Raw genomic sequence first — 57,671 nt, forward strand, 5'->3', positions numbered from 1 at the left:
TCTCCGGCCGCTACTTCCACCGCGACACCACCCTGTGGGCGTCATGGACGATCACCGGGCCGCGGCATCGGGTCTTCTTCGGCGGCGACACCGGATACACGCCCGCGTTCGCCGGGATCGGGGCACGGTTCGGTCCGTTCGACCTGACGCTGCTGCCGATCGGGGCCTACAACGACGCGTGGCACGCCATCCACATGGATCCCGAGGAGGCGATGCGCGCGCACGGCGATCTCGGTGGGCGGGTGCTGGTGCCGATCCACTGGGCGACGTTCAACCTGGCGTTCCACCGGTGGGCCGAGCCCGTGCAGCGGCTGCTGGCCGCCGCCGGGCGGACCGGCGCGCAGGTCGTCGTCCCCCGGCCGGGCGAGCGGATCGACGTGCTGGACCTGCCCGCGCTGGTCGACTGGTGGACGGCGGTCGGCTCCGCGGCACCCGACTCCCACGCAGACGCCGGGGTGGGCAGCTCCGTGCTGGCCCGGACGATGACGCGGCTGCTGTCCCTGCTCCCGGGCTGATCCTCAGCGCAAGAGCTTGGACATCCGCCGGTCGGCCAGCGGCTTGCCACCGGTCTGACAGGTCGGGCAGTACTGCAGCGAGGTGTCGGCGAAGCTGACCTCGCGCACGGTGTCGCCGCAGACCGGGCAGGGCAGGCCGGTGCGGGCGTGCACCATCAGCCCGGAGCGCTTCTCGCCCTTCATCGTCGCGGCCTTCTGCCCGCGCTGCCGGTCCAGGGCGTCGGTCAGCGTGGCCCGCACCGCGTCGAAGAGACGGACCAGTTCGTCGTCCTTGAGCTTGTCGGCGCCCTTGAACGGCGAGAGCCGCGCGGCGTGCAGGATCTCGTCGGAGTAGGCGTTGCCGATCCCGGAGATCAGCGTCTGATCGGTGAGCGCCCCCTTGAGCTGCCCAGAACGGCTCTTCAGGATCGCCGCGAACTGCTCGCGGTCGACCTCGAGGGCGTCCGGTCCCAGACGGGCGATCCCGGGCACCTCGGACGGCGACCGGACGACGTAGATGGCCAGCCCCTTGCGGGTGCCCTGCTCGGTGAGGTCGAAGCCGTTGCCGTCGTCGAGGTGGACACGCAGGGCGAGCGGCCCCTTGCCCGGCTTCGGCGGAGCGGGAGGCAGACCGGTGCGCCAGTGCAGCCAGCCGGCGCGCGCCAGGTGGACGACGAGGTGCAGGCCGGAGACGTCGAGGTCGAGGAACTTGCCGTGCCGGCTCGCGCCGGTGATCTCGAGGCCGCCGAGCGCGCTCAGCGGCGGGTCGAAGGTCTTGATCGCCTGGACGGCGGCGAGGTCGGCGCGCGCCAGCACGTGGCCGACGGCGTTCTCGCGCAGGAACGCGGCCAGCGCCTCCACCTCGGGCAACTCGGGCACCCGACGATCATCCCCGTTTCCCGCGCGCTGCGCCGTCCCCGATCAGGGGACTCTCGGCGCCGAGAGCCCCCCTGGGCCCGCTCCTGGGGTGTTGTCCGTGCTTTCGGGCTTCTGCAGGACCCCCCAGCCCGAGGAACGCCCCAGGAGTGCCCGGTGTCAGGCCTTGGTGGTCTCGATGCCGCTGACCTCGACGGTCGCCCCGGGCTCGTGGCGGGCCTGGTCGGCGACCGCGGCGGCCACCGCGGTGGTGACGGCGGAGTCGAAGACGCTGGGGATGATGAAGTTCGCGTTCAGCTGGTCGTCCTTGACGACGGCGGCCAGCGCGTCCGCCGCCGCGAGCAGCATCCCGTCGCTGATCTCGGTGGCCCGGGCGTCGAGCAGCCCCCGGAAGACGCCGGGGAACGCCAGCACGTTGTTGATCTGGTTGGGCAGGTCCGAGCGGCCCGAAGCCACGATCGCCGCGTGCTGCCGGGCCCGCACCGGGTCGACCTCGGGCGTCGGGTTGGCCATCGGGAACACGACGGCGTCCGACGCCATGCGGGCCAGGTCCTCCACGGCGAGCACGTTGCCCGCGCTCACCCCGATGAAGACGTCCGCGCCGTCGAGCGCGTCGGGGAGCTCGCCCCGCAGGCCGGCGGGGTTGGTCCGCTCCGCGAGGTCACGCTTCGCCGGGCCCAGCCGGTCGTCGTCGGGGGACAGGATGCCCTCGCGGTCCCACACGAGCACCTGGCCCGCCCCCGCCTTGAGCAGCAGGTGGACGATCGCCGTCCCGGCCGCGCCGCCCCCGGCCACCACGATCTTCACGTCGGCGAGCTGCTTGTCGACCACGCGCAGTGCGTTCTTCAGCGCGGCCAGGGCGACGATCGCCGTCCCGTGCTGGTCATCGTGGAAGACCGGGATGTCGAGCTTGTCGCGCAGCCGCTTCTCGATCTCGAAGCAGCGCGGAGCGGCGATGTCCTCGAGGTTGATGCCGCCGAAGCCGGGGGCGATGAGTTCCACGGTGCGCACGATCTCGTCGACGTCCTGCGTGTCCAGGCAGATCGGCCAGGCGTCGATGTCGGCGAAGCGCTTGAACAGCGCCGCCTTGCCCTCCATGACCGGCATCGCCGCACCCGGGCCGATGTCACCGAGGCCGAGGACGGCGGAGCCGTCGGTGACGACGGCGACCGTGTTGCCCTTGATCGTGAGCCGGCGGACGTCCTCGGGGTGGTCTGCCAGCGCGAGGCAGACCCGCGCGACGCCGGGCGTATAGGCCATCGACAGGTCGTCGCGGGTCTTCAGCGGCACCTTGGAGGCGACCTCGAGCTTGCCGCCGAGGTGCAGGAGGAACGTGCGGTCGCTGACCTTGCGCACTTTCACCCCCGGGACGGCGCGCAGCGCGGCGACCATCTCCTCGGAGTGCGCGGCGTCGGCCGCGGAGCAGGTGACGTCGATGGTGAGCCCGTCGGGGCGGCTGTCCACCACATCGATCGCGGTGACGGCGCCACCGGCGGTGCCCACGGCGGTGGCGATGCGGCCGATGCTGGCCGGGTCGCCGTCGGAGGTGAGCCGAACGGTGATCGAGTACGACGCGGAGGTCACCGGCCCCCGGGGGACGGCGGTGGGGACGGGCTCGGCGGCGCCGGCGGCGGGCGCGGTTTCGGTGCTCATGGCGGCGTCCATCGTCTCACCGGTGGGTGGCACCCGACCGAACCCGGTCAGGTGGAGGGGCGTGAGATACGCCCCTCGGCCTTCGCCTTGAGGCCGGCACAGAACTGGCGGAAGGACGGGTTGAGGTCCGGCGTGCTCCGGCCGAGCAGCCCGGCGAGCGGGCCGGAGTGGACCTCGCGGACGGTGAGCACCGTGCCGCCGTCCTCCTGCGCGTCGAGGGAGTAGGTGCGCTCGATGACGGCGAGACCGCCCGGCAGCCCGCCGCGCCAGCGCATCGCCTCGCGGGGACGGATCTCGGTGACGGTCGCCGAGAAGGGCCGGTTGCGGATCATGGTCGCGTAGACGGTGATCGGCTCCCCGAGGGTGATCCGGCCCTCCACCCGGTCGACACCGGAGTTCCAGTCCCGCCAGCTGCCGACGTCGGTGAGCAGGGCCCACACGTCGTCAGGGCTCGCCTCGATCCTGGCCACGGCCTCGAAGGTCCTCACGACTCCGGAGTCTGCTCCGCTCCGGGGACGACGGCCAGACGTCAGCGGTACGACTCAGCCGCGCAGCCGGGGCGGGCGGACGTCGAGGTCCGCCGTCCCGGCCGCGGCCTCCGCGGCCAGCGCCCGCGCCCACGTCCCGAGCCCGGGCACGTCGATGCCGTGCGGAGGCGCCTCGGCGTAGGGCGCGATGGTGCCGGCGCCGCGTTCGAGCAGGGTCGCCGCTCCGCGGCTGTTGCCCCGTGCGGCGTGCGTGAGCCCCACGGCGAGCTGCGCCAGCCCGCGCCACAGCTGCCGCTCCTGGTCGGGCGCTGACTTCCACGCGTCCTCGAGCACCTCGTGGGCGTGGAAGGGCCGGCGGGCGTCCAGCAGCTCCTGCGCCTCGCTGAGTGCCCGACCCGGCTCGCGGACGATCCCCTCGGGCGCCCGCTCCTCGCCGACCGTGCCGTAGGGCAGCGGCCGGCCCAGCGCGTCCCGGGGGCGGGCGCTGCGGGCCCGGCCCTCGGCGTCGCGGTCGCGGTCGGAAGCCATCCGGGCATCTTCTCCTGAACCTCGATCGAGCGCGGTCCCGGTTTGCCCGGACGCTGCGGTCGTGCACGATGGAGTCGAGGACGGCCGAACGTGGGCCGCCCCCGCACCGACCCGCGGTCGATCCTCGACCGGTCCGGACCTGGAGGGGGTGGCCCCATGGCCGCGAGCACCGGAACGCTGACCTGCGGATCCGAGCACGTCCTCGACCTCGACCAAGCCGTCGAGCACGTCACCCGCGATGCGCTGCGGCCGGGCACCGTCGGCCGGATCGGCCTCGAACTGGAAGCCCACCTGGTCGACCTCGACAGCCCTCGGAGCCGGGTGCCGTGGCCGCGGGTGCAGGCCGCCGTCGACGGTGTGGGGGCGTGGCCCGGCGGCAGCCGCCTCACCGTCGAACCGGGGGGGCAGCTGGAGCTGTCCGGCCCACCGGCCCCGGACGTCGGTGCCGCGGTGACCGCGCTCCGCTCCGACCGCGCCGCGCTGACCACCGCGCTCGCTCACGAACGGCTCGGCACAGCTCTCCTCGGCGCCGACCCGTTACGCCCACCGTGTCGCGTCAGCCCGGTACCGCGCTACGCCGCCATGGAGAGCCACTTCTCGGCCGTGGGCTGCGCTGCCGCCGGCCTGGCCATGATGACCTCGACGGCCGCACTGCAGGTCAACCTTGACGCCGGGCCGCCCGCCGGCTGGCGCGATCGCGTCACCCTCGCGCACCGGCTCGGTCCCGTGCTCGTCGCGGTCTCGGCCTGCTCCCCCCTGCTGGCCGGCCGCGACACCGGCTGGCGTTCGACCCGTCAGCAGGTATGGGGAGACCTCGACCAGAGCCGCTGCGGCCCGCTGCTCGGCCGACACGACCCGGCCGCCGAGTGGGCCACCTACGCGCTCGCCGCACCGGTCATGCTGTTCCGCGGGTCCACCGACGGCACGGAGGCGGTCCGTAACCGGGTCTCCTTCGCCGAGTGGGTGACCGGTGCGGTGCCCCTGGGCGGGCGGCGACCGACCGCGGCCGATCTGGATGCCCACCTGACGACGCTGTTCCCGCCGGTCCGGCTGCGCGGCTACCTCGAGATCCGGTATCTGGACGCCGCGCCCGAGCCGTGGTGGCCGGCGCTGGCCGCGGTGACCGCGGCGCTGCTCGACGACCCCGCCGCCGCCGATCGAGCCTGGACGGCCACGGCTCCGGTGACCGGCGCCTGGAACCGTGCGGCCCGGCTGGGCCTGACGGACGACGCGCTGCGGGTCGCCGCCCTCGACTGCCTGTCCGCCGCCGGACCCGCCGTCCCGCCGGAGCTGCAGGCGGAGGTCGAGGCCCTGACCGCCCTCGTCCGGAACGGCTGCAGCCCCGGGGACGCCTTGCGGACCGAGGTCGGCAACGATCCGGCCGCCTTCCTCGAAGCCACCATCGCCGGGACGGAGACCGACAGATGACCGATCACCGCGAACGCCTCGCCGCCGATCTGACGGCCGCCCGCGACCGCACCCTGCTGCTCACCGACCACGACGACCCCGAGCTGCTGCACCAGCACACCCCGCTGCTCAGTCCGCTGGTCTGGGATCTCGCCCACATCGGCCAGCAGGAGGACCTGTGGCTCCTGCGCGGCGGCGATGCCGGCCGACCCGGCCTTCTGCCGCCGGACGTCGAGTCCCTGTACGACGCGTTCACCCAGCCGCGTGCGGTGCGCGCCCGCCTGCCGCTGCTGCCCCCGGTGGAGGCTCGCGCCTTCGGCCGCGAGGTGCGCGGCCGGGTGCTGGACCGGCTGGAGACGCTGGGCGTGGCCGACGACGGCGATCCGTTCGACTTCGCCATGGTGGTCAGCCACGAGCAGCAGCACGACGAGACCATGCTGCAGGCGCTCAACCTCAGGGTCGGCCCGCCGCTGCTGGGCCCGGGCACGGTCCTGCCGCCCGGGAGATCCGGCCTGGCCGGCACGTCGGTCCTGGTGCCGGGCGGCGAGTTCGTGGTCGGCGTCGACGCCGCCGACGAGCCGTTCTCCCTGGACAACGAGCGGCCCGCCCACGCCGTGGACGTCCCGGCGTTCCGCATCGGCCGGGTGCCGGTCACCAACGACGAGTACGCCCAGTTCGTCGCCGACGGCGGGTACGGCTCGCCGCGCTGGTGGTCCCCGCGCGGCTGGCAGCACCGGCTGGACGCCGACCTGGAGCGGCCCCAATTCTGGGCGGCCGACGGCACCCGCACCCGTTTCGGGATCGCGGAGGCGCTGCCGCCGGACGAACCGGTCCAGCACGTCACATTCTTCGAGGCCGAGGCCTACGCCGCCTGGGCCGGCGCCCGACTTCCCAACGAGGTCGAGTGGGAGAAGGCGGCGACGTGGGACCCGGTGACCGGACGCCGGCGCCGCTTTCCCTGGGGATCGGCGGAACCGACCGACGCGCTGGCCAACCTGGGCGGCGGCGCACTGCGGCCCGCGCCGGTGGGCGCCTATCCGGCCGGGGCGTCGGCGTACGGCGTCGAACAGCTGATGGGTGAGGTGTGGGAATGGACGTCCTCGCCGTTCCAGCCGTGGCCGGGGTTCCTGCCGATGCTCTACGCCGACTACTCCGCCCCCTTCTTCGGCGGGGACTACCGGGTCCTCCGCGGCGGGTCGTGGGCGGTGGCAGCGACGATCGTCCGCCCCAGTTTCCGCAACTGGGACCACCCATACCGCCGCCAGATCTTCAGCGGCGTCCGCCTGGCGTGGGACGTCTGATCCGTGTGCCGTCACCTCGCGTGGCTGGGGCGACCGCGGTCGGTCGCCGACCTCGTGCTGCAACCGCCGTCCTCGCTCCTGGTGCAGTCCTATGCCCCCCGCCGACAGCGGTACGGCACCGTCAACGCCGACGGCTGGGGCGTGGGTTTCTACGCCGAGGGGCGCGACGAGCCCGTCCGGTGGCGCTCCGCGCGGCCGCTGTGGGCGGACCCATCGTTCGCCTCGGTGGCACCGGTGCTGCGGTCGGGTTGCGTGCTGGCCGCCGTCCGCTCGGCCACCGTCGGCATGCCTCTGGAGGAGAGCGCCGTCGCTCCCTTCACCGACGGCCGGGTGCTGCTCTCCCACAACGGCCGGGTGGACCGTGCCGCCTTGCCCCCGGTCCGGGACGCGGAATCGACGGTCGACAGCGCCCTCCTGGCCGCGCTGGTCTTCGACCGCGGGCTGTCGGCCATCGCTGACGTCGTCCGGGAGGTCGCCGCCGGCGATCCCGGTGCCCGGCTGAACCTGCTGGTGGCCGATGGCCACCGGCTGCTGGCCACGACCTGGGGCGACACGCTGTCGGTCCTGGTCACCGCCGAGGGAACGGCGCTGGCCAGCGAGCCCTGGGACGACGACCCGGCCTGGTCGGACATCCCCGACCACCATCTGATCGAGGTGACGCCGGACGGCGTCCTCCTGACCCCGCTGGAGCCTGCGTGACCATCTCGCTGACCAACCATCTCGCCCCGGGTGAGGCCACGGCCGCGCTGCGAGCCGATGCCCTGACCGGCCTCACCGCGATGCCGAAGTCACTTCCTCCGCGGTGGTTCTACGACGAGCGGGGCAGCGTCCTGTTCGACGAGATCACCCGGTTGCCGGAGTACTACCCGACGCGCGCCGAGCGGGCGATCCTCGCGGCCCGAGCCGGGGAGATCGCGGCGGCATCCCGGGCAGAGGTGCTGGTGGAGCTCGGCAGCGGGACGTCGGAGAAGACCCGCCTGCTGCTGACCGCGCTGCGGGACGCGGGGACGCTGACCCGGTTCGTGCCGTGCGACGTCGACCCGTCGGTCCTCCGTGCGGCCGGCGAGTCGATCACCGCGGAGTACCCGGGCGTCGAGGTCGAGGCGGTGGTCGGCGACTTCACGATGCACCTCGGCGAACTGCCGCGTGCCGGCCGGCGCATGGTGGCCTTCCTCGGATCGACGATCGGCAACCTGGAGCCACAGCTGCGAGCGGCCTTCCTCGCCGAGGTGGCCGCCACGCTGGAGCCCGGCGACTCGTTCCTGCTCGGCACCGACCTGGTCAAGGACGCCGGCCGGCTCGTGCGTGCGTACGACGACTCGGCTGGCGTCACCGCCGAGTTCAACCGCAATGTGCTGTCCGTGCTCAACCGGGAGCTCGGCGCCCGGTTCGACCCGTCGTCCTTCGAGCACGTGGCGGTGTGGGACCCCAGCGAGGAGTGGATCGAGATGCGCCTCCGGTCCCGGGTCGAGCAGACCGTCCATGTCGCCGGGCTCGGCCTCGACGTTCCGTTCGCCGCTGGGGAGGAGATGCGCACCGAGGTATCGGCGAAGTTCCGCCAGGAGCGGGTGGAGGAAGAGCTCGCCGCCGCAGGGCTGACATCGACGCACTGGTGGACCGACCCCGCTGGCGACTTCGGGGTTTCCCTCTCGGTCCCTCAGTAGGCGCGGGCCCGGGGGAAGTTCGGGCTGATCGCATCCATTCTCGTCCGGCCGACCGAAGGAGGACTGCAGGCACCTCCGCCAGGAAGGACGCTCGTGTGAGCAGGGTCGGCTCGTTTCTCCGCACCGTCGTCCATCCTGCAGCCGAGTTCGGGGCCTCCCTCCAGGGCGACCGGGTCATCGGTGCCCTACCCGTGTCGTGAGCGAGTTGCTCGCCATCCGTCCCGCCCGCATGGGTAGCGTTCGGGCCGTGGTGACGGATCCGGGGAAGGCGCAGCACGGCGCCCCGGAACCGGACGACCGGGAGGTCGGCCGGCGCTTCGCCGCGGGCGACGAGCAGGCGCTCGCCCTGGCCTACGAGCGGTGGGCCGGCCAGATCCACGGCATGGCGATCCGGGCGTTCGGCCCGGGGCCGGATGCCGAGGACGTCACCCAGCAGACCTTCGTCTCCGCCTGGACCGGCCGTGCGGGCTACCGGCCCGACAAGGGGCCGCTGCCGGGCTGGTTGGTGGGCGTGGCGCGGCACAAGATCGCCGACACGTGGGCGAAGCGCGACCGGCAGCGCCGCGAGACGGAGGCGGCGATGTCGGAGGCGCAGGCCGCGCCGGCGGACCGCGTCACCTCCGGCATCGACACGCAGGTCGCCGACCGCGTCCTGGTGCTCGAGGAACTGGACCTCCTGGGCCAGCCGCAGCGCGGCATCATCGAGCTGGCGTTCTTCGAGGACCTCACGCACGCCCAGATCGCCGCCCGCACCGGGATCCCGTTGGGGACCGTCAAATCCCATATCCGCCGCACGCTCGAACGCCTGAGGACGAGATTGGAGGTGGACGGTGCAGCACTGCACGCCTGAGCAGTTGGCGCTCGCCGCGCTCCGCGAGCCCCTGCCGGCCGACGACGCCGCCCACCTCGCCGGGTGCGAGCAGTGCCGGGCGGAGGTCGCGTCCCTCCAGCGGGCCGTCGACGCCGTCGCCGTCCCGAAGCTGGCCGCCCCCGGCCCGCCGGTGGCCCCGCCGCCGGGCGTCTGGGACGCCATCGCCGCCGTGACCGGTGTCTCGGCGACGCCGCGGGTGGACGCCGTCCCGGCACCGGTCTCCGTGGTCGAGGAGCCGCAGGACGCCGAGGTGCTGCCGTTCACGTCGCGCCGGCGTCGTGTGCTCCTCGTGGCCGCCGCAGTCGTGACCGGGGCCGTGGTCGGTGCCGGGGCGATCGCGGTGGTGCAGAACCAGGAGGACGGCGAACCCGTGACCGCCGTCGCCCTCGCCCCCCTGGCAGAGAACGACGCGTCCGGCCGCGCCGAGGTGATCGAGCAGGCCGACGGTTCCCGGGTGGTCGAGGTCGACCTCGACGCGCCCGAACTGGACGACGGCTACTACGAGATCTGGCTGATCGACCGCGACGTCGTCGGCATGGTGCCGCTCGGCGTCGTCCGGCCCGGAACCCAGACCGTCGAGCTGCCCGCCGGCCTGGACCTGGAGCAGTTCCCGCTGGTCGACGTCTCCGTGGAGCCGCTCGACGGCGACCCGACCCACTCGGGCGTCTCGGTCGCCCGCGGTGAGCTGGACGCCTGAGTGACGCGCACACCTGGCCTGCTCCCGTGAGCTTGCTGCACGAGGATCTCGCCGCCTCCTGGCGGAAGGCGCGGCCGCGGCCGGCCGGCCGGCACCTGGACAGCGCGGCCTGCAGCCGGCAGAGCCACCGGACGCTCGAGGCCACGGCGCACCACGCCCGGCACGAGGCGGAACTCGGTGGGTACGTGGCCGAGGCAACGGCGGACGACCTGCTCCAGCAGGGCCGGTCGGTGATCGGTGGGCTGGCCGGGATGGCAGCCGCCGACGTCGCGTTCGTCGAGTCGGCGCAGGCCGCGCTGGTCGCCCTGCTCACCGGCTGGCGGCTGCCCGCCGGCTCGCGCGTCGCCTGCCTGCCCGGGGAGTACGCGCCGAACATCGCCCAGCTGCGCGCGTACGGGCTGCGGCCGGAGCCGCTGCCGGTCGACGGGCTGGGCCGGGCCGACGTCGACGGCGTGGCGCGTCTGCTCGCGGCCGATCCGCCGTCCTTCGTGCACCTCACGCACGTGCCCAGCCACCGGGGGGTGCTGCAGCCGGGCGCCGAGGTCGCGGCGCTCTGCCGGGCCGCGGGCGTACCCCTGGTGCTGGACGCCGCGCAGTCGCTGGGGCATGCCGACGTCGATCTCGGCGCGGACGTCGTCTACGGCACCTCGCGCAAGTGGCTGGCCGGTCCCCGCGGCGTCGGGGTGCTGTGCGTGCGGCCGCCGCTGGCCGCCCAGCTGACGCCCGTGCTGCCCGAGCCGGAGGGCGTCCCACCGATGCGCGCCTTCGAGTCCGGCGAGGCGCACGTCGCCGGCCGGGTGGGCCTCGTCGTGGCGGTCGGCGAGCACCTCGCCGGAGGCCCCGACCGCGTCCGGCAACGGCTGGCGTCCATCGGGCGCACCACGCGCGAGCTGCTGCACGGCGTCGGCGGCTGGCAGGTCGTCGAGCCGGTCGACGAGCCGACGGCGACGACGACGCTGCGACCACCGGACGGGGTCGACGTCGTCAGCGTCCGCAGCCAGCTGCTGACCGAGCACGGCGTCGTGGTCAGCGCGATCGGTCCGGAGCGGGCCCCCGGTGAGATGACCGGCCCGGTGCTGCGGGTGTCCCCGCACCTCGACGTCACCCTCGACGACCTCGACGCCCTCGCCGCCGCCCTGTAGGGGCCCGTAGGCAAAGGAACCTATACCTGTGTTCTGGAGCCGAACCCGCAGGTAAAGGTACCTATGCCTGGATGCGGGCGGAGATCCGGCGGTGGACGGCGAGCTGCTCGTCCAGTCCCGCGTGCACCGGGGCGCCGTCCTCGACGACCAGCCGCCCGCCGACGACGGTGTGCCGGGCCGACACCGGTCCGCAGCGCAGCCAGGCCTCGACCGGGTCCGACAGCGCGCCGGCGAACCGGACGCCGTCCAGGCCCCACACCACCAGGTCACCGCACGCGCCGACCGACAGCTCGCCGATCTCACCGGCCCGGCCGAGGCAGGCGGCGCCGCCGCGGGTGGCCATCTCCAGCGCCGTCCGAGCATCCATCGCCGCCGCCCCGTTGCGCAGCTTCCCCTGCAGCATGGCGGTGCGTGCCTCCAGCCACAGCGATGCCGAGTCCGCCGAGGCCGACCCGTCCACACCCAGCCCGACGGGCGCGCCCGCGGCCTGCAGCTCGAGCACCGGAGCGAGGCCGCTGCCGAGGATCATGTTGGACGACGGGCAGTGCGCCACCCCCACCCGCGCGGCGCCCAGCCGGTTCACCTCGTCCGACGAGGGCCAGACGACGTGCGCCAGCCAGGTCCGGTCGGTCATCCAGCCCACGTCGGCGAGGTAGTCGACCGGACGGCGGCCGAACGTGGCCAGGCAGAACGCCTCCTCGTCCCGGGTCTCGCACAGGTGCGTGTGCAGCCGGACGTCGAGCTGCTCGGCCAGCTCCGCGGTCCGGGCCATGAGGCCGGTCGAGACGCTGAACGGCGAGCAGGGCGCCAGGGCGATACGGGTCATCGCCAGCGGCGAGCGATCGTGGTGGGCGTCCACCAGTCGCCGGGAGTCGGCGAGGATCTCGTCGTCGTCCTGGACGACGGAGTCCGGCGGCAGCCCGCCGTCCTTGACCGACAGCGACATCGAGCCGCGGGTGGGGGAGAACCGGACGCCCAGGTCGCGGGCGGCGGCGATCTCGGCGGAGATCAGGTCGCCGGCACCGGCCGGGTGCACGTAGAGGTGGTCGGTCGAGGTGGTGCAACCCGACAGCGCCAGCTCCACCAGCCCGACGTAGGCGCTGACGTAGGCGGCCCCCTCGTCCAGCCGTGCCCACAGCGGGTAGAGCGTCACCAGCCAGTCGAAGAGGCCGCCGGTCAGCGCGGGCGCGAAGGCGCGGGTCAGGTTCTGGTACAGGTGGTGGTGGGTGTTGACCAGGCCAGGCGTCACCAGGCAGCCCCGCGCGTCGACGGTCCGAACGGCGTCCGGCGTCGCATCGGCCGGCCCGCCGAGCCCGCTGATCGCCCCGTCGGTGATCGCCACCCAGCCGCCGGCGATCTCGCGGCGGGTCACGTCGACGGTCGCCACGAGCTCGGCATCGGCGATCAGCAGATCGGCGCGGGCGGGAGTCTCCACGGGCGCATCCTGCCGAGGCCGTGCGACGGGCGCGATCTGCGAGTCACCCCACCGGCTCGTCGTCCACCTGGACGTCGAAGTTGGCGGTGTCGCCCTCGACCGAGGTCACGGTGACCGTCACCCCGTACTCCTCGGTGTCGCCGTCCACGGTGAGCGTGCAGCGGGCTTCCGCGCCCACCTCGGCCTCGAGGTCATCGGGGCAGGAGATGTCCGGACGGGCACCGACCTCCGCCTCGAGCGCGTCCTCGGCCCCCTCTGCGACATCGTCGGCGGCGAGGGATCCGGCGCCGCACGCGGCGAGGCCGACGGTGAGGAACGGAGCGGCGACCAGCAGGCGCAGACGACGGCGGGACACGGGGACTCCTCGGGGTCGGGCTGGGAGCCGCTGACCCTAGCGGCGCGCGACCGGCCGCCGTACCGGTTCGCGCGCGCCGCTCAGGCGGGCCCGTCCAGCAGGCGGGCCACCTCCGGCGGCAGGTCGCCGCCCAGCGGCCGGGCGCCGACGAGGCGGCCGGCGACCTGCGGGGGCACACCGGTCGACCCGAGGACCTCCAGCGCCTGGACGTCGGGGAGGGCATCGAACCACCGCCGGCCCAGAGCCGCCCGCCCGGCCGCGGTCGGCCGGCCCCAGAGCCTCAGCCGAGCCATGCCGCCGTCGGGGAAGACGTCGAGCCGGACCCGGTCGACCCCTGCCGCCCCGTCGACGACGAAGCGGTGGCGGGCGTCGGGCTGGAGGCGGGTGCGCGGGAGCAGGGCGACCTCACCGCCGGGGCCGGCGCCGGTGAGCGACGCCGTGCCCGGGGCGTTGTGCAGGAAGTAGCTGGTGTCGAGCTCGGCGAGGGTGACGACGCCCTCGCAGGCGAGGCTCACCTCGACCCAGTCGTAGCCGGAGTCGCGCCGCCGGGAGGTCTCCCAGCCCTCCCCCATCGTGCGGGCGAGGCCGGGAGCCAGCAGCTGCTGCGGACGGCCGTAGAACTCGTTGCTCACGCCGGTGACGACCGCGCCGTTCTCCAGCGCGGCCAGATCGAGCGGGCCGGCGTCGACGAGCCGGGGGTCGGGCACCGCACGCCCGTGCACCCGGAGCCGGGCGACCCCGCCGTCGGGGTGGATGTTGAGCCGTACGTGGGTGACCCGCCGGCCGGAGAACACCGGGAAGATGCTCGAGCTGTTGCCGGCCAGGTCCGACAGCGGCAGCAGCGGTTGCCAGTCGGCCTTGAGCACCTCGTCGACCGAGCAGTGCCCCTCGATCGCCGCACCGTCGACGGAGGCGCGCGGCGGGTAGTTGCCGGTGAAGAACGTGGTGTCGACGACGACGCCCGCGACGATCCCCGGCGTACCGAGCCGGACGACGGCCCAGTCGTGGCCCGGCGTCCGACGGCGGCGGGTCTCCCAGCCGTCGTAGACCTTGCCCTTGTGGCCGAAGCCCGTCCGCGCGACCGGGGCCTCGGGCAGGATCAGGTTCTCCCGCTCGGCGAACGACTCGTCGTTCGCCGCCACCACCGCCCCGCCCAGCGCGCGGCTCGCGAGGTCGAGCAGACGGGTGAAGTCGCTCATGGGGCTCCTCGGGAGAACGACGGTGACCTCACTGTGGCACGTCGGCGCGGCTCAGCAGCCGCCCGATCGGAGCGCCTTCGGCGAGCTGACCCCGCAGCCACGTCCGCCGGACGACGCCGTGCAGCTCGCGGTCCGCGTACGGCGTGACCGCGTGACGGTGCTCCAGCCGGCCGACCCGCCACCGTTCCTCCGGGGCGAACGCCACCAGGTCGGCGTCCCTGCCCACCGCGATCGCCCCCTTGGCCGGCAGTCCGGCCAGGCGGGCCGGCGCCTCGGCCATCCACCGCACCACCCGGTCCAGGCCGATGCCGCGCGCCCGGGCCCCGCTCCAGACCACGGGAAGAGCCAGCTGGAGCGAGGCGATGCCACCCCAGGCCTCGCCGAAGTCCCCGGCGTCGAGACGCTTGAGCTCCGGGGTGCACGGCGAGTGGTCGCTGACGACCATGTCGATCAGGGGCCGGTCGTCGTCGGCCAGCGCCGCCCACAGCGCCTCGCGGTGCCACACCTCCCGGATCGGCGGGCAGCACTTGAACGGCGTCGCCCCGTCGGGCACGTCCTCGGCGGCGAAGGTCAGGTAGTGCGGGCAGGTCTCGACCGTGATCCGCACGCCCTCGGCCCGGGCCGCGCGCAGGATCGGCAGCGCGTCGGCGTCGGCCAGGTGGACGACGTGGGTGCGCGTCCCGGTGTGGCGTGCCGCGGCGATCAGCGCCTCGATCGCGGACTCCTCCGCGGCCTCCGGCCGGGATGCCAGGAACCCGGCATAGCTGCGCCCCCTCGGCGGTGGGGCCGCGGCGATCACCTCGGCGTCCTCGGCGTGCGCGATCAGCAGACCGTCGAAGGCGGTCAGCTCGGTCATCGCGGCCCGGAGGCCGGCGTCGTCCAGAGGCGGGAACTCGGGGACGCCGGAGTCGAGGAGGAAGCACTTGAACCCGACGACGCCGGCCTCGTGCAGGGGACGCAGCTGGTCGAGGTTGCCGGGTACGGCGCCTCCCCAGAAGGCGACGTCGGCGCTGACCTGGCCCTCTGCGGCTCGGCGTTTCACGTGCAACGACTCCACCGTGGTCGTCGCCGGGACGGAGTTGAGGGGCATGTCGACGATCGTGGTGACCCCGCCGGCGATGGCCGCCCGCGTCGCGGAGGCGAAGCCCTCCCAGTCGGTGCGCCCCGGTTCGTTGACGTGCACGTGACTGTCCACCAGGCCGGGGAGCAGCACCTCGTCGTCGGCCAGGGTCACCGCACCGGAGGGCACGTCGCCGAAATCGGTGACGGCGGCTATCCGGCCGTCGGCGACGTGCACGGCGGCGGCGCGCTCACCGTCCGGCAGCACCACCCGGCGGGCCCGCACGACGAGGCTCACCGGGGCACCGGCGCTGCGGTGTCCGGAACCGGGTTTCCGGCCGCCTGCGCGACCCCGGCGGTGTCGTCCCCGATGTGCACAGAGGATGCATAGGCCGCGAGGCCGTCGAAGGCAACTCGCTGACCGCCCCGCGCGATGCACAGGAGGTGCCGTGGGCATGCCGAAGGGGCCCCAGCACGGATGCTGGGGCCCCTTCGGGAATGGTTGTCCGGCGGCGTCCTACTCTCCCACCCCGTCTCCAGGGCAGTACCATCGGCGCTGAGAGGCTTAGCTTCCGGGTTCGGAATGTTGCCGGGCGTTTCCCTCTCGCCATGGCCGCCGTAACTCTGTGAACATGTACGAACCGTCTGGTTCGTGCGTTCAGAACCGCACAGTGGACGCGAAGCATTCTTCGAATAGTTGACTCTGACCAGGGTTCTGCACCCACCGCCGGTGGGTGTGTGTGGTCAAGCCCTCGGCCTGTTAGTACCGGTCAGCTGCACACCTCGCGGTGCTTCCACTTCCGGCCTATCAACCCGCTGGTCTGGGCGGGGGCCTTACCCGGTTGACCCGGTGAGAGACCTCATCTTGAAGCGAGCTTCCCGCTTAGATGCTTTCAGCGGTTATCCCTGCCGAACGTAGCCAACCAGCAGTGCACCTGGCGGTACAACTGGCACACCAGAGGTTCGTCCGTCCCGGTCCTCTCGTACTAGGGACAGCTCTTCTCAAGTCTCTTACGCGCACGGCGGATAGGGACCGAACTGTCTCACGACGTTCTAAACCCAGCTCGCGTACCGCTTTAATGGGCGAACAGCCCAACCCTTGGGACCTACTCCAGCCCCAGGATGCGACGAGCCGACATCGAGGTGCCAAACCATCCCGTCGATATGGACTCTTGGGGAAGATCAGCCTGTTATCCCCGGGGTACCTTTTATCCGTTGAGCGACACCGCTTCCACATGCCGGTGCCGGGTCACTAGTCCCAGCTTTCGCTCCTGCTCGACCCGTCGGTCTCACAGTCAAGCTCCCTTGTGCACTTGCACTCGACACCTGATTGCCAACCAGGCTGAGGGAACCTTTGGGCGCCTCCGTTACATTTTGGGAGGCAACCGCCCCAGTTAAACTACCCACCTGACACTGTCCCTGATCCGGATCACGGACCGAGGTTAGACATCCAATTCGACCAGAGTGGTATTTCAACGGCGACTCCACGAACACTGGCGTGCCCGCTTCACAGTCTCCCACCTATCCTACACAAGCCGAACCGAACACCAATATCAAGCTATAGTAAAGGTCCCGGGGTCTTTCCGTCCTGCCGCGCGTAACGAGCATCTTTACTCGTAGTGCAATTTCGCCGAGCCTGTGGTTGAGACAGCTGAGAAGTCGTTACGCCATTCGTGCAGGTCGGAACTTACCCGACAAGGAATTTCGCTACCTTAGGATGGTTATAGTTACCACCGCCGTTTACTGGCGCTTGAGTTCTGAGCTTCGCGCCCGAAGGCACTAACCCGTCCCCTTAACGTTCCAGCACCGGGCAGGCGTCAGTCCGTATACATCGTCTTACGACTTCGCACGGACCTGTGTTTTTAGTAAACAGTCGCTTCTCACTGGTCTCTGCGGCCCCCCACCGCTGCCCCGCGCAAGGCGGTTCACAGTTTGGGGCCCCCCTTCTCCCGAAGTTACGGGGGCATTTTGCCGAGTTCCTTAACCACAGTTCGCTCGATCGCCTCGGTATTCTCTACCTGACCACCTGAGTTGGTTTGGGGTACGGGCCGCTCGGAACTCGCTAGAGGCTTTTCTCGGCAGCATAGGACCATCCAATTCGCCTCATTCGGCTATGCGTCAGGCCTCACCCTGTGTGCGGAACGGATTTACCTATTCCGCGGGCCACACCCTTGCCCCGGTACTACCACTCACCGGTAGGACTACCTTCCTGCGTCACCCCATCGCTTGCCTACTACCAGTCCGGGTCCCGCGCTAGTCCCCGCCACCGATCCTCGAAAGAACCAGTCACGGGTGTTCGGGCGGTTAGCATCGCTGGGTTCAGCATGGGCGTTCCTTCGCGGGTACGGGAATATCAACCCGTTGTCCATCGACTACGCCTGTCGGCCTCGCCTTAGGTCCCGACTCACCCTGGGCGGATTAGCCTGGCCCAGGAACCCTTGGTCTTCCGGCGGGGGAGGTTCTCACTCCCCTCTCGCTACTCATGCCTGCATTCTCACTCGCGTGGCGTCCACGGCTGGATCACTCCGCCGCTTCGACCGCCACACGACGCTCCCCTACCCATCCACACACCTGGCCGGCTCCTGAAAGGGAACCGACGGGCTGCCATCCGAGGACGGCGCGTGAATGCCACGGCTTCGGCGGTGTGCTTGAGCCCCGCTACATTGTCGGCGCGGAATCACTTGACCAGTGAGCTATTACGCACTCTTTCAAGGGTGGCTGCTTCTAAGCCAACCTCCTGGTTGTCTCTGCGACTCCACATCCTTTTCCACTTAGCACACGCTTAGGGGCCTTAGCCGATGATCTGGGCTGTTTCCCTCTCGACTACGAACCTTATCGCCCGCAGTCTCACTGCCACGCTCTCACTTACCGGCATTCGGAGTTTGGTTGACGTCAGTAACCTTGTGGGGCCCCTCAGCCATCCAGTGCTCTACCTCCGGCAAGAAACACGTGACGCTGCACCTAAATGCATTTCGGGGAGAACCAGCTATCACCGAGTTTGATTGGCCTTTCACCCCTACCCACAGCTCATCCCCCAGGTTTTCAACCCTGGTGGGTTCGGTCCTCCACGCGGTCTTACCCGCGCTTCAACCTGGCCATGGGTAGATCACTCGGCTTCGGGTCTAGGGCACGCGACTGACTCGCCCTGTTCGGACTCGCTTTCGCTACGGCTACCCCACACGGGTTAACCTCGCCACGTACCACTAACTCGCAGGCTCATTCTTCAAAAGGCACGCAATCACCCCGCACCCGAAGGTGCTAAGGCTCTCACGGCTTGTAGGCACACGGTTTCAGGTACTATTTCACTCCCCTCCCGGGGTACTTTTCACCTTTCCCTCACGGTACTTGTCCGCTATCGGTCACCAGGGAGTATTCAGGCTTAGCGGGTGGTCCCGCCAGATTCACACCGAATTTCACGGGCTCGGTGCTACTTGGGAAACACGTCCGGGAGACAACGCGTTTTCGTGTACGGGGCTCTCACCCTCTACGGCGACCCCTTCCAGAGGCCTTCCACTAACGACGCTGTTTTCTTACTCCCCGCCGGATCGGCAGATCCGACTGGACGGTCCCACGACCCCGACCACACAACGCCTGCCGGCTATCACATGCAATCGGTTTAGCCTCATCCGCTTTCGCTCGCCACTACTCACGGAATCACGGTTGTTTTCTCTTCCTGTGGGTACTGAGATGTTTCACTTCCCCACGTTCCCTCCACACGCCCTATGTGTTCAAGCGCGGGTCACACCACATGACTGGTGCGGGGTTCCCCCATTCGGAAATCCTCGGATCAACGCTCGGTTGACAGCTCCCCGAGGCTTATCGCAGCCTCCTACGTCCTTCATCGGCTCCTGGTGCCAAGGCATCCACCGTGCGCCCTTAACAACTTGGCCACACAAAATCCCACCCATCCACGCCGGAAAGACATCGATGAGCGGGCCTACAAGAACTCTGCTAATCAGAGTCAAAAAGATGCTCGCGTCCACTGTGCAGTTCTCAACGTACGACCAGACACCCCCCACATGTCCCCGCCAGACCCACCACCCCACAGGGCGACAGCGGTACGAGAAGCAGGAAGGCCCCGACACGAGATCGCAGCACCCGGTTCCCCGGATGGCCCGCTCCCTCAGGACCCAACAGCGTGCCTACGAACCGACCACCCACACCCACCCCGTTCCCCACCCCGCGAACGGGGCCGTACTAGGAGCAGCCGCAGCTGCCGGCCGAACTGGTCAGCGTTCCACCCTCGAGCACCACCCCACACGCTCGCCGACCACTCCAGACGAGCGGCCGATCACGGTGCGGGCGCGGCTCTGCACCACACCCAGCAAGGGGTGCGGTGAAGTGCTCCTTAGAAAGGAGGTGATCCAGCCGCACCTTCCGGTACGGCTACCTTGTTACGACTTCGTCCCAATCGCCGATCCCGCCTTCGACGGCTCCCTCCACAAGGGTTGGGCCACCGGCTTCGGGCGTTACCGACTTTCGTGACGTGACGGGCGGTGTGTACAAGGCCCGGGAACGTATTCACCGCAGCGTTGCTGATCTGCGATTACTAGCGACTCCAACTTCATGGGGTCGAGTTGCAGACCCCAATCCGAACTGAGACCGGCTTTTTGGGATTCGCTCCACCTCACGGTATCGCAGCCCTTTGTACCGGCCATTGTAGCATGTTTGCAGCCCTAGACATAAGGGGCATGATGATTTGACGTCATCCCCACCTTCCTCCGAGTTGACCCCGGCAGTCTCCTATGAGTCCCCACCATCACGTGCTGGCAACATAGGACGAGGGTTGCGCTCGTTGCGGGACTTAACCCAACATCTCACGACACGAGCTGACGACAACCATGCACCACCTGTGCACGGCCCTTACGGACCCCCCATCTCTGGGAGATTTCCGTGCATGTCAAGCCTAGGTAAGGTTCTTCGCGTTGCATCGAATTAAGCAACATGCTCCGCCGCTTGTGCGGGCCCCCGTCAATTCCTTTGAGTTTTAGCCTTGCGGCCGTACTCCCCAGGCGGGGCGCTTAATGCGTTAGCTGCGGCACGGAACTCGTGGAATGAGCCCCACACCTAGCGCCCAACGTTTACGGCGTGGACTACCAGGGTATCTAATCCTGTTCGCTCCCCACGCTTTCGCTCCTCAGCGTCAGTTGTTGCCCAGAGACCCGCCTTCGCCACCGGTGTTCCTCCTGATATCTGCGCATTTCACCGCTACACCAGGAATTCCAGTCTCCCCTGCAACACTCTAGTTTGCTCGTATCGACTGCAGACCCGAGGTTGAGCCTCGGGATTTCACAGCCGACGCAACAAACCGCCTACGAGCTCTTTACGCCCAATAATTCCGGACAACGCTTGCACCCTACGTATTACCGCGGCTGCTGGCACGTAGTTGGCCGGTGCTTCTTCTGCAGGTACCGTCACTTGCGCTTCGTCCCTGCTGAAAGAGGTTTACAACCCGAAGGCCGTCATCCCCCACGCGGCGTCGCTGCGTCAGGCTTCCGCCCATTGCGCAATATTCCCCACTGCTGCCTCCCGTAGGAGTCTGGGCCGTGTCTCAGTCCCAGTGTGGCCGGTCACCCTCTCAGGCCGGCTACCCGTCGTCGCCTTGGTAGGCCACTACCCCACCAACAAGCTGATAGGCCGCGGGCCCATCCCCAGCCGATAAATCTTTCCACCACCAGACCATGCGGTCAGCAGTCATATCCGGTATTAGCCCCAATTTCTTGGAGTTATCCCAGAGCCGGGGGCAGGTTGCCCACGTGTTACTCACCCGTTCGCCGCTAGCACACCACCCCGAAAGGTGGGGCTCGCTCGACTTGCATGTGTTAAGCACGCCGCCAGCGTTCGTCCTGAGCCAGGATCAAACTCTCCGTAGATGAATTCGATACCGGCTGAGAACCGAGAGCTAGCACTCTCGATATCAATCAACCAAAGGAATCCCAAACCAGAACCCGAAGGGCCCCGGCACGGGGTATTACTTGGCACTGACTTTCGGCACGCTGTTGAGTTCTCAAAGAGCGGACGCGCAACAACTCCACCCTCACGGGCTTCATCACTGGCTGGATGTCCAACACTACGCCGGTTTCCAGCGGCCCCGCACCGGGGGGCTGGCCCGGCGGACCTTCCGGTCCGCGCGGCGCATGGAGAACGGTACACGACCTCCGAGGGGGTCTGCACGGGGGTCCGGGAAGGCCCCGGTCACGCTCCTTCAGGCCACGCCCGACGGCCGGAACTGGACGCTCACCCGCGGGCCCACCGGCTTCGTGGTCTTCGGGATGCAGTGCTCCCACGTGCGCTGGCAGGAGCCGCCCATGACGACCAGGTCGCCGTGCCCGAGCGGAAACCGCAGGCTTCGCCCGCCGCTCGCCGGACGGAGCATCAGGGGCCGCGGGGACCCGAACGACACGATGGCGACCATCGTGTCGGCGGAGCGACCCCGGCCGAGGCGGTCGCCGTGCCAGGCGACGCTGTCCCGGCCGTCCCGGTACAGACACATGCCGGCGCTCACGAATCTGTCCGCCGATTCGACCTCGTAGTAGCGGTTCAGCGCCTCGCGCGCATCGGTGAGCAGGGGATGCGGCAGCGTCTCCCTGCCGCCGTACCACCGCAGGAGGCGAGGCACGGCGACCTCGCGCTCGTACATCTGCCGGCGGTCCTCACGCCAGCCGATGTCCCCGAGCAGGACCTCGAGCACTTCGTCGGAGCCGGCCACCCAGCCCGGGAGGTGGTCCACCCACGCGCCGTCGCTCAGCTCGTGCCGGGTCACGTGGCCGTCCAGGGGACCGAGCGAAGCCTCCTCGTCCTGGTCCCACATGGACGGCTGATGCGCGAGCGTCATGGGAGCACGCTACTCCGCCTTTTCGCACAGGTGTGCGAAAAGCTGTGGACGGCGCCCGTCGGTCCGGCAGCCCGCCCGGGGCGTGCGAGGGACGAGCAGGACGGAGTTCTCCCTCAGGCGGTGAGAGCGAGGGCGAACGGCAGGACAGCGGCTGCGCCGGCCCGGCGCAGTTCGCGACCGGCCACGGTCATCGTCCAGCGGGAGTCGGCCAGGTCGTCCACGAGCAGGATCGGCGCCGAGCCTGCCTTCGCCAGGCGGTCCCGAAGGTCGGGCCCGACCACGACGCGGTCCCACACCGCAGCCAAGCGGAAGGCGCTGTTGCCACCGGGCTGACCGGTCGGCCCACCGTGCTGCAGCGTCATCTCCCCTAGATAGGGCAGTCGCCCGAGACGCGCCAGGCCCTGCGCCAGGCCGGTCACGAGCTGCGGCCGCCGCCGGGACGGGATGGCCACCACGGCGCCAGGGCGTTCCTTCCAATCCCAGGAGGCCAGCACGCGCGCGCACGCGCGGATGAGCTCGTCGTCCGGGGGCAGGTCGGACACCGACCGCCGCACCGGGACGTCGAAGGCGGCGTCCGGGTCCTCTTCGATGCTGGGCGCCTCGAGGTCGACGACGCCGCCGAGGCCGTCGTCCCCGAGCAGGGTGCGCAGCCGCTGTCCCCAGCCGAGGTCGGTGAGCCGGGCGACCGCCCGGCCGGGCTCGATCTGGTCGGACGGCGCGATCTTGCCCTTCACGTCGACCCCGAGCCGATCCGCGCCGGTCGGCCACTGCGCGCGGGGCGCCAGCTCCACACCCGGCCGGTCGAGCGCCGCCGACGCCGCCTCCGCGGCAGCCTCGGGCACGTCGGCGGAGTACCAGGGGCCGGCGCAGACGTCACAGCGTCCGCAGGGCGCGGCGGTCGGGTCGTCGAGGGCCTCCTGGAGGAAGGCCATCCGGCACATCGCCTCGTCCACCGGTCGGGCGTAGGCGATCATCGAGCGCTGCTCGGCCTCACGCGTGCGCGTGACCCGGGCATACCGGTCGGCGTCGTAGACCCACGGCTGACCGGTCGAGCGCCAGCCACCCTGGACCCGCTCCACCGCGCCGTCCACGGCCAGCACCTTGAGCAGCAGCTCCAGCCTCGATCGACGGACGTCGGCCACCGTCTCCAGCCGCGCCACCGACCACGCCTTGCCGTCGGCCATCGCGGTGAGCACCGCGGCGGCGTGGTCCTCCCGGGGCATGGACGACGTCGCGAACCACTGCCAGATCGCCAGGTCCTCGGGCCCAGGAAGAAGCAGCACGTCGGCGTGCTCGACGGCGCGGCCGGCCCGGCCGACCTGCTGGTAGTAGCTGACCGGCGACGACGGCGCCCCCAGGTGGACGACGAAGCCGAGGTCGGGCTTGTCGAAGCCCATCCCCAGCGCCGAGGTGGCCACGAGCGCCTTGACCTCGTTGTTCCGCAGCGCCTCCTCGGCGTCCTTGCGGTCGGCGTCGTCGAGGCGACCGGTGTAGGCACGCACCTCATGGCCGGCGTCGCGCAGCAGGTTCGCCGTCTCCTCGGCCGCCGCCACGGTGAGCGTGTAGACGATGCCGCTGCCCGGGAGGTCGCCGATGTGGGCCGCGAGCCAGGCGAGCCGGGCGCGGTCGGACGGCAGCCGGAGGACGCCGAGCCGAAGCGAGTCGCGGGACAGCGGCCCGCGGACCGTCGTCACCTCGACCCCGCCGGCGCCCAACTGCTCGGCGACGTCGTCGACCACCCGCTCGTTGGCCGTCGCGGTGGTGGCGAGCACCGGCGTCCCGCCGGGGAGGGTGGCGAGCAGGTCGCGGATGCGGCGGTAGTCGGGGCGGAAGTCGTGCCCCCAGTCGGAGACGCAGTGCGCCTCGTCGACGACCACCAGGCCGCACCGCGCGACCAGGCCGGGCAGCTGCTCCTCGCGGAAGCGCGGGTTGGTCAGCCGCTCCGGGGAGACGAGGAGGACGTCGACGTCGTCGGCGGCGAGGCGGGCGGCGATGTCGTCCCACTCGGTCATGTTGGCGCTGGAGATCTCGACGGCGCGGATCCCGGCGCGGGCGGCGGCCGTCACCTGGTCGCGCATCAGCGCGAGCAGCGGGCTCACCAGCAGCGTCGGCCCCTTCCCCCGGCGCCGGAGCAGGGCGGTGGAGACGAAGTAGACCGCCGACTTCCCCCATCCGGTGCGCTGGACGACCAGCGCGCGCTGCGAGCGCTCCACCAGGGCGGAGACCGCGGCGTCCTGGCCGTCGCGGAAGACGGCGTCGGGCCGGCCGGTGAGCTCCCGGAGGACACCGAGGGCCTCGGTCGCGAGATCGGAGGTCGGCGCAGCGGTGCTCATGCCGACGACAGTAAGCAGTCGGGACGACGGAACCGGCCGCCCGGCGGAAGAGTGGCGCGGAGCGCTCCTGCTCCCCAGCGGAGCTGTGATGTGGACGACGGAGGAGAATCCACAGCGATGCGATCCCCGGACGACCTGCCGCCTGACAACCACGTGCACACCCACTGGTCCTGGGACACCGCCGACTCCTCGACCATGCGCCGGGCCTGCGAGCGGGCCGTCCAGCTGGGGCTGCCGGCGATCGCGTTCACCGAGCACCTGGACTTCACCGTCTGGGATCCCGACGACCGCGCCACCGACGAGGGCCTCGTCGAACGGCACGCGTCCCGGCACGCCGAGATCGACGTGGCCGGCTACTTCGCCGAGCTGGCCGAGGTCCGTGACCGGTTCCCCGAGCTGCGCATCTGGTCGGGCGTCGAGACCGGCGAGCCGCACCTGTTCGCGACCAGCGTGGCCGCCTACCTGCGCGACGCGCCGGTCGACCGGGTGCTGGGCTCGCTGCACTCCCTGGCCCAGGACGGTCGCCTCTACGGCGTCGGCCACCTCCTGTGGGACGACGCCGAGGGGACCATGCGCCGCTACCTCGGCGAACTGGTGGACATGATCGAGAGCAGCGACGTCTTCCAGGTGCTGGCGCACGTCGACTTCCCGCGCCGCTACTGGCCGGGAGGCACGCACCGGTACGTGGAGAAGACGTACGAGGAGGAGTACCGCGCGGTGTTCCGGGCGCTCGCCGCCACCGGCCGGGCGCTGGAGGTCAACACGAGCAGCCCGCTGGCCTCGGTCGACCAGGTGCGCTGGTTCCACGAGGAGGGCGGCGAGGCGGTCAGCTTCGGCAGCGACGCCCACCAGCCGACCGCCGTCGGCCGGCACTTCGAGCTCGCCGTCGACGTGGTGGAGGCCGCGGGCTTCCGGCCCGGTCGCGACCGCTTCGACTTCTGGCGGCGCTGAGGGACCGATGCCCCGAATAGGTACTTCACCGCTAAGGGATCTGCCGCTAGGGTCCATGGGGTGACGTCGCGCCGCGTGGTGATCGCCCTGGGCGGCAACGCCATGACCGGTCCCGACGGCTCGGCGACCCCGCAGGCCCAGCGGGACGCGATCCGGAAGGCCGCCGGGCACATCGCCGACGTCGTCGCGACCGGCGTCGAGGTCGTCCTCACCCATGGCAACGGTCCGCAGGTCGGCAACCTGCTCGTCAAGAACGAGATGGCCGCCCACGTCGTCCCACCCGTGCCACTGGACTGGAACGTCGCGCAGACCCAGGCGACCATCGCGTTCACGCTCGCCGACGAGCTGGACGCCGCGCTCGCGGCCCGGAACCTGCCGCAGCGCACGGCCGGCCTGGTCACCCGCACCCTCGTCGACGTCGACGACCCGGGCTTCGGCGAGCCGTCGAAGCCGGTCGGGCGGTTCCTCCCGCGCGAGGAGGCGGAACGGTTCGTCGCGCACGGCCAGATCTGGGAGGACCGCGGCGAGAAGGGGTGGCGCCGGATGGTGGCCTCCCCCGAACCGAGGTCGGTCGTCGACTCCCCCGCGATCCACGCCCTGACCGCGGGCGGATTCGTCGTCGTCTGCGCCGGGGGCGGCGGCATCCCCGTGACCGACGACGGCCGGGACGGCGCGGGGCTGCGCGGGGTCGAGGCCGTGATCGACAAGGACCTCACCGCCGCGATCCTGGGCCGCGAGCTGGACGCCGACACCCTCGTCATCGCGACCGACGTCCCGAACGTGATGGTCGATTTCGGGACGCCGTCCCAGCGGCCGCTCGGCCGGGTGACCGTCGACGAGCTGCGCGAGCACGCCGCCGCCGGGCAGTTCGCCCGCGGCAGCATGGGCCCCAAGGTGGAGGCTGCCCTGCGCTTCGTCGAGGGTGGCGGCGCCCATGACGGACGACGCAGAGCCGTCATCACGTCCCTGGAACACATCGCCGACGCCGTCAGTGGCGACGACGCCGGCACCGTCCTGACCGTCTGATCCACCTCCGCCCGCCCCACCCCTAGAAGGAGAGCCCGTGCCCGCACCGATCGAGGTCCGCAAGGTCCCGCTGCACAACGTCAGTGACGCCTCCGAGCTGGCCACGCTCATCGACGACGGCGTCATGGAGGCCGACCGCGTGGTCGCCGTCATCGGCAAGACCGAGGGCAACGGCGGGATCAACGACTACACCCGGATCATCGCCGACCGCGCCTTCCGCGAGGTGCTCATGGAGAAGGGCACCCGGTCGGCCGACGAGGTCAAGCAGATCCCGATCGTGTGGTCCGGCGGCACCGACGGCGTCATCAGCCCGCACGCCACGATCTTCGCCACCCTCCCCGAGGACGCCGTCGAGCAGACCGACGAGCCCCGGCTGACCGTCGGCTACGCGATGAGCGACGTCCTGCTGCCCGAGGACATCGGCCGGCTCGCCATGGTCGAGAAGGTGGCCGAGGGCGTGAAGCGGGCCATGGAGGCGGCCGGCATCACCGACCCCGCCGACGTGCACTACGTGCAGACCAAGACGCCGCTGCTGACGATCGACACGATCCGGGACGCCCGCGAGCGCGGGAAGACGACGTACATGCAGGAGCCGCACGGCTCGATGGACCTCTCCAACGGCACGACCGCACTGGGCATCGCCGTGGCGCTCGGCGAGATCGAGATGCCGACGCAGGAGCAGGTCATGCACGACCTGTCGCTGTACTCCTCGGTCGCCTCCTGCTCCTCGGGCGTGGAGCTGGACCGGGCGCAGATCGTCGTCGTCGGCAACGCCCGCGGGCACGGCGGCAACTACCGCGTCGGCCACTCGGTCATGGAGGACGCCCTCGACCAGGACGGCATCTGGGCGGCGATCCGCGACGCCGGCCTCGAGCTGCCCCAGCGGCCGCACCACACCGACCTCGGCGACCGCCTGGTCAACGTCTTCCTCAAGTGCGAGGCCTCGCCGGACGGCAAGGTCCGCGGACGGCGCAACGCCATGCTCGACGACTCCGACGTCTCCTGGCACCGCCAGATCAAGGCGTGCGTCGGTGGCGTGACGGCGTCGGTGACCGGCGACCCGGCCGTGTTCGTCTCCGTGGCCGCGGTGCACCAGGGCCCCTCGGGCGGCGGCCCGGTGGCCGCCATCGTCAAGGCGTAACCGGCGCGGAGCACGACGTCGGGGAAGTAGCGGTCCGGACGGCGTCCTGGGCCCACTGCTTCCCCGACGTCGTCTCGGGAGTCGGGAGAAGCGATCACCGGCGCGCCTCATGCTGCGTAGCCGGACGAGACCTACCGTGCTTCGAGAGGTCGGTGCGCATCCCGCGCCGCGGCACGGTGAGGGGGAGTTCGGTCGTGCGCTGGTCAGCATCGCGGGACGCCGCCCCGAGCACACCGGCCGCAGTCACGCCCGCTGCCGGGCCCGCCCTCCCGCAGCCCCGGACCGGTTCGCGTCCGCGCCGCCAGGAGCGCGACGTCAGCCTCGAGGTCGCCGCTCAGCAGGCCGGTGTCCTGGCGCAGGCCAGCCGCGAGGTGTCCGACACCTCGCGCGAGGCCGCCGCCTCCCTGTCCGAGCTGCGGGCGGCGATCGGCGAGATCTCCGCGAGCACGGCCCGCGCGTCGGCCGTGGCCGAGGAGGCCGTCCGCGACGCCCAGGCCGTCGACGCCCGGATCGCCGCCCTGCAGCAGGCGAGCGAAGCGATCACCGATCTCGTCCAGCTCATCACCGCGATCAGCCAGCAGAGCCGGATCCTCGCCCTCAACGCCTTCGTCGAGGCGGCCCGCGCCGGCGAGGTCGGCCGGGGCTTCGCCGTCGTCGCGCAGGAGGTCAAGCAGCTGGCCGGCCGCAGCGCGCAGGCCGCCGAGGACATCGGCGCGCAGGTGGCCGCGGTCCAGCAGGAGACCGGCCACGCCGTCGACGTCATCGCACGCATCGGCGGCACCCTCGGGTCCATCGCCGAGGCACAGGACTCCATCGCCGCCGCCGTCGAGCAGCAGCGGGTCGCGGCCGATCGCGTCGTCGACAACGTGGACCGCGCCGCCAGCGGGTCCGCCCGCATCACCGACGCGGTGGCTCAGCTCGCCGAGAGCCAGCGGGTCGCCTACGTCCGCCGGGCTCTCGGCGTCGCTCAGCAACTGCTCGACCAGGCGGGCGGCATGGAACTCGGCACCGAGCGCCGCACGGTGACGGTGCGCGACCAGATCACCTCCCGCGCCCACCCGGCCGAGCTGGCCGACGTGCTGCTCGGCGGCGTGCCCCTGGAGCGGGTCGAGGACCCGCGCCGGCCCGCTGCCCTGGTCGACGCGGTCGTGGCCCAGATCGGCGGCAGCTGCACGCTCTTCCAGCGGCTCGACGACGCGGGCAGCATGGTGCGCGCGGCCACGACCGTCGTCACGCCGGCGGGCAAGCGCAACGTGGGCAGCTACATCGCCCGGACGAGCGCCGACGGCACCCCCAGCCCGGTGCTGGCCGCCGTCCACGCCGGCGAGACGTACACCGGCGCCGCGACGGTCGCGGACCGGCCGTACTTCACCGCGTACGCCCCGGTGCACTCGGCCACCGGTGAGCTCATCGGCGTGCTCTACGTGGGCATCCCGCTGGACTCGATGCCGGCCTGAGCCGGACTCAGGAGCCGCAGCGGTAGAGCAGGAAGGCGACGTCGTCGTCCGGCGCGTCTCCCACCAGCTCCCGCCGCAGTGCCTCCGCCAGGTCGACCGGAGGGAGGGCGCGGCCGGCGACGAGCGCAGCGGCGGCCCGGGCCATCCCGTCGTCCAGCGCTGCCCCGCGCTGCTCGACCAGACCGTCGGTGTAGAGGAGCAGGGTCGACCCGGGCGGCAGGGCGACGTCCGCCTGCGGGCGGTCCAGCTCGGCGACCACGGCGAGCGGCAGCGAATCCGCCGCAGCGAGGAACCGCGCGGCACCATCGGCGTCCACGACGATCCCGGGGACGTGACCGGCGCTGCTGTAGCGGAGGATGCGGGCGGCGGGGTCGATGACGGCGCAGAAGACGGTGCTCACCGATGCACCGGGGGTGAGCGAGGCGAACCGGTCCAGCGCCATGAGCACGTGGGCGGGCGACCGGCTCTCCAGCAGCAGGGCCCGGCCGGCGCTGCGCAGCTGCCCCATCACCGCGGCGGCGGACAGCCCCGTACCGACGACATCGCCGACCACCACCCCGTACCGCCCCTCCGGCAGGTCGATGACGTCGTACCAGTCACCGCCGACCTCAAGGGTGCCGGTCGCCGGTTCGTAGTGGACGGCGAATCCGTCGGGCAGCACGGTCGGCCCGAGAACGGCGCGCTGGAGGGTGACAGCGACCTCGGTGAGGAACTGGGCCCGGGCGCGGTCGAGCTCGGCCTGGTCAGCGGCGCGTCGCCGCTCCGTCTCGACGGCACGTGCGTCGGCCACGGCGGCGGCCACCTGCCCGGCAGCCAGGGCCAGGAAGGCCTGGTACTCCTCGTCGAGCCGCAGGTGCGGGCTGGTGCCCAGCACCAGGGCACCGACCGGCGCGCTCTGCCCGGCGACGACGAGCGGGAGCACGACGGCGGTGTGGACGTCGGACTCACCGGCAGGGCTGGCCCCGAGACTGGAGAGCCCGGGCAGCAGGCCATCGAGCCCGGTGACGGTCCGGAACTGCCCCGTGGCCATGACCTTCTGCACCAGTTCGGGGATGAGGCTGTCCGCCACGTCGTCCGCGAGCGCGATGCCGTGCGCGGCGACCGGGCGGGCCTCGTCGCTCCCCTCGCCCAGGTAGACCAGCCCGAACGGGCAGTCCGTGCGGGCATCGGCAAGGACCCGGAGGGCGGCGGCGGCGGCCTCGGGCCCACTTCCGTGCACCGACCGCGGCAGGCTGCCCAGCTTCTGCAGGACGGCCATCCGGCGCGCAGCCAGGACCCGGTGCGTCGTCTCCGCGACGGTGTCGAGGAGACCCGCGACGCGCCCACCCGGCTCGACGACCGGGCTGAACGAGAACGAGAAGTAGGTCTCTTCGACGAAGCCGTACCGGGTCATCACCAGCTGCAGGTCCTCCGAGTACGTCGCCCGGCCGGCCATCACCTCGGACACCATGGGTTGCAGGTCGGCCCAGATGTCCGCCCAGACCATCGGCGCCGACCTGCCCAGCGCGTACGGGTGCCTCGCGCCCAGCATGGGGGCGTAGCTGTCGTTGTAGACCATCACCAGCTCCGGACCCCACATGAGCAAGGTCGGGAATCGGGAGTTCAGGCAGGTGCTGACCGCGCTGCGCAGCGTGGGTGACCACTCGAGCTCGGGACCCAGGGGCGTCGCGGCCCAGTCGTGGTCGAGGACCATCTCCTGCAGCGGGGTTCGAGGAGTTCCCGGAACCAGTTCGGCCAGTCGCCCGTCCAGCTCGGCACCCCCGCCCGACGTTCGAGCCTGGTCGCCCCACGGCGCCGGCCACGTCTGTCGTGCCCATGATCCCACCCGGCTCCCGAGGGGGCTCGTCCGCCTCTACCGCGGGTTCAGCAGCCGTGGCGTTCGGTCACCGACAGGTACTCCGGAGGGACGGCGGCGACGAGCCCGCGGCCTCGTCGGTGCGGGCCAGCAGCTCGTCCCGCGGCTGCGCGACCGGGATCTCGTTGCCGGGCACGTCGAACCGGCGCAACGCCTCGGGGTCCGGGTCGTCGGTGAAACCCACGTGCCACATGCCCGGCGAGTCCGGTCGGTTCCGGTGGTCTCCGACAACCGGTGTCAGCGGGAGTAGTACTCCACGACCAGCTGCTCCTGGCAGATCACCGGGACCTCGTCGCGGCCCGGCGTCCGCTCGACCCGAGCCACCAGATCGGCCAGCCGGACCTCGAGGTAGGCCGGGGCCTCGGCGTGCGCGCCGGACGCCGCCACGAGGAACGGCTCCTTGTGCTTGGACTTCTCGGCGACCTCGATGAAGTCGCCGGGCTCGAGGCGGTAGGAGGGGCGGTCGACCCGCTTGCCGTTGACCAGCACGTGCTGGTGGCTGACGAACTGCCGGGCCTGGTAGATGGTCCGGGCGAAGCCGGCGCGCAGGACGGTGGCGTCCAGCCGCGACTCGAGGTCCTGGATCAGCGCCTCGCCGGTCTTGCCGCCCGACCGCTTCGCCCGGTCGAACGCCGCCCGCAGTTGGGTCTCGCTGATGTCGTACTGCGCCCGCAGCCGCTGCTTCTCCTTGAGCCGCGTGGAGTAGTCGCTGTCCTTGCGGCGCTTGCGCCCGTGCTCGCCCGGCGGGTACGGCCGGCGCTCGAAGTACTGCACGCACTTCGGCGTCAGCGGGATGCCCAGCGCGCGACTGAGCCGGACCTTGGGGCGGGGTGTGTTCACGGGGACCTCCGAGTTTGGTTAGGCTCACCTTACAACCCGTCCCCGAGCTCTCCGAGGTGGTCCATGACAGCCGGTTCGCCTTCCTCGTCCGCGACCACCGAGCACCAGCCGCCGGTGGCCGAGCGGGCCCGCACCGTGGCCGCCCGTCCCGCGGCCTCCCTGTACTGCGCGGGGCTCGGCATCAGCCAGCTCTGGGCTGCGACCACCACTCGCGGCGGCGACGTGCTGCTCGTCGTCCCCACGTCGGGCGAGGTCATGGCCGCCCTCGCCCGCTCCCCGCTCGGGGACGTCCCGGCCCGGCTCACGGTCATCGACCGTGCCCCGCTGCCGCTCCGCCACCCGGTGCGCGGGCTGGTGCAGCTGTCCGGCTGGATCACGCCGGTCCCCGCAGACGACGTCCCGCGACTGGTCCTCGACTTCGCTGACGCCTACCCCTGCGACAGCCTGTTCGACGTCGGGCTGAGCGCCACGCTCGCGCGGCTGGACCTGGCAGACGTCGTGCTCGAGGAGGCGGGGATCTCGAGCGACGTCGAGCCCGAGGACTTCCTCGGCGCCCACCCGGACCCGGTCAGCGCCGTGGAGATGGACCTCATGGGCGCCGAGGGCCGCGCGCTGGCCCGGCTGTGCGGCCGGGTGCAGCGGTGGGCCGGCCGGCACGACGACGTCCGGTTGCTGGGCCTGGACCGCTTCGGCGTCCGGTTCCGGGTGCAGAGCCGGAGCGGCTGCTACGACCTGCGGGTGCCCTTCGCCTCACCGCTGGACGGTCCGGCGGGATTCGCCGCTGCCGTGGAGCACCTGCTCACCTGCGGCCCCGCCTAGGACCGGACGGGGCGCGGGTCAGGCGGGGTGGGTGCCGCTCGCCCAGACATGACTCGTCCGCGCGATCGCCGTGACCACGCCCCGTTCGGCATCGTCCCGGGTCCGTACACCAGCACCATTCCCGGCGTGAGGCGCACGCCGCCGGCGGAGCCGGGTGCAGATGTGCGAACTCGCCCTCGGAGGGAACGAGGAACTCCCTCGACCGGCTGCGCGCCGTCCGGACGCCGGGCTGAGCCCTGGACCGGCGTCGTCCCGGCCGACGGGTGCCGGGCCGACCGACCTCCTCAGCGCTCGTCGGGCGCCCGACCCGCATGGTCGACCAGCTGGGACACGCTGCCCGGCTTCCCGTGCATGCGCGCGCACGAGGCACAGCAGAAGAACGTGCCGTCCGCCTCGACGCCGTGCCCGACCACCTTGACGCCGCAGCGCTCGCAAACCGGGGCCAACGCGTGGATCGCGCACTCGAAACTGTCGAAGACGTGCACCGCTCCCATGGCGTGCACCTCGAAACTGAGCCGGTAATCGTTGCCGCAGACCTCGCAGCTGGCCATGGCGTCCCCTCCGCTCGGCGTCGCGACCGGGCGCGGTCACGGCGTTCGCGGACTACCCGGCAGCGCGAGCAGGTAAGGGTGGCTGAGCGAAGGAGCACCGGTCACCTGCGGCCCGGCCTGAACTGCACGCCAACTGTCGCTCACGTTCTGTCGCGCACCTGCCGATGAGAGGGCAGGCCCATTCACGACAGGAGGTGCGCGATGGCCGTGGGCACGTCCTTCCCCGAGGTCCTCGCTGCCGCCCGAACGGGTGCGGCCTGGGCGTTCGAGGTGCTCTACCGCGACCTCGCACCGTCGGTGACGGGCTATCTCCGGCTGCACGGGGCACAGGAACCGGACGACCTGGCCAGCGAGACGTTCATCGGCCTGTTCACCGGCCTGTCGTCGTTCGAGGGGGACGAGGGCGCATTGCGCGCCTGGGTCTTCACGATCGCGCATCGCCGGCTGGTCGACGACTGGCGGCGGCGCAGCCGCCGTCCCGCACCGACCGGGTCCGACGTCGACCTGCTGGGTGTGATCGCCGGCGGCGACGTGGAGGACGACGCCCTGGCCGCGCTGAGCTCGAGCGCCGTCCGAGAACTGTGCGCGGGTCTTCCCGACGACCAGCGGACCGTCGTCCTCATGCGCATCGTCGCGGACCTGAGCCTGGAGCAGGTCTCCGCGGCGATGGGCCGCTCGGTGGCCGCGGTGAAGGCCCTGCAACGCCGAGCCCTGCTCACCCTTCGGAGCGAGCTCGACCGAACCGGCGCGCCCCTGTGAGCGGCACCGGCGATGTCGGGGGTGAGATGACCACCAGCCAGCTCGACGACGCCTTCGAGGCCTACCTGGCGGGACGACTCGTCCCCGCCGAGGCGGCGCCGCTCGCACTGTTCGCCGACTCGGTCCGGGAGATGTCCGCCCGGCCGGGACGGCCGTCGGCAGGGCTCGCCGAACTGCTGGTCACCGGTCTTCTCACCGGTTCTGTCGACGGATCGACGGAACCGGCCCCCACTGCCCGGGGAGCGGCTGCCACCGCGCTCCCGGGGCGATCGAGAAGGAGATCCCGCATGTTCACCGTCCTCGCTGCCGGCCTCGCCAAGTTCGCCTCCGCCGGAGCCGTCGCCCACGCGACCGCCGGCGTCGGTGTCGCCCTCGCCGGCGTCACCTCGGCCGGCGCCGCCGGCGTCCTGCCCGCTCCCATCCAGGACGGCGTCGCCACGACCATCGAGGCCGTGACGCCGTTCGAGCTGCCGGACTCCGCCGACGACCGGGCGTCCCTGCCCGAGCAGGCCGGGGTGCCGGAGACCGGCGCGCCCGACGAGCTGCCCGGCCCCGCCGACATCCCCGCCGGACCGGACTTCGGCACCTCGGTGAGCGACGACGCCCAGGACGGCGGTGTCGACGGCGGGCAGGTCAGCTCCGACGCCCGCGCCACCCACCAGCCCGAGCAGCCCTCCGCGACCACTGCCGTGCCGGAGCGCCCCGCGGCTCCCGCACCTGCCGGCGAGGGTCCGGCCCGCGCACCGAAGGCCCCGGCCTCCGCTCCGCAGGCCCCGGCACCGGCTCCGGCCCCGGCGGCCGAGGCTCCGGCCGGCGGTCAGGCCCAGGGCGGCACCGGCCGTCCCTGACGTACGCGACGAGATCGGTGATGTGGTCGCCACGAGCGAGTCGTGGCGGCCATTTCGCCGATGGAGCCGGGACTCAGGCGCTGCGGGTCTCCTCGGCGAGGGCGGCGAGCGCCTTCTCGAAGCACTCCTGCGGCGGCTGCACGAGGCCGGCGCCGACCTGACCGGTACCGGCTATCCGCCCGGCCATGCCGGTGTTGATCTGCGGCAGCCAGCCGGTGCGCGCGACCTTGAGGACGTCGATGCCGGTCGGCGAGCCGCGGAAGCCCATGATCGGGATGGCCATCGCCGGGTTCTCCGCGAGCGTCACCTGGTACATCCGCTCGGTCGTGGCCAGCGCGTCCGGAACCGAGCCGCCGACGAAGCGAACGATCGCCGGGGCCGCGGCCATCGAGAATCCGCCGACGCCGTAGGCCTCCATGATCGCGGAGTCGCCGATGTCGGGGTTGGCGTCGTCCGGGCCGTAGTCGCCGAGGAAGAGCCCGACCGGCGTGTTCGCCGGGCCGGTGAACCAGCGGTCCCCGGTGCCCGCGGTCCGGATCCCGAACTCGGTGCCGTTGCGCGACAGCACGGTGACCATCGTCGAGCCGGGGACGTCGCGGGCGGCGTCCATCGCGAGCTTCGCCGTCGGCATGCCGAGGTTGAGGAAGAAGTGCTCGTTCCCACCGATGAACGTCAGGACGGCGGCGATGTCGGCCGACGGGACGCCCTCGACCGCGACGATCGAGGGCGACAGCTCCCGCAGCGTCATCAGCGAGCCGGCGCGGTTGCGGTTGTGCCCCTCGTCGCCCATCTGGAGCATCTGCGCCAGCACGCTCTTCACGTCCAGCGGGTCGTTGCCGGCGTCGATCGAGCCGCGCACCGCCTTCTGCAGGATCGGGCCGAGCACTGAGCGCATCCACGCCAGCCGCGCCTGCACCTCCTCGTTGAAGGCGCCCATGCGCAGCACCTTGCCGAGGCCCTCGTTGAGGTTGCAGAACGCCTGCCCGCCGTGAACCGGGTCCTTGAGGCACCACAGCCACATCGACGGCGACGTCACCCCGGCCATCGGTCCGACGGTGCGGTGGTGGTGGCACGGGTCGAGGGCGATCTCGCCGGCGGCCAGGATGCGCTCGGCGTCCTCCACGTCGGTGGCCCAGCCCTCGAAGAGGCACGCGCCGATCAGGGCGCCGCGCATCGGGCCGGATGCGGTCTCCCAGGTCAGCGGCGGGCCGGAGTGCAGCAGGGTGCGGTCCGGCAGGCCGATCACCTCGCGGGCCGGACGGACGTCGACCAGTTGCGAGCCTGCGGCGAGGATCCGTTCGACGGCCACCCGGTTGGCGGCGTTGCGACGGGGGTCCAGCGCCAGGGCGGCGAGGTCCGCAGGGTCGCCGAAGCCGGGCGGACGCCAGTCGACGTCGTGCACGTCGGCGCCCTGGGCGCGCAGCGCGTCGGAGAAGACGTCGACGCCCGCGGCGACGATCGTCGGGGGCGCGGAGAGCAGTCCGCCGAGGGTCATGACGCCTCCTCGCTGGCGCTCGTCGGGCACATGACCCGTGTCGCTCTATCCATCGATGAGCTCGCGAGCTCGCTCATGCAGAAGCTCCCAGCAGGTCGAGGGCGTACCGCGTGGCGGCGGCGTTGGAGGCGAAGACGGCCTATCCATCGATGAGCTCGCGAGCTCGCTCATGCAGAAGCTCCCAGCAGGTCGAGGGCGTACCGCGTGGCGGCGGCGTTGGAGGCGAAGACGGCGGCACCGGCGGCCGCCAGGGCGTCGGCCTGACGGGACCAGCCCTGCGGGTCACCCTCGGTGCCGATCAGGGCGATCACCACGGGCAGGGAGGCCTGCGACCGAGCGGTGGTGAGCGCCGGGACGAGCGCGCCCGCCGGGTCCGGATCGGCGCCGTGGCCGAGGACGACGTCCATGAGCAGCACCGCGGGCTCCCCGGACGCGGCGAGCGCGGCCAGCGCCTCCAACCGCAGGGTCGGGTCGATCATCGGGTGCGCGCGGCCCACGGTGAGGGCGTCGTCCCCGAAGTCGATGACCACGTGGCCGGAGGCGGACAGGTCCGTACCGAGATCGAGTTCCGGCTCCAGCGGGGTGTTGGAGCGGATGTCGCCGAGCACCGGCGCCGCCAGCAGCATCGTCTCGTCGGCGAGCGTGCCACCGGAGTAGAGGCCCTTCAGCACGGCGCCGGGCGCCGCCGACTCGGCCGGGCCCGGGCGCGACGGCCAGGCCGGGACGTCGCGCCCCATGTCGGTCAGCAGGCCCTCGACCGCGGCGGTCAGATCCGGCGTCTCCGGCGAGAGGACGGCGGAGCGCACCGGGACCGACAGTCCGGCGCCGAACTCCTCGACGGCCCGGGCCACGGGCGGCGCGGGCGGCTTGGAGACCACCAGCACCCGCTCGGTGGCCTCGTCCGCGTCCAGCGCGGCGAGCGCGTCCAGGGTGGCGAGCCCGCCGACGGCCTCGGACAGGTCGCGCCCGCCGACGCCGAGGACGTGCGAGACGCCCACGCCGGCCATGTCGAGCAGGCAGGAGATCTGCTGCGCGCCGGTCCCGGACGCGGCGACCAGCCCCACCGGCCCCGGACGGACGACGTTGGCGAAGCCGAGGGCGACACCGGAGACGATCGCCGTCCCGCAATCGGGGCCCATGACCAGCACACCCGCCTCGTGCGCGGCCCGCTTGAGCGCGACCTCGTGCTCGACCGGGACGCCGTCGGAGAAGACCAGCACGCTGCGGCCGGCGGCGATCGCGTCGGCCGCCTCGGCGACGGCGTACTGACCGGGAACGCTGACGATCGCCAACGCCGGGCCGTCCCCGTCGAGCTCGGCCAGCCCGGCGCCGATGGTGCGCTGCGGGATGGCCTGCGCCGAGCCGCTCGAGCGCTCGCGCGCGGCCAGGGCGGCGTCGACGGCGGCCAGGGCCCCGGCCAGCGCGTCGTCGTCCTCGGCGTGGACGGCGATCAGGAGCTGCTCGGGAGAGGTGGGCTCCTCGGGGGCGAGGCCCATGTTCGCCGCGAGCTCGAGGTTGAGCGGCGTCGCCATGGCGACCAGGACCGCGGTGACGCCGTCGGTGGCCGCGACGTCGCGGCTCACCTGCATGAGCTTGACGGAGTCGGCGTAGACGCCGGATCGCAGCGCGACCGACCGCACGCCGGACGTGACTGAAGGGGCTCCCGGGGGCGGTGAGACGCTCACCCCGGAACCGTACCCATCGATGTCTCAGCGGTGAAGTATCCGCATCCGATCGCAATAACGATTTAGCACTGAGGTACTTCCGCCGCGCCGTGGCGCATGACACATTGGCGCCTCCTGGTGGTGGCAACGCCCGTTGACCGGCACCGATTCGGTTCGGAAGTGGTGTCAGAGGAGGCGCTCAGATGGCGTTCAGCTGGAAGCTCTACGGGGACGGCAAGACGCCGCCCCTCGGTGAGGCGGTCGCCCCGGACGAGCGGCTGTCCTGGCCGCGGACCGTCGGGATCGGCGCGCAGCACGTCGTCGCCATGTTCGGGGCGACCTTCGTCTTCCCCCTCATCATGGGGCTGGACGCCAACCTCGCGATCATGATGAGCGGCATCGCGACGATCATCTTCCTGCTGATCGTCAAGGGGCAGGTGCCCAGCTACCTGGGCACCAGCGCCGCCTTCGTCGGCGGCGTCGTCGCCATCCGGGCGAACGGTGGTGACTCCGGCGACGTCGTCGGCGCGATCCTGGTCGCCGGTGTCGTGCTGGCCCTCGCCGGCCTGGTCATCCACTTCATGGGCGCCCGCGCGATCAACGCCGCGCTCCCGCCGGCCGTCACCGGCGCCGTCGTCATGCTGATCGGCTTCAACCTGGCCCCGGTCGTGGCCGGGGTGTACTGGCCGCAGGACCAGTGGGCCGGCCTGGCGACCATGACCTTCGTCATCGTCGCCTCGCTGCTGCTGCGCGGTTTCTGGTCGCGCATCTCCATCCTGCTCGGCCTGATCTTCGGCTACCTGCTGTCGGTCCTGCTCGACGTGACCGCCGGCCCGATCACCTCGCCGGATGCCACGGGCGCGGTCGTCACCCGCGACCGGATCAACTTCGACACGGTCGCCCAGGCCGACTGGATCGGCCTGCCGGAGTTCACCGCACCCAGCTTCTCGCTGAACTTCAGCCTGCTGGTGCTGCCGGCGGTCATCGCCCTGATCGCGGAGAACGCCGGCCACGTCAAGGCCGTCGCGGCGATGACCAAGCGCGACCTGGACCCGGTCATGGGCCGCGCGATCCTCGCCGACGGCGTCGCCACCGTCGTCGCCACCTCGGTCGGCGGCTCGCCCACGACCACCTACGCCGAGAACATCGGCGTCATGGCGGCCACCCGCGTCTACTCGACGGCGGCGTACTACGTGGCCGCGATCGTGGCGATCCTGCTCGGGCTGTGCCCGAAGTTCGGTGCGCTGATCAACATCATCCCGCCCGGCGTGCTCGGCGGGATCACCGTCGTCCTCTACGGGATGATCGGCCTGCTCGGTGCCAAGATCTGGAAGGAGAACCGGGTCGACTTCGCGAACCCGATCAACCTGGTGCCGCTGTCGGCCGGGATCATCATCGCCATCGGCAACGTGACCCTGAACGTCACCGACACCTTCCCGCTCAGCGGCATCGCCCTGGGCACGATCGTCGTCGTCGCCGGCTGGCACATCGCCCGGGCGGTGGCACCGCCGGAGATGAAGGCAGCGCTGCTGGAGGAGGGCGGGTTCGTGGGCGGGACCGGCCCGGCGCTCGGGCACACCGGCGGGCACGAGGTGCGGCCCGACCCGTCGTCGGTCGACCAGGTCGGCCGCCCCGGTGTCCCGCACAACCACGGAGAGGGCACGCTCAACCGGTGAAACCAGCTCCGTTCCGTTACGCCGACCCCGGCAGCCTGGATGAGGTCCTGACGGTTCTCTCGTCCGAGGGTGCGGGCGCCAAGGTGCTCGCCGGTGGCCAGTCGCTGCTCCCGCTGCTCTCCATGCGGCTCGCGGCGCCGACCACGCTGGTGGACATCAACCGGGTGCCCGACCTCGACTCCGTCGAGGTCACCGGGGACGGCGTGACGGTGGGAGCGCTGGTGCGACACAACGCACTGCTCGGGGGCCACCCCGATGCCATAGCCGCCGCCCGGGTCCAGCCGCTGCTGGCCCGGGCGACGGCGAACGTCGCCCACCCGGCGATCCGCAACCGGGGCACCACCGTCGGCTCGATCGCGCACGCCGACCCCTCCGGCGAGATGACCTCGGTCCTCGCCCTCACCGACGGCTCCGTCGAGGTGGCCACCCCCTCCGGAGTCCGCACGGTCGGCTGGCAGGACCTGTTCGTCGGCCCGCTGGAGACCTCGATCTCCGGCCCCGCCGTCGTCACCTCCGCCTACTTCGGGGCGCTGCCGCCGCGCTCGGGAACCGCGTTCGCCGAGGTCGCCCGCCGCAAGGGCGACTACGCGGTCTGCGGCGCCGGCGTCGTCGTCACGCTGGATGCCGACCGCCGCGTCGCCGCCGTCCGCGCCTCCTACGTCTCGGTGGGGCTGACCCCCGAGGTGCACGATCTGACCGAGGCCGTCGCCGGGTCGCCGGTGGAGAAGGCCGACTGGGCGGCCGCCGGCGCGCTCGCGCGCACACTGGTCGACCCGGACACCGACATCCACGCCAGCGCCGACTACCGGCGTCTGCTGGTCGGCGTCCTCACCGAACGCACGTTGGCCGAGGCTGCGGCCGAGGCCGTGGGGAGAGTTGCGTGACCGACTCCGAACGGACCATCACCCTCACGGTGAACGGTGTTCCACGGAAAGCGACCGTGCCGGTGCGCCGGCTGCTGTCGGACGCGCTGCGCCACGACCTCGGGCTGACCGGCACGCATGTGGGCTGCGAGCACGGCGTCTGCGGCGCCTGCACGGTGCTGGTGGACGGCGACCCGGTGCGCTCCTGCCTGCTGCTCGCCGTCCAGGTCGAGGGACACGAGGTGACGACGGTCGAGGGTCTGGCCCGCGACGACCACCAGGGCGGACACGTGCTGCACCCGGTGCAGGAGGCCTTCCGCGAGTGCCACGCGCTGCAGTGCGGGTTCTGCACGCCGGGCTTCCTGACGACGATCGTCGCGGGGCTGGAGAAGCGGGACAACGCCGCGGAGCTCACCGAGGAGGAGGTCGACGACATGGTCGGCGGCAACCTCTGCCGGTGCACCGGCTACGCCAACATCAAGAAGGCCGTGCACACCGCGAACGCCGCGATGCGGGACGGCGCATGACCACGACCCGCCCAGGCATAGGTACCTATACGTGTGTTCTCGCGGCGGAAACGCAGGTAAAGGAACCTATGCCTGGCGTGGTCGGGGGGCGCGACGTGGGGGGACGGCGGTGACGACGAAGCTGTTCGGTGAGCCGGTCCGCCGGCGCGAGGACGCCCGGCTGATCATCGGCAAGGGCCGCTACCTCGACGACATCGGCTCGCAGGCACTCGCGGCCGCCTTCGTGCGGTCGCCGCACGCGCACGCCCGCATCACCGACATCGACGTCGAAGGGGCCCTGGACGTCGAGGGCCTCGTGGCGATCTACACCTACGACGACCTGACCGGGCCGATGGCCGAGCCGCTCCCGGTGCTCATCCCCCACCCGCAGCTGACCGAGCCGCGAACCGCCTATTCGCTGGCCCGCGACGTCGTGCGGCACGTGGGCGAGCCCGTGGTCATGGTGGTCGCCACCGACCGGTACGTCGCCGAGGACGCCGCCGAGAAGATCGTCGTCTCCTACGCGGAGCTGCCGGTCGTCGTCGGGGTGGATGCCGCGGTGGAGGCGAGTTCGTGCGTCCACGACGACGTCGCCGACAACGTGGCCGCCCGGCACCGCCAGGAGACCGGCGACGTCGAGCCGGTGCTGGCGGCGTCGCCGCACACACTGAGCTTCACGCAGTACATCGAGCGCAGCGCCAGCATGCCGATGGAGGGCAAGGGCGTGCACGCGAAGTGGGACGCCGACGACCGGTCGCTGCGGGTGTTCACCAGCACCCAGGCGTCGACGTCGGTGCGCGCGGCGATCGCGGCCAAGCTCGAGCTGTCGCTCGACCGGGTCGAGGTCATCGCGCCGGACGTCGGCGGCGGCTTCGGCGTGAAGATCGTGCACCCGTGGCCGGAAGAGCTGCTCATTCCCATGGCCGCGATCGCGCTGCAGGCCGAGGTGAAGTGGGCCGAGGACCGCCGCGAGCACTTCATCTCGAGTGCCCACGAGCGGCAGCAGCGGCAGGACATCACCGTGGGCTACGACGACGAGGGCCGGATCACCGCGCTCGACGTCCACGTCCTGCACGACAACGGCGCGTACACGCCCTACGGGATCATCGTCCCGATCATCACCGCGACCCAGCTGGTGGGCCCGTACGTCATCCCCGTGTACCGGGTGCGCGTGGACAGCGTCTACACCAACACCGTCATCGTGACGCCGTACCGCGGCGCCGGGCGGCCGCAGGCCTGCTACGCGATGGAGCGGACGATGGACCGCATCGCGGACGCGCTGGGGCTCGACCGCGCCGTCGTCCGGGAGCGGAACCTGATCCAGCCCGACCAGTTCCCCTACGACCACCACCTGACGTTCCAGGACGGCCGGCCGGTCATCTACGACTCGGGCGACTACCCCGGGCTCGTGGACAAGCTGAAGGCTCTCGTCGGCTGGGACGACATCGAGGGCCTGAGGACCGAGGCCGCCACCCGCGGCAAGCAGCTCGGCATCGGCATGGCGCTGTACGTGGAGGGCACCGGGCCCGGGCCGTACGAGGGCGGGCACGTGCAGGTGCTCGGCAGCGGCAAGGTGCTGGTGTCGACCGGGCTGACGTCGCAGGGCCAGGGGCACGAGACGGCGTTCGCACAGATCGTGGCCTCCGAGCTGGGCGTGCCGATCGAGGACGTCGAGGTGACCACCGGCGACACCCGGCGCTTCGGCTACGCCGTCGGCACGTTCGCCTCGCGGGCCGCGGTGATGAGCGGCAACGCGATCGCGCTCGCCGCTCGCGGCGTGCGGGAGAAGGCCCTGCGGATCGCCGCCGACGTGCTGGAGGCGTCGCCGGAGGACCTCGAGATCGACGAGGGCCTGGTCCAGGTGAAGGGCGTGCCGGGGACGTCGATCCCGCTGCGCACCGTCGCCGTCCTCTCCAACCCGCTGCGCTACGCGTTCGACGAGGCCGCCCAACAGGCCACCCAGTTCGTCACGCACGACGACTCCAAGCCGCCGGTGGCCGAGGGCGATGCGCCCGGGCTGGAGCACCGCGACTACTACTCGCCGCTCCGGTCGACGTTCGCGTCGGGCGCGCACGCGGCGATCGTGGAGATCGACCCGGCGACGTGGGAGATCGACATCGTCAAGTACGCCGTGGTGCACGACTGCGGCAACGTGGTGAACCCGATGATCGTCGAGGGCCAGGTGCAGGGCGGCGTCGCGCAGGGCGTGGGCGGCGCGCTGTACGAGCGGATGGTCTACGACCGGGACGGCCAGCTGCAGAACGCCTCGTACATGGACTTCCTCATGCCGTACTCGAGCGAGGTGCCCGACGTCGTCATCGACCACCAGACGACGCCGTCGCCGCTGAACCCGCTGGGCATCAAGGGCGCCGGCGAGGCAGGCGTCATCCCGGGGACGGCCGCGATCGCCTCGGCGATCGAGGACGCGGTGGGACGGCGGATCACGTCGATGCCCATCTCCCCCACGGAGCTGTACGACCTCGTGCGCTCCCCAGAATCGGAATTGACCGCCGCGGCCGCGAGCCGGGCGGGGACTGGAGTGATGGCGTGAATCTCGACGGCTCAGCGGTGCTCTCGGCCGACCCGGAGAAGGTGTGGTCGGTCATCACCGACCCGGCCGTGCTGGCCCGGACGATCCCGGGCTGCGAGTCGCTGGAGCAGGTCGGGGACGACGAGTACAGGATGAACGTCTCGGTCGGGGTCGGCGCGATCCGCGGGACGTACGCGGGTGAGGTGCGGCTGTCGGACCAGAAGAAACCGTCGTCGTACGTGATGCACGCGTCGGGTGCGGGTGCGCCGGGGAACGCCCGGGCGACGGTGACCATCAATCTGGAGCCGGCCGGTGACGGGAAGACCAACCTGACCTACTCGGCCGATGCCGTGATCGGCGGCCCGGTCGCGGGCGTGGGCCAGCGGATGATCACCGGCGTCGCGAAGCGGATGGCCGGCCAGTTCTTCACGGCGATCGACGACGAACTGACCGGCACGGTGGTCCCGATCGCCGCGGCGCCGTCTGCGGCTGCGACCAGCGACGCCTCGCTGGTGGCCGGCGGAGCACCGAGTCCCGCTGCGGGGCGGACGTTCGCCGGCAAAGCCGCGGCCGCTGCTCCGGGCGGCGACGCCCAGACGCTGCTCCTGGGGGCCGTCGGCGGCGCGGTGCTGACCCTGATCGGCGTCCTCGTCGGCTACCGCCTCGGCCGCCGCTGACACTCCACGGCAGCCGGATCGTGCACAGGCGGTCAGATCCCCGGCTGATCGACCGTCAGACCGTGCGCTCGGGCGGCTTCGGCGAGTCGCGCGTCGTAGGCGATGAGCGCCTCCAGATCGGCGTCGAGCTGAAGCGCCGTGGCCAGATGCATGGCATCGAGGCTCCGTAGCACTGCCGGGCTCAGCTCGGCAGCGGACTCGACGATGGCGCTGTCCATGGGCAGGAGGTCGATACCGCGGAGCAGATTCCTCGCGGGCGTCAGCAACGTCTCGTCCACGCGCCTGCATGCACGGAGGACCTCGACGCGTGTCAGGGCGCTGGAAACCAGTGGTGCTTTCGCCCGGGACACGGTCAACCATGATTCGAGCTCGTCGCTCTCCGCTTCCTGCAGGATCAGTTTCACCACGGCGGACGAATCGAGGTAGATCACAGCCGTTCTTCGCGTAGCTCGTCCAGCACGGCCTGACTCTCGACGCCTTCCACGCGCACGCGAGCGGGAAGCTGCAGTGGTCCGCTGGCCGGAATCAGACGGCCCTCGGCGATCAGCCGGTCACGAGCTGACGCGGCAGGACTCGGCGGGGTCAGCAAGGCGATGAGTGTGCCGCGCTCGGTGACCTCGACCGTTTCTCCGGCCTTGACGCGAGCGAGGTACTGGCTCGCGTTCTGACGGAGCTCTCGCACACCGATCCGCACCATCCGGCTACAGTAGCACTCGAAGTGCTACCGACCGGCGGCCGATTCGCCGTCCGCGACGTCCAGGGGGATGCCGGTCTCGCGCTCGGAGACCTGCCACAGGACGTCGAGCTGCTCCTGCAGGCCCGACCGACGAAGGATCGGGCGTCGTACAGCGGGCCCGTGGGAGCCGTATCGCGGCGCGTAGAGCTCGCCGCCCCTCGCTCGCGGGTCGGTCGCGGCGCGGAGCTGCGGACGCGCGCCCTCGAACGGCGTCATCCCTGAGCGCGCCGTCATCACCTCGAAGAACGCCCCGACCCAGCCGGCGCCGCCCTCGCGCACCGAGCGCGCTTGCAGGTCGGTGTTGGACAGTCCGGGGTGCGCCATCAGGCTCTCCGCCGCTACTCCGGCCCGGGAGAACTGCTGCTGCAGCCCCAGACCGAAGTGGAGGTTGGCCATCTTGGCCCGCGCGTACGACGCCCACGCCCCGTAGTTCCGCCGCATGTGCGGATCGGCGGGGTCCAGCCGCCGGGCCCGGTGGCGGGCCGTGCTCGTCACCGTCACGACCCGTGCCGCCGGCGCCGCCAGCAGCGCCGGCAGCAGGTGCGCCGTGAGCGCCCAGTGCCCGAGATGGTTGACGCCGAACTGAATCTCGAACCCGTCGACCGTCGTCCGCTGCGGCATCGCCATCACGCCGGCGTTGTTCACCAGCAGGTCGAGGCGGTCGTGTCCCGCCAGCACCTTCTCGGCAGCGGCCTTCACCACCGACAGGTCACCGAGATCGAGCGGCACCACCTCCAGCGACGCCGCGGGGTACCGCTCGGCGATCCGGGCCACCGCAGCCGTCGTCTTCGCCGGATCCCGCGCTGCCATGACGACGTGCGCACCCGCACCGGCCAGCGCCAGCGCCGTCTGGAAGCCGAGCCCACCGTTCGCGCCGGTGACCACGGCCGTGCGCCCGCTCAGCTCGGGGATGTCCTTCTCGGTCCAGGCCATGCACCCATCCACGCACGTACGACACAGGTTCGCGACGTCGGCAGGACACCGACGCCCTCGCACGCGACGCGCGACGTCCGGCTACTGCCGCTCCGGCGGGTGCTCGGCCCGCCACTCGTCGAAGGTGGCGAGGAACGACTCGGCCATGCCCTTCTCGGTCAGCACTTCGGCCCGGTCACGCTCGTCGACCATCCGCTCGCTCAGCGCCCCGGTGTTGAACTTGATCGCGCGGAAGTAGGGGATGAACGACGCCGGCGTGAACGCCCGCTTCGACGGCCGCGGCTCCAGAGCCTCCGGCGCCCACGGGGGAGCCGGCGCGAGCGGCTCGAGCCCGAGCGACTCCAGGGCGGTCAGGAACGGCTCGTCGTCCGGCCGGTCGGTGAAGTCGCGGGAGAGCTCCCGGAACACCTCCGCCCCGTCCGGGGCCACCGCCACGATGACCGGGCGGAAGATCGACGCGTCGTCGTCCCAGGCACCGAGCGGCCGGGCGAGCTCGGTGCCGCCGGGATCGCTGACCCACCGGAACGGCAGGTGCCAGGTGCGGTTCATCGCCAGCTGCACCTCCGGCGGGTCGGTGGAGGCGAGCACCACCTCGGTTCCGGCGTCGGTGAGGCGGGACAGCGACCGGGCCAGGCGGACCGCCTGGGCGCAGCAGTACGGCTACCAGTCGCCGCGCAGGCCGAGCAGGAGCAGGGCGGCGCGCTCGTCGGAGCGCAGGGCGAGCAGGTCGGCGGGATCCATCGTCCGAGCGTAAGCACGACCCGCCCGTCACCGCTGGTCGACCGGCAGTGCCGGGATCAGGAGACGCCCGCCTGCTGCAGGGCGTTGGCCATCAGCCCGGTCAGCACCGGGTCGACGACGAGGCTGCCGCCGGCGGTGAGCGAACCGACGGCGAGGACGAAGCCGCCACCCGGATGGTCGTAGTAGGTGATCTCGCCGCCCACGCCGCGGGCGTCCGGTTGGCCCACGGCCAGCACGACGAGCCCGCCGGGCAGGGTCGATCGGGGCACGTCGCGCGGGGACATGGCACAGTCGGCCGGCGCGGTGGAGGTGGAACCGGGGCCGTTGCTGGTGTCCACCTCCCATGCGCTCGCCTTACCGTTCCCGAATCCGGTATTCAGGCCGGAATCGCCGAAGATGTCGCCGTTCGACACGCCGGTCCCCGCGAACAGGGGATGATCGGCGGCCTGCACGACGAAAGGCGAGCCGGGCACACCGCAGCGTTCGGTCGCGACGCCGATCAGCGAGCGTTCCGGCCTGCCGAGTTGCCGGAAGAGCGCGTCCTCGCGCGGCCCGCCTTCGATGCCCAGACGGAAGATCATCTCGGTCTGCGCATTGTCGTATTCGCCGACCTCGAAGATGCCGTTGCCGGCGATGTAGACGAGGCTTCCGCCGGCGTCGAGATAGGCCGCCGCGTTGTCATACATCTGCGTCGTCCAGTACTCGGGGTGGGTGTCCACGATGAGGCACGAGTACTGCCCCGCGTCGCAGCCGTCGTTGTGGAAGTCGATGTCGGTGTACACGTCCGGGCGGTGCCCCTGTGCCTCCAGCCAGCCGAGCACCCAGAGCTCGCCGCGGGTGAGATGCATGTCCGTGTGCGGTGCCGCCCCCGGCATCGGGCGCAGGAAGCTGGTGCGGGCCAGCCCGGAATACTTCGACTGGCCGCCCCAGCCGTTGTAGGCCAGCCAGGTGTTCGCGTTGGCGAGGACCGCGACGTCCGACCGGTCGGCGTGAGCCGGTTTCACGACGAAGGTGACGTCGCAGGTGTTCCCCCCGGGGTCCGTGCAGGCCGCCGAGTAGAGGCCGGGGGTCCAGTCCGGCGGAACGGTGAGGCCGAACGTCTCGGTCCAGCCGCAGCCGAAACGCCACGGGGCGGCCTGCACGGCCTGCCGGTTCGCCGTGAAGGGCACCTCGCGCACGGGGAAGGAGTCGACGGACGCCGAGGTGGACGTGTGCCGCCGGAAGGAGGCGACCGACTCTCCCTCCCCCGACATGTGGAACGAGATCGCCTCTCCGGGCGCCGCGGAGAGTGGCCAGCAATAGCCCTCGATCGGCCGCAGGGACGACGTGGCGACCCAGATCGAGCCCTCGGTCGGGTGGTATCCGACCAGGTCGTCGAAGAGGTCGCCGTTGACGCTGCCCCTGGTGAACTGCCAGCCACCGGGGGGCGCCACGGTGGCCCACGCCTCGGGGAAATCGAATCCGGCGCCGTTGTTCTCTCCGACCCACACCGTGCCGTTGCCGGAGTGGTAGGCGGCCAGGTCGGCCCTGTCCCGCCCCCTGAACCGGCCGGCAGCGATGCGCCAGCCCGCCGGGGGCTGCACGCCCGCCCACTGACCGAGGACGAACCCCGAGTTGTGGTTCTCCCCCACCCAGACGGACCCGTCGCCAGGGTTGTACGCGACGACGTCGGTACGCCCGTCGCCGATGAAGTCGCCCGTGGCGAGCTGCCAGCCCTGCCCCTGCGGCAACGTCGCCCATGCCCCGACGAGGCCGAACGAGTTCCCCAGGTTCTCTCCGACCCACAATCCGCCGCTCGCGACGTGATGGGCCAGGAGGTCGGCCTTCGCCTTGCCCGTGAAGTACCCCGCCTCGATCTGCCACCCCGCAGCGGGTGCGAGCGTGGCCCACCGCCTGAACTCGAACGTCGCGCCTCGGTTCTCACCCACCCAGACGCTGCCGTTGCTCGGGTGGTAGGCGACGACGTCGGACAGACCGTTGCCGGTGAAGTCGCCCGTCACGAACTGCCAGCCCGCCGCGGGAGACAACGTCGCCCACGGGGCGGTGAAGGTGAAAGCGCCGCCGCTGTTCACCCCCACCCACAACCCGCCGTCGGCCGGCCGGTACGCCAGCAGATCGCTCCGCGAGGGGTCGGAAAAGGCTCCGGAGCCGATCTCCCAGCCTGTGGGCGGGGCAACCGTCCCCCAGCGGGTCAAGCGGAACACTCTGTCGGGCACGGCATTCTCCTGTCTTTCGGAACAGCCGTCGAGAACCCCCGCGAGCGTGCGCTTCCACGCGACGACGCCGGATTACTCCGCTCCGATCGCTCGCGTCAACACGGCGCGTCCCCGCGACGGTTCCGCTCCCGGCGACACCCCGGGCCGTCGTCGGTGTCGCGAACTGCGCGTGTCGCGGCATGACCGCAGAGTGAGAACCGCTGTGTCTGGGACCAGGCGGCGTCGTCCAGAGGTCACCGCCCGGCCGCCACGGGCTCAGCCCTGGAGCGTCCGGCTGCGCGCTCGGCCCTCCGCCCGCAGCTGGACGGCCGTCAGCACCTCCCACCGGATCGCGGTGCTGCCCGGCTGCACGAACAGCCAGTAGCGGGTGAACCTCCGCCGGGTCGCATAGTCGGTCGCCAGCACCCGCGTCTCCGAGCTCAGCTCCGTCCCGCCCCGGGACGGCGTCAGCCGGAAGTCCATCACCGCCTTCACCCAGCCCGGCTTCATCCAGTTGTGCAGATGCTCGGCATCCAGCGACGGCGGCTCCTCACCACCCCTCAGCCGCCACGCCTGGAGCACCCCGCCGAAGACGACGGAACGGGGCGGCTCCGACGCCAGCAGCGGGACCGGCAGCGATTCCAGGAACGGCCGGTCGCGCAGCTGCCCCAGCCCGTGGCCGGACAGCAGCACCGGCAGGAACCGGGCAGCACTCAGGACGACGGTCACCGGCAGACCGCTCAGCTGGACGGCGTGCAGCTCCTCCCACACGACGTCCGGCGGGGCGTCGATCCACCGCGCCTGCCGGGTGACGTAGTGGGGGTTCAGCAGCACGTCGTCGAGATCCATGCCGGCTAGCTATCCCGCGGGGTCAGCGCGCACTCATGGGCGTCGGAGCGCGCCGGGCAGGCCACTGCGCGTCAGAGGGCGGCGTAGACGGCGTTCGTGTACGCCTCGCTGCGCGGCGAGCCGATGATGCCCGGCGCCATCCGGTTCATCAGATACGTGATCGTCAGCCGCCGGTCGAGATCCATCACGGCCAGAGAGCCGCCCCAGCCGCCCCAGAACGCCACCCGCCCGGCGGGCAGGTACGGCACCGTCTCCGTCGGGGTCAGCGCGTAGCCGATGCCGAACGTGAGCGGCGTCATCAGGACGAGGTCCACGCCGTCGGACTGCTGCCGGAACACCAGGTCGACGGTGCGGTCGGACAGCCGCACCGGTCCCGACCCGCCGAGCGTCAGCGTGCGCATCACGTCCAGCAGCCCGCGGGCGTTGGTGTGCCCGTTGAGCGCGCCCATGTCCGCCCGCCGCCACTCCGGCGAGTTCGCCGCCTTCACCGACGACTTCGGGCCGAGGGACGTCCTTCCCCGCACCGACCCGGGGTCGAGCGGCTCCTCCGGCTCGGGCGGCGGGGCCACCACCGGCGCGATCCGCGACCAGTCGGACTCGGCCGCTCCGATCTGGTAGTCCGCCCCCAGCGGTCCGGCGATCTCGTCGGCCACGAACTTCTTGAACGTCTTGTTCGTGATCCGCCGGATCACCTCGCCGACCAGGTGCCCCTGGTTCTTGGAGTGGTAGCCCGACGCCGTCCCTGGCTCCCACCACGGCGCCTGCTGGGCCAGCCGCTCGGTCGACGTCGTCCAGTCGTACATGTCCGTGATGGAGAACGGCGGGTCCCAGCCCGAGACGCCGGACGTGTGCGACATCAGGTGCCGCACCAGCACGTCCTTCTTGCCCTTCGCCGAGAACTCGGGCCAGTAGTTGCCGACGGGCGCATCGACGTCCAGCTCGCCGCGCTCGACCAGCAGCAGTGCGGCCAGCGAGAGCACGCACTTCGTGGTCGACCAGCCGTTGACGATCGTGTCCTGCGTCCACGGCTCCGTGCGGTCGAGATCCCGGTAGCCGCCCCAGATGTCGACGACGGTCTCACCGTCGAGGTCCACCGCGATCGAGGCGCCGAGCTCGTCGCCGTCCAGCTGTGCCGCCAGGGCGTCCCGTACCCCCGCGAACCGCTCGTCGCAGGTGCCGTGGACCTCGGCCATGGAGCCTCCTCGTCGACCGCGCGCCGGCAGCGCCCGGCGCCGCCGACCGGATCCCACCACGGGGGCACGGCCCCGACAACGGCGGTGCGACGCACGGACGGCGCCGGTGGCCGGCCGAGCGGATCCGCGCGTGTGCGGTGTCCCGCGGAGCGCCATGCTGCCGGGGAACCTCGGCACGCGGGGGCCGGCATCACCGCATGGAATGGGGAGGATCCACATGCTGGAGCGGCTCGGGATCGACGGCACCACCGCCCTGCTCGTGGTCATCACGACGATCGGGATGTACCTGGCCCTCGTGCTGTTCGTCAGGGTGCTGGGCCAGCGCACCCTGGCCAGCATGTCCAGCTTCGACCTCGGCTGCGCGATCGCCCTCGGTGCGGTGATCGGCCGGACGACGCTGCTCCTGGAACCCACTCTCATGGTCGGGCTGGTCGCCATGGCCACGCTGTTCGCCGTGCAGATCAGCCTGGTCCGTCTCCGCCGGAACCGGTGGGTCGACCGGCTGATGAACCGTCCTCCGGTCCTCCTGATGGACGGCCCCGTCCCGCTGCACGAGAACCTCCGCGCCAGCCACGTCGGGGAGGACGAGCTGCGCCAGAAGCTGCGCCTGGCCGGGGTCAGGGATCCCGCGGAGGTCCGCTGCGTCGTCCTCGAGCGCAACGGCTCGGTGAGCGTGATCCGCCAGGACCGCCCGCTGGACCCGTGGCTGTTCGACGACGTCCCCGGTGCCCGGCGCCTGTCCGTCGGGGACGGACCACCGGGGGACTGACCCCCGCCACGGGCTGTCCACGCGGGGTCATCGACTCAGAGGCGGCGCTCCAGGACGTGGCCGGTCGCGGCGAAGTCCTGGTTGCCCGCCAGCCCGCCGCGCCTGGTCTCGACCAGCCGGAAGCCCTCGCTCTCGTACAGCTTCCGCGCCGGGTTGCCGTCCAGCACCGTCACGGTCACGTAGCCCTCGCCACCGAGGTCGTCGGCGTGGGCCAGCGCGTGCCGCAGCAGCGCGCGCCCCACGCCCCGCTGCTGCGATTCGGGATGGACGTACATCCACGTCACCTCGGCGTGGGCGTAGGCCACGAAGCCGACCACCTCGCCGTCCAGCTCGGCCACCCACACCTGCTCGTCGAACAGCCCCTCCCGCTTGGCCGTCTCCGCGAGGGGCCGGAACGCCTCCACCCCCACGGACGGCGCCAGCTCCTGCAGCCGAGCGGCGTCGTGCGCCCGGGCGATCGCGTCCCAGTCCGCGGGCCGGTACTCCCGGATCTCGACAGCCATGCCCTGAACACTCCTCCGCTCCCGATCGTCGCTGTCCACCGGCTCGCCGGAACACATCGGCGGACGGCGGACTTGGAGCCGACAGCGGCCCGACCGACGGCGGCTGGCATCCGCACGGCGCCCCGAGGACCCGCGCCTGCCCCGACGCAGAGGAGATCCCCATGGCCAGGACCTGGTTCATCACCGGCGCATCCCGCGGCTTCGGCAAGGAGTGGGCCATCGCCGCCCTCGAGCGCGGTGACGCCGTGGCCGCCACCGCCCGCGACACCAGCACCCTCGACGACCTCGTGCAGCAGTTCGGCGACAGGGTGCTGCCGCTGCAGCTGGACGTGACCGACCGCGACGCCGTGTTCGCCGCCGTCAGGGACTCCCACGACCGGTTCGGCCGGCTCGACGTCGTCGTCAACAACGCCGGCTACGGCCAGTTCGGCATGATCGAGGAGATCTCCGAGGCCGAGGCGCGCGCCCAGTTCGACACGAACGTGTTCGGCGCCCTCTTCGTCACCCAGGCCGCGCTGCCCTACCTGCGCGAGCAGGGCTCCGGCCACATCCTGCAGGTGAGCAGCATCGGCGGGATCAGCGCCTTCCCCAACATCGGCATCTACAACGCCTCCAAGTGGGCGCTCGAGGCGTTCAGCCAGTCGCTGGCCGCGGAGGTCGCCGACTTCGGCATCACGGTGACGATCATCGAGCCCGGCGCCTACTCGACGGACTGGGGCGGCGCCTCGGCGAGGCATGCCGCCCCGAACCCGGCCTACGACGCCTTCCGCGAGAAGGCCGCCGCGGCGCGCAAGGCACGCTCGGGCGACCCCGGTGACCCGGTGGCCACCCGCGAGGCCGTGCTGGCCGTCGTCGACGCCGCCGAGCCGCCGCTGCGGATCTTCCTCGGCCGCGCGCCGCTGCCGATCGCCACCGAGGACTACGAGTCCCGGCTCGCCACCTGGCGGGAGTGGGAGTCGGTCTCCGCCGCCGCCCACGGCCCGACGAGCTGAGACGGGCCGCTGGGGAGCCGTGCCGCCCTCCAGCGGGCCCGGTGCCTCAGGCCGTCGCCTCCGTCCGGTGCCGGGAGCGCATCAGCAGCACGATGCTCGTCGCGAGCGTCCAGATCAGGAACAGCAGGAAGCCGCCGAACCCGCCGATGGCGACGAACCACGTCTCCTCGCTGCTCTCGAAGACCCCGCCGAGGCCGAGGACCAGCACCACCGCGTTGACCCCGGAGAGGTAACCCAGCCAGGTCGGCAGCGCGTGGGTGCTGAGGATGGCCCCCGTGGCGCCGATCATCATCGCGACCGCCACCGGGACGGTGCAGAGACCGACCCAGTAGTCGAGGGCGGCGATCGTCGGCAGGGTCGACGGGTCGGCGCTCTCGGCGGCCTGGACCAGCGCCAGGTAGATGCCCTCGGCGATCAGGATGGTCGCGACGAACGCGGCGCCGGCGATGGCGAACAGGCCGGACATCATGCCGCCGCTGCCCTCGTGGCGCCGGAACCTGCTCCACACGCCGGCGAGGAACACCAGGAACGCGATGTCGGCGAGGAAGCCGAGCAGCAGCGACATCTGGTGCCCGGCGCGCTCGTCGGTGATCCCCGCCGCGAGCTCGTCGGCGGTGCTGCCGTACTCCGGGATCGACGGCGTGAAGAAGCTGGCCACGACGAGGGCGACGAACAGGAGGCCGGCGGCCGCCGTGATGCGGTCCCACCTGCTCGTCACGCCGTCATGAGGCATCCCACCCGCGGCCGCCGGGCCGTTCATCCGGGATCCAGCGCTGGCTTCCATGACGACACCCCTTCCCGTTCACGGGTCCGCCGGGCGGCGAGGCCCACGGGAAGTGTGGAACCGCCGCCCCGGCCGCGGGAGTGCCTCGTGCGCGGTCCGGCGTCGGGCAGCAGACGGCGGCGGCTGACTGCTGTGCGAGATCACTCGTACTCGGGGCCGACCGAGCCGGTCACGACCCCGCCCACGTGCTGGTAGCCGAGCAGCAGCGCCCCGGACGGCGTGGTCGCGTGCGTGGCCAGCCGCCAGGTCCGCGGCAGGGCGCCGTCGCCGAAGAGCCGCTTGCCCTCGCCCAGCACCACCGGGAACACGACCAGCCGTAGCTCGTCGACGAGGTCCTCGCGCAGCAGGGTCTGGATCAGCCCCGCCGAGCCGTGCACCTGCAGTTCGCCGCCGTCCCCGGCCTTGAGCGCCCGGACGGCGGCAACCACGTCGCCCTTCAGCAGCTCGGCGCTCTCCCATTCCACCGACTCCAGCGTGCGGGAGGCGACGTACTTCTTCTTGACGTTGAGCCCCTGGGACACCGGGTCGTCGCTGATCATCTGCGGCCAGGACGCGTAGAAGAGCTCGTAGGTGGTGCGCCCGATCAGGAAGTCCTGGGCGCCGGCGAACCAGGTGTTCATCTGCTCGCCCATCGCCTCGTCGAAGAAGGGAACGAGCCAGCCCTCGTACGAGAAGCCGCCCGACGGGTCCTCCCCGGGGCCGCCCGGGGCCTGCATGACCCCGTCGAGGGTGACGAACGTGGTGACGACGAGCGGACGCATGGCGACTCCTCCGGAACTGCGGGCCGCCTGTTCGGCCCCTCGGTAGGACGTCGAACGGCGACACCCCTCATCGACACCAGCGGAGGAACTTCCTCCAGGAATGGCTCCGGACGGTCGATGGAGCAGGAGAGATCGATCCAGGAGGAATCACGTGGGCAAGAAGCGCTCGGATGCCGAGCAGCAGGTCGCCGACCTGCTGCGCACGGCGCGCAAGTCGCTGCAGATGAGCGTGGCGTTCCTGAGCCGGCTCGACGGCACCACCCAGCACCTCGAGGTCGTCGACTCCGCCATCCCGCTCGTCTTCCGCGACGGCATCACGCAGGTCCAGGAGACCTCGTTCTGCCAGGCGATCCTCGACGGCAAGCTGCCCGCGGTCATCCCCGACGTCCGGGACTTCCCCGAGGCCATGAAGCTCCCCACCGCGAAGATCCCCCGGATCCGCAGCTACGTCTCCGCCCCGGTCCGGCTGTCGGACGGCGAGCTGTACGGCACCTTCTGCGCCTTCGGCCTCAGTTCCGACAAGGAGCTCGCCGAGCGCGACAAGGCGCTGATGGATGTCCTCGCCTCCGCGGCCGCCGTCATCGTCGAGCCCGGGGTGCGGGCCGAAGGGCGGCGCAGCGAGATCGTCGACCGTCTCGACCCGGTGATCGCTTCCGGCGGCCCGACCGTCGTCCTCCAGCCCATCGTCGAGCTGGCGACCGGGCGCCGGACCGGCGCCGAGGCGCTGAGCCGCTTCCCCAGGGAGTGGGGCATGGCCCCCGATGTCGTCTTCGACCAGGCTCACGGCGTGGGCCTGGGCCACCGCCTCGAACTGCTCGCCCTCGAGGGAGCGGCGCGCCTGCTCGACCGGGTCGGCGGCTACGTCTCCATGAACGTCTCCCCGGCGACCCTGATCACCGAGGACTGCCGGAAGCTCCTCGCCCGCCTCCCGCTGGACCGGGTCCTGCTCGAGCTCTCGGAGCACGACCGGGTCGAGGACTACGACGCCATCGCGAACGTCCTCGGACCGCTGCGCGCCGATGGGCTGCGCCTGGCGATCGACGACGTCGGCGCCGGGTTCTCCTCCCTCCACCACATCGTCGTGACCTCTCCCGACGTGATCAAGATCGACCGGAGCATCGTCAGCGGCCTGCACGCCGACCCGGTGCTGGCCAAGCTCGTGCAGTCACTCGTCGAGTTCGCGCACGGCTGCGACATCGAGGTCGTCGCCGAGGGCGTCGAGACCGTGGACGAGGACGCCGCCCTGCGCAGCTTCGGCGTCGACTACGGCCAGGGGTGGCACTTCGGCCGGCCCGGGCCCGTCGAAGCGCTCGCGGACGGCGCACCCGTCCAGGTGCCGCGGCCGCGTCGGGAGGCGACCCCGAGCCTCACGTCCTGACGCGGCCTGCCGCCGCGGGTCCGCGGGATGTCAGGTGGGGTCGGCGGCACGCCGCGGGCGGTCGGCCCGGCGGTGGGGATGGCACTTGGCGCCGTACATGGCCCGGTCGGCCCGGCCGATCAGCTCGTCGGCGTCGTCACCGGGGCGGCCGACGGCGATCCCGATGCTGACCCCGATCGACAGGGAGCCCTCGGGGCCGTCCCAGGGCCGGCGGACGGCCGCGCCGACCCGCTCGGCGAGGGCGGCGAGCTCCTCCTGCGAGCGGCCCTGGCAGAGGATCACGAACTCGTCGCCGCCGAAGCGGGCCACGAGGTCGCCCGGACCGGCCAGCTCAGCCATCCGCCGCGCCATCTCCGCGAGCAGGCCGTCCCCGACCGCGTGACCGTGCCGGTCGTTCACGATCTTGAACTGGTCCAGGTCGCAGAAGAGGAGGGCGCAGCCCACGCCGTCAGCGAGCCGGGCCCGCAGCGCGTCGAACAGGGCACCGCGATTGGCGATCCCGGTGAGCAGGTCGGTCTGCGCGCGCAGGTGCAGCTGCGCCTCGCGGCGCCGGTCGTCGGTGACGTCGAGCCCGACGCAGCCCACCGCGTAGGGCCGGCCCCGGTCGTCCCGCAGCACGGTGTTGCGCATCGCCACCCGGCGCCGCTCCCCCGTGCCGGTCAGCCAGTCACCCTCCTGCGGATGGGCGGTCCCGGTGGCCATGGCTCGCGCCACGGCGTCCCGGGAGAGGGCGACGTGCTCGGGGACGACGTAGACGTCCCAGAACGGCACGTTCGACAGCTCCTCGCCGGTCCGCCCGGTGAACCGCTGGAGCGCGGGGTTGGTCAGGAGGATCCGGCCCTCGCCGTCGACGATGCACAGCAGCGCGTCGCTGGCGTCGACGAAGTCGCGGAGCAGCTGCTCCGGGAGCTGGGCCACCTCTGGCTGCGCTGTCATCGGAACAATTCCCCTGTAGAGCCGGGACACGTCGTCGTATGCCCGGAACAGCGACCGTACGGCTGACCACCGGGCTCCGTGCGTTCCCCCACCGACGATTCTGTGGCCATGCCCGCAGGAGGCCGCAACTCCGACTGCGGATATATCGGATCAGCTACGGCCGGCTCACCAGTCGGGTCCTGCCGCGCTCGTCCGGGCTTCCCCAGGCATAGGAGGCTTTACCTACGTTCCGGGCCGCAGAACGCATGTATAGGTTCCTATGCCCGAGGTCAGGCGACGAGCTCGACAGCCCGCTCGGCGGAACCGGCCAGCCGCGCGTACCGGCCGCCGCGGGCGAGCAGTTCCTCGTGCGAGCCCTGCTCCACGACCCGTCCGGCGTCCAGGACGGCGATCCGATCGGCGTTCCGCACGGTCGAGAGCCGGTGCGCGATGGTGATCGTCGTCCGCCCCCGCGCCGCCTCGTCCAGCGCGGCCTGCACGGCCTGCTCGGTCTCGTTGTCCAGTGCGCTGGTCGCCTCGTCGAGAACCAGCACCCGGGGGTCGCGCAGCAGGGTGCGGGCGATCGCCAGCCGCTGCTTCTCCCCGCCGGAGAACCGGTGCCCGCGGGCCCCGACCACGGTGTCGTAGCCGGCCGGCAGCGCCGCGATCACGTCGTGCACCTGGGCGCGGCGGGCCGCGGAGACCATCTCGTCGTCCGTGGCGTCCGGCTTCGCGTGCCGCAGGTTCTCCCGGATCGTGCCGTGCAGCAGGTACGTCTCCTGCGAGACGACGCCGACGACGCGGGCCAGATCGGCCAGGGCCATGTCCCGGACGTCGACGCCGTCGACGAGGACCCGGCCCGCGGTGGGGTCGTTCAGCCGCGCGATCAGCGAGGCGAGGGTGCTCTTGCCCGATCCCGTCTCGCCG

General features: G+C 71.7%; 50 protein-coding genes, 3 rRNA genes and 1 pseudogene (1 of these 54 running past the window's edge). 23 read left to right on the top strand and 31 right to left on the bottom strand.

Going from position 1 to position 57,671, the window contains the following annotated elements:
• Positions 1-515 (top strand): MBL fold metallo-hydrolase (locus FHU33_RS24045; RefSeq protein ID WP_142028143.1); only part of this gene is annotated, 515 nt, incomplete at its 5' end.
• 3 nt (positions 516-518) lie between these two features.
• Here the strand turns inward: FHU33_RS24045 and FHU33_RS24050 are convergent.
• The 4 genes from FHU33_RS24050 to FHU33_RS24065 form a co-directional block, all read right to left on the bottom strand.
• A complete protein-coding gene (locus FHU33_RS24050) occupies positions 519-1,373 on the bottom strand; it encodes an Fpg/Nei family DNA glycosylase (RefSeq protein WP_142028144.1) in 855 nt (284 codons plus the stop codon).
• Positions 1,374-1,529: 156 nt separating this feature from the next.
• The gene (locus FHU33_RS24055; RefSeq protein ID WP_142028145.1) at positions 1,530-3,023 is read right to left on the bottom strand and encodes an NAD-dependent malic enzyme; all 1,494 of its coding nucleotides are present in this window, start codon (positions 3,021-3,023) and stop codon (positions 1,530-1,532) included.
• Between the two features lie 47 nt (positions 3,024-3,070).
• Entirely contained in the window at positions 3,071-3,511 is a 441-nt protein-coding gene (locus tag FHU33_RS24060; protein WP_170182697.1) for an SRPBCC domain-containing protein, read from the bottom strand.
• Between the two features lie 54 nt (positions 3,512-3,565).
• Positions 3,566-4,039, bottom strand: a complete 474-nt coding sequence (locus tag FHU33_RS24065; RefSeq protein ID WP_142028147.1) for a DUF309 domain-containing protein — start codon at positions 4,037-4,039, stop codon at positions 3,566-3,568.
• A gap of 156 nt (positions 4,040-4,195) precedes the next feature.
• Between FHU33_RS24065 and egtA the strand changes: the two genes are divergently transcribed.
• The 7 genes from egtA to egtE all read left to right on the top strand — a co-directional run bounded on the left by egtA (position 4,196) and on the right by egtE (position 11,121).
• Complete coding sequence (egtA, locus tag FHU33_RS24070; RefSeq protein ID WP_142028148.1) at positions 4,196-5,467, top strand: ergothioneine biosynthesis glutamate--cysteine ligase EgtA; 1,272 nt, start codon at positions 4,196-4,198, stop codon at positions 5,465-5,467.
• Positions 5,464-6,747, top strand: a complete 1,284-nt coding sequence (egtB, locus tag FHU33_RS24075) for an ergothioneine biosynthesis protein EgtB (protein ID WP_142028149.1) — start codon at positions 5,464-5,466, stop codon at positions 6,745-6,747. Before egtA ends, egtB begins: the two co-directional genes overlap by 4 nt.
• 3 nt (positions 6,748-6,750) lie before the next feature.
• A complete protein-coding gene (egtC, locus tag FHU33_RS24080) occupies positions 6,751-7,446 on the top strand; it encodes an ergothioneine biosynthesis protein EgtC (RefSeq protein WP_142028150.1) in 696 nt (231 codons plus the stop codon).
• Positions 7,443-8,411, top strand: coding sequence for an L-histidine N(alpha)-methyltransferase (gene egtD, locus FHU33_RS24085; RefSeq protein ID WP_142028151.1), 969 nt, complete (start codon positions 7,443-7,445; stop codon positions 8,409-8,411). Before egtC ends, egtD begins: the two co-directional genes overlap by 4 nt.
• A gap of 247 nt (positions 8,412-8,658) precedes the next feature.
• Positions 8,659-9,261, top strand: coding sequence for an RNA polymerase sigma factor (locus tag FHU33_RS24090; protein ID WP_246064208.1), 603 nt, complete (start codon positions 8,659-8,661; stop codon positions 9,259-9,261).
• Entirely contained in the window at positions 9,242-9,979 is a 738-nt protein-coding gene (locus FHU33_RS24095) for an anti-sigma factor (RefSeq protein WP_142028152.1), read from the top strand. The genes FHU33_RS24090 and FHU33_RS24095 overlap by 20 nt, the downstream gene beginning before the upstream one ends.
• 26 nt (positions 9,980-10,005) lie before the next feature.
• Positions 10,006-11,121 carry an ergothioneine biosynthesis PLP-dependent enzyme EgtE gene (gene egtE / locus FHU33_RS24100; RefSeq protein ID WP_142028153.1) on the top strand — a complete coding sequence of 372 codons (1,116 nt, stop codon included), beginning with the start codon at positions 10,006-10,008 and terminating at the stop codon, positions 11,119-11,121.
• A 61-nt stretch (positions 11,122-11,182) separates the two neighbouring features.
• Here egtE and FHU33_RS24105 read toward each other — a convergent pair whose 3' ends face one another.
• The 9 genes from FHU33_RS24105 to FHU33_RS24145 form a co-directional block, all read right to left on the bottom strand.
• The gene (locus tag FHU33_RS24105) at positions 11,183-12,556 is read right to left on the bottom strand and encodes an 8-oxoguanine deaminase (RefSeq protein WP_142028154.1); all 1,374 of its coding nucleotides are present in this window, start codon (positions 12,554-12,556) and stop codon (positions 11,183-11,185) included.
• 43 nt (positions 12,557-12,599) lie between these two features.
• Positions 12,600-12,911: a DUF4333 domain-containing protein gene (locus tag FHU33_RS24110; RefSeq protein ID WP_211355355.1), complete on the bottom strand. Its 312-nt coding sequence runs from the start codon at positions 12,909-12,911 to the stop codon at positions 12,600-12,602.
• Between the two features lie 80 nt (positions 12,912-12,991).
• Positions 12,992-14,110 carry an allantoicase gene (gene alc, locus FHU33_RS24115; RefSeq protein WP_142028155.1) on the bottom strand — a complete coding sequence of 373 codons (1,119 nt, stop codon included), beginning with the start codon at positions 14,108-14,110 and terminating at the stop codon, positions 12,992-12,994.
• 28 nt (positions 14,111-14,138) lie between these two features.
• Positions 14,139-15,467, bottom strand: coding sequence for an allantoinase AllB (allB, locus tag FHU33_RS24120; protein ID WP_142028156.1), 1,329 nt, complete (start codon positions 15,465-15,467; stop codon positions 14,139-14,141).
• A gap of 206 nt (positions 15,468-15,673) precedes the next feature.
• A 5S ribosomal RNA gene (gene rrf, locus FHU33_RS24125) occupies positions 15,674-15,790 on the bottom strand.
• A gap of 119 nt (positions 15,791-15,909) precedes the next feature.
• Positions 15,910-19,059: ribosomal RNA gene (locus FHU33_RS24130) — 23S ribosomal RNA — on the bottom strand.
• Between the two features lie 462 nt (positions 19,060-19,521).
• Positions 19,522-21,042, bottom strand: a 16S ribosomal RNA gene (locus tag FHU33_RS24135).
• The 16S, 23S and 5S rRNA genes sit together here, the layout of an rRNA operon.
• A 332-nt stretch (positions 21,043-21,374) precedes the next feature.
• The gene (locus FHU33_RS24140) at positions 21,375-22,004 is read right to left on the bottom strand and encodes an alpha-ketoglutarate-dependent dioxygenase AlkB (RefSeq protein ID WP_142028157.1); all 630 of its coding nucleotides are present in this window, start codon (positions 22,002-22,004) and stop codon (positions 21,375-21,377) included.
• Positions 22,005-22,117: 113 nt separating this feature from the next.
• Complete coding sequence (locus FHU33_RS24145) at positions 22,118-24,337, bottom strand: RecQ family ATP-dependent DNA helicase (RefSeq protein ID WP_142028158.1); 2,220 nt, start codon at positions 24,335-24,337, stop codon at positions 22,118-22,120.
• Between the two features lie 117 nt (positions 24,338-24,454).
• Between FHU33_RS24145 and FHU33_RS24150 the strand changes: the two genes are divergently transcribed.
• From FHU33_RS24150 to FHU33_RS24165, 4 genes are all read left to right on the top strand, one after another.
• Positions 24,455-25,288, top strand: a complete 834-nt coding sequence (locus tag FHU33_RS24150) for a histidinol-phosphatase HisJ family protein (protein WP_142028159.1) — start codon at positions 24,455-24,457, stop codon at positions 25,286-25,288.
• Positions 25,289-25,348: 60 nt separating this feature from the next.
• Complete coding sequence (locus tag FHU33_RS24155; RefSeq protein WP_142028160.1) at positions 25,349-26,314, top strand: carbamate kinase; 966 nt, start codon at positions 25,349-25,351, stop codon at positions 26,312-26,314.
• Between the two features lie 37 nt (positions 26,315-26,351).
• Positions 26,352-27,455, top strand: a complete 1,104-nt coding sequence (gene bar / locus FHU33_RS24160; RefSeq protein ID WP_142028161.1) for a barbiturase — start codon at positions 26,352-26,354, stop codon at positions 27,453-27,455.
• Positions 27,456-27,649: 194 nt separating this feature from the next.
• A complete protein-coding gene (locus tag FHU33_RS24165) occupies positions 27,650-28,912 on the top strand; it encodes a Cache 3/Cache 2 fusion domain-containing protein (protein ID WP_142028162.1) in 1,263 nt (420 codons plus the stop codon).
• 7 nt (positions 28,913-28,919) lie between these two features.
• Here FHU33_RS24165 and FHU33_RS25580 read toward each other — a convergent pair whose 3' ends face one another.
• From FHU33_RS25580 to rpsD, 3 genes are all read right to left on the bottom strand, one after another.
• Positions 28,920-30,605: a PP2C family protein-serine/threonine phosphatase gene (locus FHU33_RS25580; RefSeq protein WP_211355357.1), complete on the bottom strand. Its 1,686-nt coding sequence runs from the start codon at positions 30,603-30,605 to the stop codon at positions 28,920-28,922.
• A gap of 190 nt (positions 30,606-30,795) precedes the next feature.
• Positions 30,796-30,960: a hypothetical protein gene (locus FHU33_RS25245; protein ID WP_170182698.1), complete on the bottom strand. Its 165-nt coding sequence runs from the start codon at positions 30,958-30,960 to the stop codon at positions 30,796-30,798.
• A 44-nt stretch (positions 30,961-31,004) separates the two neighbouring features.
• Positions 31,005-31,607: a 30S ribosomal protein S4 gene (rpsD, locus tag FHU33_RS24175; RefSeq protein ID WP_142028163.1), complete on the bottom strand. Its 603-nt coding sequence runs from the start codon at positions 31,605-31,607 to the stop codon at positions 31,005-31,007.
• A 63-nt stretch (positions 31,608-31,670) separates the two neighbouring features.
• Between rpsD and FHU33_RS24180 the strand changes: the two genes are divergently transcribed.
• A complete protein-coding gene (locus tag FHU33_RS24180) occupies positions 31,671-32,426 on the top strand; it encodes a DUF2470 domain-containing protein (RefSeq protein ID WP_142028164.1) in 756 nt (251 codons plus the stop codon).
• A 284-nt stretch (positions 32,427-32,710) separates the two neighbouring features.
• Here the strand turns inward: FHU33_RS24180 and FHU33_RS24185 are convergent, their stop codons facing one another.
• Positions 32,711-32,977: a hypothetical protein gene (locus FHU33_RS24185; protein WP_142028165.1), complete on the bottom strand. Its 267-nt coding sequence runs from the start codon at positions 32,975-32,977 to the stop codon at positions 32,711-32,713.
• Between the two features lie 201 nt (positions 32,978-33,178).
• Between FHU33_RS24185 and FHU33_RS24190 the strand changes: the two genes are divergently transcribed.
• Together FHU33_RS24190 and FHU33_RS24195 are read left to right on the top strand one after the other, a co-directional pair.
• A complete protein-coding gene (locus FHU33_RS24190; RefSeq protein ID WP_142028166.1) occupies positions 33,179-33,736 on the top strand; it encodes an RNA polymerase sigma factor in 558 nt (185 codons plus the stop codon).
• 26 nt (positions 33,737-33,762) lie between these two features.
• Positions 33,763-34,584, top strand: a complete 822-nt coding sequence (locus FHU33_RS24195; RefSeq protein ID WP_142028167.1) for a hypothetical protein — start codon at positions 33,763-33,765, stop codon at positions 34,582-34,584.
• A 73-nt stretch (positions 34,585-34,657) separates the two neighbouring features.
• Here FHU33_RS24195 and FHU33_RS24200 read toward each other — a convergent pair whose 3' ends face one another.
• Together FHU33_RS24200 and FHU33_RS24205 are read right to left on the bottom strand one after the other, a co-directional pair.
• Positions 34,658-36,079, bottom strand: a complete 1,422-nt coding sequence (locus FHU33_RS24200) for a YlbE family protein (RefSeq protein ID WP_142028168.1) — start codon at positions 36,077-36,079, stop codon at positions 34,658-34,660.
• A gap of 167 nt (positions 36,080-36,246) precedes the next feature.
• The gene (locus tag FHU33_RS24205) at positions 36,247-37,764 is read right to left on the bottom strand and encodes an AllF/FdrA family protein (protein WP_246064210.1); all 1,518 of its coding nucleotides are present in this window, start codon (positions 37,762-37,764) and stop codon (positions 36,247-36,249) included.
• Positions 37,765-37,946: 182 nt separating this feature from the next.
• Here FHU33_RS24205 and FHU33_RS24210 point away from each other — a divergent pair, with 182 nt between their 5' ends.
• The 5 genes from FHU33_RS24210 (at position 37,947) to FHU33_RS24230 (ending at position 43,995) form a co-directional block, all read left to right on the top strand.
• The gene (locus tag FHU33_RS24210) at positions 37,947-39,419 is read left to right on the top strand and encodes a uracil-xanthine permease family protein (protein ID WP_142028169.1); all 1,473 of its coding nucleotides are present in this window, start codon (positions 37,947-37,949) and stop codon (positions 39,417-39,419) included.
• Positions 39,416-40,303 (top strand): FAD binding domain-containing protein, encoded by an 888-nt coding sequence (locus FHU33_RS24215; protein WP_142028170.1) that lies wholly within the window; start codon positions 39,416-39,418, stop codon positions 40,301-40,303. The genes FHU33_RS24210 and FHU33_RS24215 overlap by 4 nt, the downstream gene beginning before the upstream one ends.
• The gene (locus tag FHU33_RS24220; RefSeq protein WP_142028171.1) at positions 40,300-40,809 is read left to right on the top strand and encodes a (2Fe-2S)-binding protein; all 510 of its coding nucleotides are present in this window, start codon (positions 40,300-40,302) and stop codon (positions 40,807-40,809) included. The genes FHU33_RS24215 and FHU33_RS24220 overlap by 4 nt, the downstream gene beginning before the upstream one ends.
• 109 nt (positions 40,810-40,918) lie before the next feature.
• Positions 40,919-43,339 carry an aerobic carbon-monoxide dehydrogenase large subunit gene (gene cutA, locus FHU33_RS24225; protein ID WP_142028172.1) on the top strand — a complete coding sequence of 807 codons (2,421 nt, stop codon included), beginning with the start codon at positions 40,919-40,921 and terminating at the stop codon, positions 43,337-43,339.
• Positions 43,336-43,995, top strand: coding sequence for an SRPBCC family protein (locus FHU33_RS24230; protein WP_142028173.1), 660 nt, complete (start codon positions 43,336-43,338; stop codon positions 43,993-43,995). The genes cutA and FHU33_RS24230 overlap by 4 nt, the downstream gene beginning before the upstream one ends.
• A 32-nt stretch (positions 43,996-44,027) precedes the next feature.
• Here FHU33_RS24230 and FHU33_RS24235 read toward each other — a convergent pair whose 3' ends face one another.
• From FHU33_RS24235 to FHU33_RS24265, 7 genes and pseudogenes are all read right to left on the bottom strand, one after another.
• Complete coding sequence (locus tag FHU33_RS24235; RefSeq protein WP_142028174.1) at positions 44,028-44,426, bottom strand: type II toxin-antitoxin system VapC family toxin; 399 nt, start codon at positions 44,424-44,426, stop codon at positions 44,028-44,030.
• Positions 44,423-44,692, bottom strand: a complete 270-nt coding sequence (locus tag FHU33_RS24240; RefSeq protein WP_142028175.1) for a type II toxin-antitoxin system Phd/YefM family antitoxin — start codon at positions 44,690-44,692, stop codon at positions 44,423-44,425. The genes FHU33_RS24235 and FHU33_RS24240 overlap by 4 nt, the downstream gene beginning before the upstream one ends.
• Positions 44,693-44,716: 24 nt before the next feature.
• Positions 44,717-45,664 carry an oxidoreductase gene (locus tag FHU33_RS24245; RefSeq protein ID WP_142028176.1) on the bottom strand — a complete coding sequence of 316 codons (948 nt, stop codon included), beginning with the start codon at positions 45,662-45,664 and terminating at the stop codon, positions 44,717-44,719.
• Positions 45,665-45,745: 81 nt separating this feature from the next.
• A pseudogene (locus tag FHU33_RS24250) lies at positions 45,746-46,312 on the bottom strand (peroxiredoxin family protein); the annotation flags it as partial.
• A gap of 149 nt (positions 46,313-46,461) precedes the next feature.
• Positions 46,462-48,621, bottom strand: coding sequence for a N,N-dimethylformamidase beta subunit family domain-containing protein (locus FHU33_RS24255; protein WP_142028178.1), 2,160 nt, complete (start codon positions 48,619-48,621; stop codon positions 46,462-46,464).
• A gap of 255 nt (positions 48,622-48,876) precedes the next feature.
• Entirely contained in the window at positions 48,877-49,449 is a 573-nt protein-coding gene (locus FHU33_RS24260) for a hypothetical protein (RefSeq protein WP_142028179.1), read from the bottom strand.
• Positions 49,450-49,520: 71 nt separating this feature from the next.
• On the bottom strand, positions 49,521-50,642 hold the full coding sequence (locus FHU33_RS24265) for a serine hydrolase domain-containing protein (protein WP_142028180.1): 1,122 nt from the start codon (positions 50,640-50,642) through the stop codon (positions 49,521-49,523).
• 217 nt (positions 50,643-50,859) lie between these two features.
• Between FHU33_RS24265 and FHU33_RS24270 the strand changes: the two genes are divergently transcribed.
• Positions 50,860-51,411 carry a DUF421 domain-containing protein gene (locus FHU33_RS24270; protein ID WP_170182699.1) on the top strand — a complete coding sequence of 184 codons (552 nt, stop codon included), beginning with the start codon at positions 50,860-50,862 and terminating at the stop codon, positions 51,409-51,411.
• Between the two features lie 35 nt (positions 51,412-51,446).
• Here the strand turns inward: FHU33_RS24270 and FHU33_RS24275 are convergent, their stop codons facing one another.
• Positions 51,447-51,914 carry a GNAT family N-acetyltransferase gene (locus tag FHU33_RS24275; RefSeq protein ID WP_211355358.1) on the bottom strand — a complete coding sequence of 156 codons (468 nt, stop codon included), beginning with the start codon at positions 51,912-51,914 and terminating at the stop codon, positions 51,447-51,449.
• A gap of 161 nt (positions 51,915-52,075) precedes the next feature.
• Here FHU33_RS24275 and FHU33_RS24280 point away from each other — a divergent pair, with 161 nt between their 5' ends.
• Positions 52,076-52,906 (top strand): SDR family oxidoreductase, encoded by an 831-nt coding sequence (locus FHU33_RS24280; protein WP_142028183.1) that lies wholly within the window; start codon positions 52,076-52,078, stop codon positions 52,904-52,906.
• A 46-nt stretch (positions 52,907-52,952) separates the two neighbouring features.
• Here the strand turns inward: FHU33_RS24280 and FHU33_RS24285 are convergent, their stop codons facing one another.
• Positions 52,953-53,624, bottom strand: coding sequence for a hypothetical protein (locus FHU33_RS24285; protein WP_142028184.1), 672 nt, complete (start codon positions 53,622-53,624; stop codon positions 52,953-52,955).
• 206 nt (positions 53,625-53,830) lie between these two features.
• Positions 53,831-54,451 (bottom strand): dihydrofolate reductase family protein, encoded by a 621-nt coding sequence (locus FHU33_RS24290; RefSeq protein WP_142028185.1) that lies wholly within the window; start codon positions 54,449-54,451, stop codon positions 53,831-53,833.
• Between the two features lie 151 nt (positions 54,452-54,602).
• On the opposite strand from FHU33_RS24290, the gene FHU33_RS24295 reads away from it, so the two are divergent.
• Positions 54,603-55,829, top strand: coding sequence for a sensor domain-containing phosphodiesterase (locus FHU33_RS24295; protein WP_142028186.1), 1,227 nt, complete (start codon positions 54,603-54,605; stop codon positions 55,827-55,829).
• A 30-nt stretch (positions 55,830-55,859) separates the two neighbouring features.
• Here the strand turns inward: FHU33_RS24295 and FHU33_RS24300 are convergent, their stop codons facing one another.
• Positions 55,860-56,765, bottom strand: coding sequence for a GGDEF domain-containing protein (locus FHU33_RS24300; RefSeq protein ID WP_142028187.1), 906 nt, complete (start codon positions 56,763-56,765; stop codon positions 55,860-55,862).
• 269 nt (positions 56,766-57,034) lie between these two features.
• Positions 57,035-57,671: the 3' portion of an ABC transporter ATP-binding protein gene (locus tag FHU33_RS26365; RefSeq protein WP_281281717.1), read on the bottom strand. 497 nt of this gene lie beyond the right edge of the window; 637 of the gene's 1,134 nt are visible here — the last part of the coding sequence; the start codon falls outside the window, past its right edge — the gene reads right to left on this strand; it ends in the stop codon at positions 57,035-57,037.

Origin of the sequence: Blastococcus colisei, from assembly GCF_006717095.1 — a bacterium.
Classification (GTDB): Bacteria; Actinomycetota; Actinomycetes; order Mycobacteriales; family Geodermatophilaceae; genus Blastococcus_B; species Blastococcus_B colisei.

What these genes read in the sequence shown, in the direction of transcription:
- FHU33_RS25245 (WP_170182698.1), bottom strand. Translation starts at nt 30,960, where the DNA reads ATGTGGCACGTGGGTTTCACCGACGACCCGGACCCCGAGGCGTTGCGC.
- FHU33_RS24190 (WP_142028166.1), top strand. Translation starts at nt 33,179, where the DNA reads ATGGCCGTGGGCACGTCCTTCCCCGAGGTCCTCGCTGCCGCCCGAACG.
- egtA (WP_142028148.1), top strand. Translation starts at nt 4,196, where the DNA reads ATGGCCGCGAGCACCGGAACGCTGACCTGCGGATCCGAGCACGTCCTC.
- FHU33_RS24180 (WP_142028164.1), top strand. Translation starts at nt 31,671, where the DNA reads ATGACAGCCGGTTCGCCTTCCTCGTCCGCGACCACCGAGCACCAGCCG.
- FHU33_RS24145 (WP_142028158.1), bottom strand. Translation starts at nt 24,337, where the DNA reads ATGAGCACCGCTGCGCCGACCTCCGATCTCGCGACCGAGGCCCTCGGT.
- FHU33_RS24300 (WP_142028187.1), bottom strand. Translation starts at nt 56,765, where the DNA reads ATGACAGCGCAGCCAGAGGTGGCCCAGCTCCCGGAGCAGCTGCTCCGC.
- FHU33_RS24185 (WP_142028165.1), bottom strand. Translation starts at nt 32,977, where the DNA reads ATGGCCAGCTGCGAGGTCTGCGGCAACGATTACCGGCTCAGTTTCGAG.
- FHU33_RS24200 (WP_142028168.1), bottom strand. Translation starts at nt 36,079, where the DNA reads ATGACCCTCGGCGGACTGCTCTCCGCGCCCCCGACGATCGTCGCCGCG.
- FHU33_RS24245 (WP_142028176.1), bottom strand. Translation starts at nt 45,664, where the DNA reads ATGGCCTGGACCGAGAAGGACATCCCCGAGCTGAGCGGGCGCACGGCC.
- FHU33_RS24140 (WP_142028157.1), bottom strand. Translation starts at nt 22,004, where the DNA reads ATGACGCTCGCGCATCAGCCGTCCATGTGGGACCAGGACGAGGAGGCT.
- alc (WP_142028155.1), bottom strand. Translation starts at nt 14,110, where the DNA reads ATGAGCGACTTCACCCGTCTGCTCGACCTCGCGAGCCGCGCGCTGGGC.
- FHU33_RS24270 (WP_170182699.1), top strand. Translation starts at nt 50,860, where the DNA reads ATGCTGGAGCGGCTCGGGATCGACGGCACCACCGCCCTGCTCGTGGTC.
- FHU33_RS24195 (WP_142028167.1), top strand. Translation starts at nt 33,763, where the DNA reads ATGACCACCAGCCAGCTCGACGACGCCTTCGAGGCCTACCTGGCGGGA.
- FHU33_RS24055 (WP_142028145.1), bottom strand. Translation starts at nt 3,023, where the DNA reads ATGAGCACCGAAACCGCGCCCGCCGCCGGCGCCGCCGAGCCCGTCCCC.
- FHU33_RS24265 (WP_142028180.1), bottom strand. Translation starts at nt 50,642, where the DNA reads ATGGCCGAGGTCCACGGCACCTGCGACGAGCGGTTCGCGGGGGTACGG.
- FHU33_RS24150 (WP_142028159.1), top strand. Translation starts at nt 24,455, where the DNA reads ATGCGATCCCCGGACGACCTGCCGCCTGACAACCACGTGCACACCCAC.
- FHU33_RS24280 (WP_142028183.1), top strand. Translation starts at nt 52,076, where the DNA reads ATGGCCAGGACCTGGTTCATCACCGGCGCATCCCGCGGCTTCGGCAAG.
- egtB (WP_142028149.1), top strand. Translation starts at nt 5,464, where the DNA reads ATGACCGATCACCGCGAACGCCTCGCCGCCGATCTGACGGCCGCCCGC.
- FHU33_RS24210 (WP_142028169.1), top strand. Translation starts at nt 37,947, where the DNA reads ATGGCGTTCAGCTGGAAGCTCTACGGGGACGGCAAGACGCCGCCCCTC.
- FHU33_RS24275 (WP_211355358.1), bottom strand. Translation starts at nt 51,914, where the DNA reads ATGGCTGTCGAGATCCGGGAGTACCGGCCCGCGGACTGGGACGCGATC.
- FHU33_RS24260 (WP_142028179.1), bottom strand. Translation starts at nt 49,449, where the DNA reads ATGGATCTCGACGACGTGCTGCTGAACCCCCACTACGTCACCCGGCAG.
- FHU33_RS25580 (WP_211355357.1), bottom strand. Translation starts at nt 30,605, where the DNA reads ATGGTCCTCGACCACGACTGGGCCGCGACGCCCCTGGGTCCCGAGCTC.
- FHU33_RS24065 (WP_142028147.1), bottom strand. Translation starts at nt 4,039, where the DNA reads ATGGCTTCCGACCGCGACCGCGACGCCGAGGGCCGGGCCCGCAGCGCC.
- FHU33_RS24240 (WP_142028175.1), bottom strand. Translation starts at nt 44,692, where the DNA reads ATGGTGCGGATCGGTGTGCGAGAGCTCCGTCAGAACGCGAGCCAGTAC.
- FHU33_RS24290 (WP_142028185.1), bottom strand. Translation starts at nt 54,451, where the DNA reads ATGCGTCCGCTCGTCGTCACCACGTTCGTCACCCTCGACGGGGTCATG.